Annotated in this window: 51 protein-coding genes, 1 tRNA gene and 1 other annotated feature; of the genes, 8 read left to right on the forward strand and 44 right to left on the reverse strand. The window is 39.2% G+C overall.

The window, feature by feature from the left end; translation table 11 throughout:
* The 5 genes from HMPREF2728_RS06730 to HMPREF2728_RS06750 all read right to left on the reverse strand — a co-directional run.
* Positions 1-3756 (reverse strand): Spy0128 family protein (locus HMPREF2728_RS06730; protein ID WP_148130298.1); only part of this gene is annotated, 3756 nt, incomplete at its 3' end.
* Between the two features lie 412 nt (positions 3757-4168).
* Complete coding sequence (locus HMPREF2728_RS06735) at positions 4169-4804, reverse strand: SGNH/GDSL hydrolase family protein (protein ID WP_075227432.1); 636 nt, start codon at positions 4802-4804, stop codon at positions 4169-4171.
* Between the two features lies 1 nt (position 4805).
* A complete protein-coding gene (locus HMPREF2728_RS06740; RefSeq protein WP_075227433.1) occupies positions 4806-5630 on the reverse strand; it encodes an HAD family hydrolase in 825 nt (274 codons plus the stop codon).
* A gap of 99 nt (positions 5631-5729) precedes the next feature.
* Positions 5730-6740 carry a hypothetical protein gene (locus HMPREF2728_RS06745; protein ID WP_075227434.1) on the reverse strand — a complete coding sequence of 337 codons (1011 nt, stop codon included), beginning with the start codon at positions 6738-6740 and terminating at the stop codon, positions 5730-5732.
* Between the two features lie 50 nt (positions 6741-6790).
* Complete coding sequence (locus tag HMPREF2728_RS06750; RefSeq protein WP_075227435.1) at positions 6791-8110, reverse strand: CapA family protein; 1320 nt, start codon at positions 8108-8110, stop codon at positions 6791-6793.
* A 160-nt stretch (positions 8111-8270) separates the two neighbouring features.
* On the opposite strand from HMPREF2728_RS06750, the gene def reads away from it, so the two are divergent.
* A complete protein-coding gene (def, locus tag HMPREF2728_RS06755; protein ID WP_001272935.1) occupies positions 8271-8882 on the forward strand; it encodes a peptide deformylase in 612 nt (203 codons plus the stop codon).
* 44 nt (positions 8883-8926) lie between these two features.
* Positions 8927-9655, forward strand: coding sequence for a 23S rRNA (guanosine(2251)-2'-O)-methyltransferase RlmB (gene rlmB / locus HMPREF2728_RS06760; protein WP_075227644.1), 729 nt, complete (start codon positions 8927-8929; stop codon positions 9653-9655).
* Between the two features lie 181 nt (positions 9656-9836).
* On the opposite strand, the gene trxB is transcribed toward rlmB, so the two are convergent.
* The 7 genes from trxB to HMPREF2728_RS06795 form a co-directional block, all read right to left on the reverse strand.
* On the reverse strand, positions 9837-10748 hold the full coding sequence (gene trxB, locus HMPREF2728_RS06765) for a thioredoxin-disulfide reductase (RefSeq protein ID WP_075227436.1): 912 nt from the start codon (positions 10746-10748) through the stop codon (positions 9837-9839).
* A 65-nt stretch (positions 10749-10813) separates the two neighbouring features.
* Positions 10814-11038, reverse strand: coding sequence for a DUF4059 family protein (locus tag HMPREF2728_RS06770; protein ID WP_000960970.1), 225 nt, complete (start codon positions 11036-11038; stop codon positions 10814-10816).
* Between the two features lie 79 nt (positions 11039-11117).
* Positions 11118-11861, reverse strand: a complete 744-nt coding sequence (locus HMPREF2728_RS06775; RefSeq protein WP_075227437.1) for an amino acid ABC transporter ATP-binding protein — start codon at positions 11859-11861, stop codon at positions 11118-11120.
* Positions 11861-12661 carry an amino acid ABC transporter permease gene (locus HMPREF2728_RS06780; RefSeq protein WP_045762916.1) on the reverse strand — a complete coding sequence of 267 codons (801 nt, stop codon included), beginning with the start codon at positions 12659-12661 and terminating at the stop codon, positions 11861-11863. The genes HMPREF2728_RS06775 and HMPREF2728_RS06780 overlap by 1 nt, the downstream gene beginning before the upstream one ends.
* Before the next feature lie 156 nt (positions 12662-12817).
* Positions 12818-13174, reverse strand: coding sequence for a Spx/MgsR family RNA polymerase-binding regulatory protein (locus HMPREF2728_RS06785; RefSeq protein WP_075227438.1), 357 nt, complete (start codon positions 13172-13174; stop codon positions 12818-12820).
* 12 nt (positions 13175-13186) lie between these two features.
* The gene (locus HMPREF2728_RS06790) at positions 13187-13678 is read right to left on the reverse strand and encodes a methylated-DNA--[protein]-cysteine S-methyltransferase (RefSeq protein ID WP_075227439.1); all 492 of its coding nucleotides are present in this window, start codon (positions 13676-13678) and stop codon (positions 13187-13189) included.
* Positions 13679-13691: 13 nt separating this feature from the next.
* Positions 13692-14192, reverse strand: a complete 501-nt coding sequence (locus HMPREF2728_RS06795; RefSeq protein ID WP_075227440.1) for a GNAT family N-acetyltransferase — start codon at positions 14190-14192, stop codon at positions 13692-13694.
* 134 nt (positions 14193-14326) lie between these two features.
* Between HMPREF2728_RS06795 and HMPREF2728_RS06800 the strand changes: the two genes are divergently transcribed.
* Positions 14327-14782, forward strand: a complete 456-nt coding sequence (locus HMPREF2728_RS06800) for a DUF1836 domain-containing protein (protein WP_075227441.1) — start codon at positions 14327-14329, stop codon at positions 14780-14782.
* A complete protein-coding gene (locus HMPREF2728_RS06805) occupies positions 14772-15419 on the forward strand; it encodes a PAQR family membrane homeostasis protein TrhA (RefSeq protein ID WP_075227442.1) in 648 nt (215 codons plus the stop codon). The genes HMPREF2728_RS06800 and HMPREF2728_RS06805 overlap by 11 nt, the downstream gene beginning before the upstream one ends.
* Before the next feature lie 29 nt (positions 15420-15448).
* Here the strand turns inward: HMPREF2728_RS06805 and pdxT are convergent, their stop codons facing one another.
* The 6 genes from pdxT to HMPREF2728_RS06835 all read right to left on the reverse strand — a co-directional run bounded on the left by pdxT (position 15449) and on the right by HMPREF2728_RS06835 (position 19317).
* Positions 15449-16021, reverse strand: coding sequence for a pyridoxal 5'-phosphate synthase glutaminase subunit PdxT (gene pdxT, locus HMPREF2728_RS06810; protein ID WP_075227443.1), 573 nt, complete (start codon positions 16019-16021; stop codon positions 15449-15451).
* Positions 16022-16897 (reverse strand): pyridoxal 5'-phosphate synthase lyase subunit PdxS, encoded by an 876-nt coding sequence (gene pdxS / locus HMPREF2728_RS06815; RefSeq protein ID WP_006153788.1) that lies wholly within the window; start codon positions 16895-16897, stop codon positions 16022-16024.
* A gap of 138 nt (positions 16898-17035) precedes the next feature.
* On the reverse strand, positions 17036-17668 hold the full coding sequence (locus HMPREF2728_RS06820; protein WP_075227444.1) for a Pr6Pr family membrane protein: 633 nt from the start codon (positions 17666-17668) through the stop codon (positions 17036-17038).
* Positions 17669-17670: 2 nt separating this feature from the next.
* A complete protein-coding gene (locus HMPREF2728_RS06825; RefSeq protein WP_075227445.1) occupies positions 17671-18009 on the reverse strand; it encodes a zinc ribbon domain-containing protein YjdM in 339 nt (112 codons plus the stop codon).
* Between the two features lie 139 nt (positions 18010-18148).
* A complete protein-coding gene (cmk, locus tag HMPREF2728_RS06830; RefSeq protein ID WP_075227446.1) occupies positions 18149-18820 on the reverse strand; it encodes a (d)CMP kinase in 672 nt (223 codons plus the stop codon).
* Between the two features lie 8 nt (positions 18821-18828).
* The gene (locus tag HMPREF2728_RS06835; RefSeq protein ID WP_075227447.1) at positions 18829-19317 is read right to left on the reverse strand and encodes an SAG1386/EF1546 family surface-associated protein; all 489 of its coding nucleotides are present in this window, start codon (positions 19315-19317) and stop codon (positions 18829-18831) included.
* A 45-nt stretch (positions 19318-19362) separates the two neighbouring features.
* Between HMPREF2728_RS06835 and HMPREF2728_RS10395 the strand changes: the two genes are divergently transcribed.
* Positions 19363-19560 carry a ferredoxin gene (locus HMPREF2728_RS10395; protein WP_075230460.1) on the forward strand — a complete coding sequence of 66 codons (198 nt, stop codon included), beginning with the start codon at positions 19363-19365 and terminating at the stop codon, positions 19558-19560.
* A 105-nt stretch (positions 19561-19665) separates the two neighbouring features.
* Here the strand turns inward: HMPREF2728_RS10395 and HMPREF2728_RS06840 are convergent, their stop codons facing one another.
* The 6 genes from HMPREF2728_RS06840 to HMPREF2728_RS06865 form a co-directional block, all read right to left on the reverse strand.
* A complete protein-coding gene (locus tag HMPREF2728_RS06840; protein ID WP_075227448.1) occupies positions 19666-20595 on the reverse strand; it encodes a glycosyltransferase family 2 protein in 930 nt (309 codons plus the stop codon).
* A gap of 1 nt (position 20596) precedes the next feature.
* Positions 20597-21616 carry a UDP-glucose 4-epimerase GalE gene (galE, locus tag HMPREF2728_RS06845; RefSeq protein WP_049528682.1) on the reverse strand — a complete coding sequence of 340 codons (1020 nt, stop codon included), beginning with the start codon at positions 21614-21616 and terminating at the stop codon, positions 20597-20599.
* Positions 21617-21722: 106 nt separating this feature from the next.
* Positions 21723-22817, reverse strand: coding sequence for an NAD(P)/FAD-dependent oxidoreductase (locus HMPREF2728_RS06850; protein ID WP_049528680.1), 1095 nt, complete (start codon positions 22815-22817; stop codon positions 21723-21725).
* 16 nt (positions 22818-22833) lie between these two features.
* Positions 22834-23631, reverse strand: a complete 798-nt coding sequence (locus tag HMPREF2728_RS06855; protein ID WP_049528678.1) for a Nif3-like dinuclear metal center hexameric protein — start codon at positions 23629-23631, stop codon at positions 22834-22836.
* Complete coding sequence (locus HMPREF2728_RS06860) at positions 23618-24295, reverse strand: tRNA (adenine(22)-N(1))-methyltransferase (RefSeq protein ID WP_049528675.1); 678 nt, start codon at positions 24293-24295, stop codon at positions 23618-23620. Before HMPREF2728_RS06860 ends, HMPREF2728_RS06855 begins: the two co-directional genes overlap by 14 nt.
* Before the next feature lie 100 nt (positions 24296-24395).
* Complete coding sequence (locus HMPREF2728_RS06865; protein ID WP_049528674.1) at positions 24396-26732, reverse strand: cation-translocating P-type ATPase; 2337 nt, start codon at positions 26730-26732, stop codon at positions 24396-24398.
* Between the two features lie 132 nt (positions 26733-26864).
* Between HMPREF2728_RS06865 and HMPREF2728_RS06870 the strand changes: the two genes are divergently transcribed.
* Together HMPREF2728_RS06870 and HMPREF2728_RS06875 are read left to right on the forward strand one after the other, a co-directional pair.
* Positions 26865-27608, forward strand: coding sequence for a lysophospholipid acyltransferase family protein (locus HMPREF2728_RS06870; protein WP_075227449.1), 744 nt, complete (start codon positions 26865-26867; stop codon positions 27606-27608).
* 122 nt (positions 27609-27730) lie between these two features.
* Positions 27731-27803 (forward strand) — tRNA-Thr (locus tag HMPREF2728_RS06875).
* Positions 27804-28309: 506 nt separating this feature from the next.
* Here HMPREF2728_RS06875 and pyk read toward each other — a convergent pair.
* The 17 genes from pyk to HMPREF2728_RS06960 all read right to left on the reverse strand — a co-directional run bounded on the left by pyk (position 28310) and on the right by HMPREF2728_RS06960 (position 51775).
* On the reverse strand, positions 28310-29815 hold the full coding sequence (gene pyk, locus HMPREF2728_RS06880) for a pyruvate kinase (RefSeq protein WP_014713116.1): 1506 nt from the start codon (positions 29813-29815) through the stop codon (positions 28310-28312).
* Positions 29816-29881: 66 nt separating this feature from the next.
* Positions 29882-30889: a 6-phosphofructokinase gene (gene pfkA / locus HMPREF2728_RS06885; RefSeq protein ID WP_000820873.1), complete on the reverse strand. Its 1008-nt coding sequence runs from the start codon at positions 30887-30889 to the stop codon at positions 29882-29884.
* 80 nt (positions 30890-30969) lie between these two features.
* Positions 30970-34071: a DNA polymerase III subunit alpha gene (locus HMPREF2728_RS06890; protein ID WP_075227450.1), complete on the reverse strand. Its 3102-nt coding sequence runs from the start codon at positions 34069-34071 to the stop codon at positions 30970-30972.
* Positions 34072-34188: 117 nt separating this feature from the next.
* A complete protein-coding gene (locus HMPREF2728_RS06895; RefSeq protein ID WP_075227451.1) occupies positions 34189-34899 on the reverse strand; it encodes a B3/B4 domain-containing protein in 711 nt (236 codons plus the stop codon).
* A gap of 229 nt (positions 34900-35128) precedes the next feature.
* Positions 35129-35515 (reverse strand): lactoylglutathione lyase, encoded by a 387-nt coding sequence (locus tag HMPREF2728_RS06900; protein WP_000157160.1) that lies wholly within the window; start codon positions 35513-35515, stop codon positions 35129-35131.
* A 90-nt stretch (positions 35516-35605) separates the two neighbouring features.
* Complete coding sequence (locus HMPREF2728_RS06905) at positions 35606-38167, reverse strand: molecular chaperone DnaJ (protein ID WP_075227452.1); 2562 nt, start codon at positions 38165-38167, stop codon at positions 35606-35608.
* A 12-nt stretch (positions 38168-38179) separates the two neighbouring features.
* Positions 38180-39844 (reverse strand): Hsp70 family protein, encoded by a 1665-nt coding sequence (locus HMPREF2728_RS06910; protein ID WP_075227453.1) that lies wholly within the window; start codon positions 39842-39844, stop codon positions 38180-38182.
* A 159-nt stretch (positions 39845-40003) separates the two neighbouring features.
* Positions 40004-40363: a 50S ribosomal protein L20 gene (gene rplT, locus HMPREF2728_RS06915; protein WP_000124834.1), complete on the reverse strand. Its 360-nt coding sequence runs from the start codon at positions 40361-40363 to the stop codon at positions 40004-40006.
* A gap of 50 nt (positions 40364-40413) precedes the next feature.
* Positions 40414-40614: a 50S ribosomal protein L35 gene (rpmI, locus tag HMPREF2728_RS06920; RefSeq protein WP_001125942.1), complete on the reverse strand. Its 201-nt coding sequence runs from the start codon at positions 40612-40614 to the stop codon at positions 40414-40416.
* Between the two features lie 32 nt (positions 40615-40646).
* Positions 40647-41177: a translation initiation factor IF-3 gene (infC, locus tag HMPREF2728_RS06925; protein ID WP_000848177.1), complete on the reverse strand. Its 531-nt coding sequence runs from the start codon at positions 41175-41177 to the stop codon at positions 40647-40649.
* A 15-nt stretch (positions 41178-41192) separates the two neighbouring features.
* Positions 41193-41323 (reverse strand) — a sequence feature (ribosomal protein L20 leader region).
* Between the two features lie 88 nt (positions 41324-41411).
* Complete coding sequence (pgdA, locus tag HMPREF2728_RS06930) at positions 41412-42803, reverse strand: peptidoglycan-N-acetylglucosamine deacetylase PgdA (RefSeq protein ID WP_075227454.1); 1392 nt, start codon at positions 42801-42803, stop codon at positions 41412-41414.
* 261 nt (positions 42804-43064) lie between these two features.
* Positions 43065-44792: a septation ring formation regulator EzrA gene (gene ezrA / locus HMPREF2728_RS06935; protein WP_070459688.1), complete on the reverse strand. Its 1728-nt coding sequence runs from the start codon at positions 44790-44792 to the stop codon at positions 43065-43067.
* Positions 44793-44873: 81 nt separating this feature from the next.
* Positions 44874-46820, reverse strand: a complete 1947-nt coding sequence (gyrB, locus tag HMPREF2728_RS06940; protein WP_060955519.1) for a DNA topoisomerase (ATP-hydrolyzing) subunit B — start codon at positions 46818-46820, stop codon at positions 44874-44876.
* Between the two features lie 14 nt (positions 46821-46834).
* The gene (locus HMPREF2728_RS06945) at positions 46835-47398 is read right to left on the reverse strand and encodes an HAD family hydrolase (RefSeq protein WP_075227645.1); all 564 of its coding nucleotides are present in this window, start codon (positions 47396-47398) and stop codon (positions 46835-46837) included.
* Positions 47399-47503: 105 nt separating this feature from the next.
* Complete coding sequence (locus HMPREF2728_RS06950; protein WP_075227455.1) at positions 47504-48055, reverse strand: DJ-1 family glyoxalase III; 552 nt, start codon at positions 48053-48055, stop codon at positions 47504-47506.
* A 10-nt stretch (positions 48056-48065) separates the two neighbouring features.
* Positions 48066-49289, reverse strand: a complete 1224-nt coding sequence (locus tag HMPREF2728_RS06955) for an FtsW/RodA/SpoVE family cell cycle protein (RefSeq protein WP_070459697.1) — start codon at positions 49287-49289, stop codon at positions 48066-48068.
* A 32-nt stretch (positions 49290-49321) separates the two neighbouring features.
* Entirely contained in the window at positions 49322-51775 is a 2454-nt protein-coding gene (locus HMPREF2728_RS06960; RefSeq protein ID WP_186822200.1) for a bifunctional DnaQ family exonuclease/ATP-dependent helicase, read from the reverse strand.
* A gap of 118 nt (positions 51776-51893) precedes the next feature.
* Here HMPREF2728_RS06960 and HMPREF2728_RS06965 point away from each other — a divergent pair, with 118 nt between their 5' ends.
* The gene (locus HMPREF2728_RS06965; RefSeq protein WP_061863250.1) at positions 51894-52079 is read left to right on the forward strand and encodes a hypothetical protein; all 186 of its coding nucleotides are present in this window, start codon (positions 51894-51896) and stop codon (positions 52077-52079) included.
* A gap of 23 nt (positions 52080-52102) precedes the next feature.
* Here the strand turns inward: HMPREF2728_RS06965 and HMPREF2728_RS06970 are convergent, their stop codons facing one another.
* The 3 genes from HMPREF2728_RS06970 to HMPREF2728_RS06980 form a co-directional block, all read right to left on the reverse strand.
* On the reverse strand, positions 52103-52951 hold the full coding sequence (locus HMPREF2728_RS06970) for an NAD(P)H-hydrate dehydratase (RefSeq protein WP_075227456.1): 849 nt from the start codon (positions 52949-52951) through the stop codon (positions 52103-52105).
* Positions 52952-52954: 3 nt separating this feature from the next.
* Positions 52955-53779: a phosphate ABC transporter ATPase gene (locus HMPREF2728_RS06975; RefSeq protein WP_075227457.1), complete on the reverse strand. Its 825-nt coding sequence runs from the start codon at positions 53777-53779 to the stop codon at positions 52955-52957.
* A gap of 127 nt (positions 53780-53906) precedes the next feature.
* Positions 53907-54603 (reverse strand): SIALI-17 repeat-containing surface protein (locus HMPREF2728_RS06980; protein WP_186822201.1); only part of this gene is annotated, 697 nt, incomplete at its 5' end.

Consider the following 54603-nt stretch of genomic DNA (forward strand, 5'->3'; position numbering starts at 1 on the left):
TGCAAGAGCTTTGCTGAAGTCAAATTGAGCGGTGACTGGAGCTACTGCATAGTTGTTGAATTCAGTATCTTCTGGCATAGTAACTGCAGCGTTCAAAAGACCAGTTTGTGCGTCTTTTGTGACATTGACAGTCACAACTGCGTTCATTGAATCGTAATCGATGTTGGTATCTGTTCCAGCTTTTTCACGTACAGTGTAAGTATGTGTACCTGCAACAGCGTATGGGATTGCATCGAATTGGATTGAACCATCAGCCGCATTTTGTTTGGTTTGAATCACATTGCCATTTTCAAGCAATTCGAATGTGAAGGCATTGTCTTCAAGAGTCTTACCTTCCAAACGTTTTGTGAAGCGGAATTGCGCTTGTGTTGCAGCAGGTGTGAAAGTATTGTTGAACTCTTTATCTGCTGGAAGTGTTGCTACAGCTGTAAGTGCATGACCTGATTTGGTAACAGTAACTGTCACGTTAGCCTTCATGGTGTCATAAGTCATACCAGCTTCTTTTGTTTCTGGGATAACTTCTTCTACAGTGTACTTGTGATCACCAACTTGAGCATTTGTAAATGTCAAGGCATCAAATTTAACCTTACCAGCGGCATCATTTTGTTTTGTTTGGATAACAGTGCCATCTTTGTCTTTCAATACAAAGCTAAATTCACCAGCCTTAAGTGTACGACCTGCAAGAGCTTTGCTGAAGTCAAATTGAGCTGTTACTGGTGCCACTACATGGTTGTTAAAGACTTTATCATCTTCACCAGTTGCTTCACCACCAGTAGAGGTCATTGCAGTTTTAGCTGACAAAAGACCAGTACTTGCATCTTTGGTTACAGTTACTTTAACTGCGATAGTCATTGCATCGTAGTCTACATCAGCTTTATTGCCCTTCACTTCTTTTACAGTATAGTTGTAGACACCTGCTTGGTCAAATGACAATTCGCTGAAGTTAATCTTACCATTAGCTTTATTTGTTACAGTTTCATTAACATTGTTATCACCAGTCAAAGTGAAGCTAAAGTCACCTGCACTCAAGTTACCATTTGAGAGTGATTTATCAAACTCAAGGTTTACTTTAACAGGAGATGGTGTGAAGGTATTGTTGAATTCTGTATCTGCAGGAAGTGTGTTTGTTGCTTTAAGAACGTGACCTTCTTTAGTAACAGTGATCGTTACTTCAGCTTTCATTGGGTCATAAGTCATTCCTGCTTCAGAACCTTGAACTTCTTCTACAGTGTACTTGTGAGTACCAACTTGTGTGTTGTCAAAAGTCAAATCATCAAAGGCTACTACACCTTCTTTAGTATTTGTCTTGGTTTGAAGGGTCTTACCAGTTGAATCTTTCAATACGAAGCTGAATTCACCAGCTTTCAACTCACGACCTGCCAGAGCCTTACTGAAGTCAAACTTAGTCTTAACTGGAGCTACAACATAGTTGTTGAAGACCTTGTCATTCTCACCCTCAGCATGACCACCTGTTGATGTATAGACTGCTCCAACTTCTAGTTTATCCTGAGCATTTTGTGTAACGGTAACTGTAAGAGTAACCTCCATACCATCATAGTCAACATTCGTATCTGAACCAGCAACTTCTGTAATCTTATAAGTGTAAGTACCTGGTTTTTCGAATGTTAGTTGGCTAAAGGTTGCCTTACCATTTTTGTTGGTAACTGTTTCTTGATGTGTGCCACCTTCTTGTTTAAGGGTAAAGCTAAAATCACCATCATTTAAAGTACGTCCTTCAAGGACTTTACTTACTTCAGGGGTGTAGGTTACTGGATCTACTTTTTCATAGTAGTAAACTGTTTCCGTATATGGCGTCAATCCATTAAGTAAGTCAACGTTTGTACCCATACCGAAATTTCCTCTTTTCAACTGTTCATTTGGAGAAAGGTATCCTATATTATCTCCTAAGAATGGGACAAACACCGTTTTCTTAGGTGTGTATCCTGAAGCTGTTTGGAAGCCAAATGGAGTTTCCTTACCGTTTGGATAGTTTACTCCGTTTGTAGTTGTGAAAGGAATTGTGTACAAAGGTGTCTTCTGGACAACCAAATCTTCTGTATTTACCTTTCCAGGTTTTATAGGTTTGGTTTCTGCTAGTAGCATATAGCCATCTGTACTTAATGAACCGTCAGAACGCTTGCTTTGTTGCTTTGGATCAAGAAGATAGACACGAACGACAACTGAACCATCTTCTCCGACGATTTCTTTGATACGCTTGATGCCCGCACGCTCCGCATCCATGAATTTAGTCCCAACAACATATGGACGAGAAACATAACCCGTCATACTATCAGCAGGAGCTTCTTGATAGAGTTTGTAACCTGCAAACTGACGTTTACCTGAAGCAGTGAAGTTTTGACCTTCTGTAGCTGTCAATGTATACTTAGCTAATTCAACTTCATTACCATTCGCCTCATAATCTTGAACAGTTGTGTCTGTTTTACTAGCATTATAGGTAGGATTGGCTTTGTCGACTACTTTATAGTAAGTGCTTTTGGTAACAACTTTTGGAAGTTTGAAGTTACTATCTGTAATCGTGCGTCCATTATAGGTAGGCTCAACTACGTTTATAATATCAGTAGTTGTACGAGCATTATAAACTGCGTTATAAAGTGCTTGTTCTGTTGGTGTAAGTTCATGACCAGGCTTTACTAGAGATGCAATTTTATCAGCTACCTTATAGCCTGTTTGTAGAAAAGGCTGAGCTGTTTTATCTGCTGCTGTAGAAGTCTGATAGTCAACTTGGAAGGTCAACTCAGAGTTTGACTTAGCTGTTGTCGTAGAGAACTGCTGAACACCACTTGTTGCAGTGATTGTCTTTGTTTCTACAATAGCACCTGTATTCTTATCGATTAGTTCAACGACAGAATCTGTTGACGTACTAAAGTTTTTATAGATGCGGACATAGTAGTTAGTATTGTAGCGTTGATTAAATCTTGTAAGGTCAAGTATACTAAAAGTATAAACATCACCTTCTTTTCGCTGATAGCCTGATGGGACATTTTGAGACCTAACAGATGCACCAACAGGATCTGACATATCCGGATCTGCTGTTTCACCTTCTTTAAGTGTGGTTGTAGTTGCTAATGCTTCTGTATTATGGTCAGTTGCAGCACGGCGACGGCGACGACCACCATCTGTAGCCAAAGCACCAGCATTCACAGTATTTTCCGCTGCTAAGGCAAGGGTTGCTTTATCAACGAGTGGTTTTTCCTCAACCTTAGTTGCTCTAGCATTAGTATCAAGGATAGTTGCCTCTGTTACAGCTGAAAGTTCTGCTTTGGGCTCAGATTTTTCCTCTGGTTTAGATTCAGTCTTTTCTTCTGCCTTAGGCTTAGCTACTACAACTTCTTCTGCTTTTGAAGTAGTTGTTGCTACTGGCTTAGAAGACTCTGGTTTTGCCTCAGGACTAACAGATGTTTTTTCCTTAGGTTTTTCAGCTTTTGTTTCTTCAGATTTTGCTTCAGTTGATTCTGATTTTGCTTCTTCAGGCTTAACTTCAGGTGTTGAAGGTTCTAACCTAGCTTCTAAAGATTCGGTAACAACTGTATTCTCAACGTCGGTGGCTGACTCTTTCGACTGATTTTTGTCGATGAGTTCAGTATTCTCTCCAGAATTTCTTTGTGCTACAATCTCAGATGCTTTTACAGCACTACCGTTAGCCATCAAAAAGCTAAGGGTTGTTCCTAAAAAAACTGATGCGACCCCAACTTTATATTTTCTTAAAGAAAATCGTTGTTGCTCTCTTCTTATCATGTGATAAGTTCTCCTTTTTTAAACATTTTTACTAATAATATGTAAGAATATTTGGAATTTTCAGAAAAGAAAACACTTTCCTCCACATTAGAGTAACGCCTTCAGTATACCATATTAGCACCTTTTCTAGCAAGAATAGGGATTTCATAAACGGGTTAAGTTGTGTATATTATGCATTTCTATAAGAATGAATATACGCATCCATATCGTGTTCATCAGAGACGTATTTTTTGTGGAAATGTGCTATTTTAGCATTTATATTTTAAAATAACTCTCAAACAAGGATGGTTTCTATGTAAAAAAACTCTAAATTTCATAAGTAAATAATTTTTATTCACTTAAAAAATTTAGAGGAATTTTTATTTTAGCAAAATTAATTTACTGTAATGAATATATCATATTCATACTGTTGCTAAAAAAGATAGTCTTTTAACTCATTTGAAAGAACCTGATAACCAGCAACACTTAGGTGTAGGCCATCGGTTGTGTAGGTAGGTTTTAATTGTCCAGCTTCATCTAAGAAGCTATCAAATACTGGGATATATTCAACCTGCATATAGGCAGAGGCAAGGTCTTGATAGGCTTGGTTCCACGCCTTGATTTTCTCATTGGTACGAATATACACTGTCTGTTTAAAGTCCTCACCTTCATTGACAGGCAAGATAGAAACTAGCTTTATCTGTGACAGTGGGTAGTCGCGAGAAATGGTTTGAATCACACTCTCGAGATTGGTCAGCGTTTGACTCATTGGAATATCTTTTCCAATGTCATTTGTCCCAATCAAAATCACAATTTGATCCACTGCATCACCATAGAGGTGGGCATCAAGGTTATCTAGTAAAAGTCCGGTCTGATAACCACGAATACCTCGATTCACAATGGTTTTTGACGTTCCCAATAATTCTTGCAAGGGATAATATTCAATAATGGAATCCCCGATAAAAATGATATCTGGATCAATTACCGAAATTTGATTGAGTTCACGATACTTGGTTTGAATTTTTTCCTGCTCTTTTAAGAGCCAATTTTCTAATAGCTGTACTGCCAAGTTATTCTCCTCTTTCTAACCAGTTCTCTAAAACTTTGTAAACACCTGCCTGACTGTTGGCTGGAGCTACTTTTGTCGCAACTCTCTTAACAGCCTCTTCTGCATTTTCCATTGCGTAAGAAATACCTGCCAACTCTAACATTTCAATGTCATTTTCACTGTCTCCAAAAGCCATGATTTGTTCAGGTTTTAAGTTCCAACGTTTAAGCAATTCTTCTAAGCCCCAGGCCTTATGAATCCCATCTTGTAAGATATCAATACAACCATATCCACTAGAAACAGCTCGCACATGATCATCAAATAAGTCATTGATTTCCTGTAAAACCGAATCCAATCGTTCTTCACCAACAACCATACTCATCTTGAGAACACCACCGAAGAGTTTAGAGTCAAATTCATCGACGAAGTGCATCCGTTGATAGAGCTTTTCAATCATCTCTGGAGTCATAAATTTATCTAGTTCTGTAAAAACAGTACCTTTCTTTACAAAACCACCATTCATAGCAGTTACGACAAACTGATCCTGACATTCTCTACCTTTAAAATGGCCCAAAGCCCTATCAACCATGGCATCATCCCAAGTTTGTGCTTGAAGCAATTGATCATTTTCAAATATACGAGCACCATTAGCAACCACGAGAACGACTCTCTTTGATAAATGATCCAATAATTGCCGCATACGATGAACTTCATTTCCCGTTGCAATGACAAAACGAACTCCACGTTGATCTAACTTATCCAATATTTTTTCTAGGCGTGGAAGATCTAGTTGACCTCTCTGGTCTAGCAAGGTTCCATCCATATCTGTTGCAATCAATTTTATCATACAATCTAACCTTTTCCCTTTCAAGGGGGTGCATCTTAAATCCTAGTATAATTTCTTTTATTATACCACACAGATAACATGAAACATAATACCAAAAAATTAAGAGAGGTTTTGTAATGCTACCGAAGAATTTAAAGTGTATTTTTTTCGACATTTCTTAATATCTTTAGTTACTAATAAATTTTTTAGTTCATCCAAAGTTACTCCGTGGTCTATATAACTACCCCAATAAAATCTAACTATTCTTTTGGGACATACCTGTGAGTATTGAGAATTAACTTCACCAACCACTAGTCTAAACTCCCTTTGAGTTTCATACTCTTCTCCTTTTGCAAATAATAGTTTATTTGGGTTTACTAAAATATCATTTTTATTGAAAGGATATTCCTTTGATTTATAGTATTTTACAATCCCAGATTTAATTCCTTTTATCTTTTGAACTCCTCTACATAGAACATCAAAAGGAATCCAAACCCAAGGTCTTAGCCTTCCTAAATCATCCAATGCGATTGAACCTTTTTCACTGGATGTATCCAATAAAGAATCTATAAATGTCTGAGATAAATTTCCTTCTGGAGTTATATCTGACTCATAAACTGTAACAAAGCATGAAATACGCCATGTAGCAGCGTCAGGATTCACTAACTTAATAGTTAGCTCGTCAAAATCATAAATCGGTTTCCCCATTGGGTTAAAGGATTTAATTTTAAATCTAGATGGGTAAATAACAACATCAGATTTATGTTCAATTAAAGATGGAACACATTCATCCTCTATTTTTTGACGCACCTTTTCCTCTGAATAAACATCCAATTCATCTAGAAAATTTACCATTATAGAATTTAAATTTCGATCTTTTTGATTTAAATATCGAATACCTACAGGTGAAAAAATTGTATAATCATGTCGCACATAGATTGGATTCCGATTTTGTAAAAATGCTACTCTTGAGGCACTTCCTTCTTCCGCCTGTTGAGCTATCGAGCCATTTTCTCCGAACCATTTATAATCTTGAAAAAATACATTTCCTTTTATTAATTCCTGAAAATGCGCTTTCCCATTTGAAGATTTAAAATCTGAGAACTTTAAAAAACCAACAATCTGACTCATAGATTAACTCCCAATAAATTTCCTCCAATTATACTACAGTTAGGGGGTACCTACCACTTCAAACCTACATGCTCGTTCATTTCTTTATAGGCTGTATCAATCCGTTGCTTGGTGACCTCGTCTAACTGACTACGGTATTTCCCACCCTCAATAAAATCTTCCAGGATATAAGTTTGGTAAAGATAGAGTGGGTAGCCTTCTGGAGAATAGCCTCCCTTTGGAGTTCGACTCACCCAGCTTGGATGGGCTTGTGCAGTTTCGATAGTCGTTTTACCAGATTTCTTCTTAATGGTCACATCCATGAGAACTCCACGTTCCGTCCACTTGGCATTTTCAACATCCTGCATGGTTTCAATCCGTTGATTTGAGATGAAATTCCCCATAGAGTAAATGATAAGCTTTTTATCACCGTCTTTTTCAACCGTTTCAGCTGGTTCAACAACGTGAGGGTGACCACCAAAGATAATATCTGCTCCCCAATCAATCATTTTATGGTAAAGTTTCTTTTGCTCCTCAGTCGGCTCAATTTGATACTCAACTCCCATCTGAGGCATGATAATTGTAATATCCGCCTCCTTCTCTGCTCGTTCAATTTCAGCCTTCATTTTATCTTCGTCTAAGTCTGAAAGATAACGATTATAATCCTCTTGAGAAATGCTTTGTTCAATGCCGTTAAAACCATAGGAATAAGCTAAAATAGCAACTTTAATACCATTAACTTCCTTGATAACTAAAGGAGCCTTATCTCGTGATTCATGGGTATAGACCCCGACCGGTGTCATTCCTGCCTTTTCAATAGCATCTGCAGTTGAAACGACTCCCTCAATCTGAGAATCCAAGATATGATTGTGAGCCAAGTCTAGCACTTGATAGCCTGCATCTTTTATAGCATCCATAACTTCACCAGGTGCATTAAATAATGGATAACCCGCAAGATAGTGGTCTTTATTTACAGTTCCTTCAAAATCACCAATGACTAAGTCAGCTTGCTTCAGCCAGGGTTTTACATACTCAAAATTTTCATGGAAATCATAGGTGCCGTCTGATTTTTTGGCTGAAATGTAGATAATGTCATGATAGAGCAAATCACCATTTGCCATGATACGCGCACTCGTTTCTTGTTCCGTCTCTGCATTCTTTGCCTGAGAACTTGACTCTTGGTGTGCGGAACTTGGATCACTACTGCTTAAAGAAATCCCTCGAGCTCCTTCCACTAATAAAGTAAGCATCATCGAGACAGCTACCGAAGCTAACAAGACCACAATAAAAGTGCGATTATTCCACTGCTTATAGTTCCTGAAAAACCGAACGGAATGTCTAATAGCTTGTAAAACGGGACCATTTTTGCTTCTACTACTACGTTGTTCCATATCTTTTCTCCCATAATTTCAAAGTCATATTTCTTACTCTATTATACCACAGACAAATAGGTATTTTCTTTTATTATATTATTTTTTAGCAACTTCTGTGACTTTCTTTCTCATCTGTTTTGTGTTATCATGTAATTGTAATAGAAGGAAAGGAAAGAATATGTCTGCTATAGAACGAATTACCAAAGCTGCTCATTTAATCGATATGAAAGATATTATCCGCGAAGGGAACCCTACTCTTCGTGCCGTTGCCGAGGAGGTCAGTTTCCCTTTGAGTGATCAAGATATCATTCTTGGAGAAAAAATGATGCAATTTTTGAAACACTCGCAAGATCCTGTTATGGCTGAAAAATTAGGTCTACGTGGAGGAGTTGGACTTGCTGCACCGCAGCTCGACATCTCAAAACGCATCATCGCCGTACTGGTACCGAATATCACTGAGGAAGGGGAAACTCCTCAAGAAGCCTATGACTTACAAGCTGTTATGTACAATCCTAAAATCGTCTCACACTCAGTCCAAGATGCTGCCTTAGGCGAAGGAGAAGGTTGCTTGTCTGTTGACCGTGCTGTTCCAGGTTATGTTATCCGCCACGCTCGAGTAACTGTCGACTATTTTGATAAGGATGGAGAAAAGCACCGCATCAAACTTAAGGGCTATAACTCTATTGTAGTTCAACATGAAATTGACCACTTAAATGGCATTATGTTCTATGATCGTATCAATGAAAAAGACCCATTTGAAGTTAAAGATGGCCTGCTCATTCTTGAATAAAGAAAATCCCGTTGCAAGACGGGATTTTGTGTTATAATGAAGATATGAAAACAAACGATATTGTCTATGGCGTTCATGCCGTCACAGAAGCTCTTTTAGCAAATACTGGAAACAAACTCTACCTTCAGGAAGATTTACGAGGAAAGAATGTGGAAAAAGTTAAGGAATTGGCTACTGAAAAGAAAGTATCCATTTCTTGGACTTCCAAAAAATCACTTTCTGAGATGACTGAAGGAGCTGTTCACCAAGGTTTTGTCTTGCGCGTTTCTGAATTTGCCTACACTGAACTTGAGCAGATTCTTGCTAAGACACGCCAGGAAGAAAACCCACTACTACTAATCCTTGATGGTTTAACGGACCCACATAATCTTGGTTCTATCTTGAGAACAGCGGATGCAACCAATGTTTCAGGTGTTATCATTCCCAAGCACCGAGCTGTCGGCGTCACTCCTGTCGTAGCAAAAACAGCAACAGGTGCGATTGAACACGTTCCCATTGCCCGCGTTACCAATCTCAGCCAAACCTTGGACAAACTCAAGGATGAAGGCTTCTGGACATTTGGTACTGATATGAACGGAACTCCTTGCCACAAATGGAATACAAGTGGTAAAGTCGCCCTCATCATCGGAAATGAAGGCAAAGGTATCTCAAGCAACATCAAGAAACAAGTAGACGAGATAATTACCATTCCTATGAATGGTCACGTACAGAGCCTCAATGCCAGTGTTGCTGCTGCCATTCTCATGTACGAAGTATTCCGAAATCGACTCTAATAAAAAGTGAGGTTGGGACAAAAGATCCCGACCTCACTTTTTATTAGCAATCAAACTTTGACGCGGTAGCTGATTGAACTTTTTGTTCGTCTTTTAGACTCCAAAAAGCTCCTAATCATCCTCGCGGGGCTGGGACTACGAAATCGAGACTTTGTCTATCGATTTCCGTCCCACCTCCTTTTTAACTATGTTCAGTAATATATTTATAGGCCTCTTGACCTGCAATAGCGCCATCTCCAACTGCAGTTGTGACTTGACGAAGGTCTTTCTGACGAACATCACCAACAGCAAAAATACCTGCAACGCTTGTTTTCATGTGGTCGTCTGTCACAATCCAACCCGCTTGGTCTCGAATCTGCAACTCTTGGACGAAGTCACTAACTGGATCCAATCCAACATAGATGAAGACACCACCAAAGGCATGGTCTGTCACTTGTCCTGTTTTAACATTTTCAATGGCAACCGACTCAACACGGTTTTCACCCTTGATTTCTTTGACAACCGAATCCCAAATGAAGTTGATTTTTTCATTGGCAAAAGCTCTATCTTGCAAGACTTTTTGAGCACGTAGTTCATCCCGACGGTGAACAATGGTTACAGATTTTGCAAACCGTGTTAAGAAGATAGCCTCTTCAACTGCTGAGTCACCTCCACCTACAACCAACAAATCTTGGTCACGGAAAAAGGCTCCATCACAAACCGCACAGTAAGAAACACCACGGCTATTGAGTTCTTCTTCACCTGGAACTCCCAAGAGACGGTGTTTGGAACCAGTCGCTACGATAACTGTGCGAGTTTCATAAACTTGGTCGTCTGTTACGACTTTTTTGAATTCGCCATAATCCTCAACATTTTCAACGAAACCATAGAGATGTTCAACACCTAGATTTTCAAGAGGTTCAAACATCTTTTCTGCTAATTCTGGGCCACTGATATTGGCATATCCTGGATAGTTTTCAATGTCAGAAGTATTATTCATCTGACCTCCTGGAAGGCCCCCTTCAATCAAAGCAACTTTCAGATTACTGCGTGCTGCATACAAGGCTGCAGTCATCCCAGCAGGACCTGCACCGATAATAATCGTATCGTACATTCTCTTTCCTTCTTTCTTGTTGTAACTATTTTTATTCTAACGAATTAAATCCCATTTTACAACTATTAAGCCTTGAGAACCAACAAGATGCTCATGGTTGCAAATGACAATACTGGAATGGTCAAAACTCCAATCATAATCATATCGTAGAGATGGGCTTGACGTGCTTTAGCAGTTTTGTCAACCCCCGACAGAGCTCTAAGTCCAATCCAGAGTCCCAAAATAATCAAGACCAGTAGAATTGTCAACACTAAACTCTCTAAATACAAAGCAAATAGCTGAACTAGCATGCTCTCTCTCGTTTCTATTAATTTTAAAGAGCAAACCCAGTTAGCCTAGCCAACTGAGTCTTTCTTATCTTCTATTATATCAAATATAGATCCGTTTGTAACTAGCAAAGAATTCTTTTGTTCGTTCTTCTTTAGGATGATTGATAATCTCATCTGGTGTTCCAGACTCAATAATCTTTCCTTTATCCAAGAATAAAACCTTATCGGCTACCTGAGAAACAAAGGACATATCGTGACTGACCAAAATCATAGTTTGACCTGATTTGGCAGCATTAGCAATAGATCTTTCTACCTCACCAACTAATTCTGGATCAAGAGCTGAAGTAGGTTCATCCAAGAGCAAGATTGCTGGCTTCATGGCTAAAGCACGCGCCAAAGCTACCCGTTGTTTTTGTCCACCTGATAAGTGGCGAGGATAGTGCTGTTGACGATCAGAAAGACCAACCTTAGCCAACTCTTCTTTAGCAATCTTAGTTGCTTCTTCGTCGGAAAGTTTTTTAACAACTACCAAACCTTCCCTGACATTATCTAGAGCTGTTCTACGTTCAAATAAGTTGAACTGTTGGAACACCATGGACAACTTGCGACGAAGAGTCAAGATCTCATCTTGAGTGATTTGAGAAAAGTCGACTTTAAAGTCATCAATCTGAATGCTTCCACTATCAGGTGTTTCCAGATAATTTAGGCTACGAAGAAAGGTAGATTTTCCTGCTCCAGATGAACCAATCAAAGCAACTACTTCCCCTTTTTGAATATCTAAATTCAGATGATCCAAGACGGTTTGACCTGAAAAGGATTTGCTTAAATTTGAAATCTTAATCATTAGCGAAGGTCTCCTTTCACATCTGTTTTCACATTATCTGGTGCTTCGATTGCCATTTTTCTCTCAATAAAGCGACCAAGATTTTCAATAGCGATATTTACCACCCAGTATACAAGGGCAACTGAGATGAAACGTTCGAAGTAACGGTAGTCTGCACCACCCAAAATCTGAGCTTGGGCAAAGACTTCTACAACACCCGCACTAAAGGCTAGGGAAGTACCCTTAGTCAAACCGATTAGGGAGTTAATCAAGGTTGGAGTCGCTACTACCGCTGCATTTGGAATAATGACTCGACGATAAACTTGTGCACGTGTCATTCCAAGACTACGAGCGGCTTCAATCTCTCCAGGATTAACAGAAAGAATAGCGGCACGGATAGTTTCACTAGCGTAAGCTGCTTCGTTAAAAGCAAAAGCTACAATTGCAAAAGCTGCAGCCGGAATCGCATTGATATTAAAAGCAGTTCCCCATTGTTGATTCAACGCTTTTAATGCTAGAGGAATTCCATAGTAAGTCAACATCAGCTGCACTAGGATTGGTGTCCCTTTTAAGAAACTAACAAAGAATGCTTGTAATGGATAAAGAATTCTAACGCGATTAATTTTTACAATAGCAAAAACCAAAGCCAAGATGATACCAAAAAAAGCACCAAATACTGTCAACATCAATGTTGTTGGCAATTGTTGTACAATTCTTGGAATCCCATCAAAGACAGAACGAAAACTGAACAGTTTACCGTCTGGAATATACTGCATCAAGTTTTGGTACCAATCTGATGCTAAAAGTGTTGTAACATTCATAGAAACATCCTCTCCTGATAATGAATCATTCTATCATACTTCTGCCTAGATTTAAAATATTTGCTACGTGCAGAAGAGACTTTGTCTACCTACTAGTTTATCATACTTTAAAAGTGTGAGGTTATATATTTTACCTATCAAGGAGATAGAAAAAAACTATTTCAAATCCAAGTTGTCGTAGGTTTTACGATAGCCAATTTGTTTAACAACACCATTCTCCACTAATATTGGACGTTTTAATAACATACCATCACCGGCCAAGAGTTTGGCTGCTTCTTTATTGGATAAAGTCCCAACTTTATCTTTTAAGCCCAGTTCACGGTATTTAATTCCACTGGTATTGAAAAATTGCTTCAACTCAAATCCTGAAGTTTCGATCCAGTTTAAAATGACCTTTTCACTCGGAGTTTCTTCTACAATATGAACATCTTTATACTCTAGCCCGAGTTGATCTAACTCTTTTTTGGCTTTCTTACAAGTTGTACATTTTGGATATTCGATAAATTCTAACATTTTCTTTCCTTTCTATTTCTTATTTTCTTGAAATGCTGCACCTTCATGCTTTAAGAGCCAAGCCTTCTTGTCAATTCCTGAAGCATAGCCTGTTAGACGATTACCAGCACCTAATACGCGGTGACAGGGGACAAGAATAGACCAGGGATTGCGCCCTACTGCTCCTCCGATTGCTTGTGCAGAAGCTACTTGCAAGTCCTTAGCTATTTGTCCATAAGTAACAGTCTGACCAAAAGGAATTCCACGCAAGTAGTTCCAGACTCTTTTTTCAAAGTCACTACCAACAGGAGCCAAAGGTAACTGAGACAAATCTTGATTTTGTCCTTTAAAATAAGCATCTAAATAGCTAGCAATCTGATTTAAGATGGGATGACTTTTCACCTCAACTAGATTACACACCGACAAACCTCGCTCAAAATGGCTCTGTGCTTCAACCCATATCCCAAACAGATAGTGATCATCTGCTATCAAAGATAAGATTCCAATCGGAGACTTGTACAGCATCTTTGCATACTTCTTAGGCATTTGATTTTAATTTTTGATAGGCCAAACGTTCCCCATCTACTGGAACTTTACCGACCTGCTTAAAACCAAGCTTTTCAAAGATATGTTGCATGGCCTTGTTTTTAGCGTGTGTATCTGAACGAAAATCTAGGTAATCAAAGCCTTCAATCAAGCCTTCCAAGAAGGTCTGGGCAACACCTTGTCCTTGCACATCACTAGCGACAGCAATACGGTGAAAAACTAGATACTCTGACTCTCTTCCTTCCCAGCTTCCATCATAAATGGCTTCATAGGCTTTTTCTGGACTCTTGGTTACTGCTGCATAAGCTAAGAGCTCTCCTTCTTCCAGGGCTACATAAGCCTGACCTGAGATAATATCTTCGATAATCGTATCAGTATTTGGATAACCATTTTGCCACTGAGTGCTACCAGCTTCCGCCAAGCATTTTTTAGCTTCCTCAATCACTTGCATAATTGCATCTACTTCGTTTGGAAAGGCTAAACGAATTTCCATCTTATCTCCTCTTTTCTGACTAGTTTCTCTCATCATAGCATAATTTAAGGCTTTCTACAAGCAGTTAAAACTTGACTTTTGATTTCTATTATTTTATAATCTAGTTATCAAAACTAGATAAACAGGAGTTGGAAATGAAATTTACTTTTTCCTACCCAGAATGGGACGAAATTCCAAACATTGATCTCTATTTGGACCAGGTCCTACTTTATGTGAATAAAGTTTGTTCCCCTATTTCTCTTGCTAAAGAAAAAGGTTTAACTGCATCAATGGTGAACAACTATGTCAAACACGGCTATATCAGCAAACCTGAAAAGAAAAAATACCAACGCAAACAAATCGCCCGATTGATTGCTATCACAACGCTCAAGTCTGTTTTTTCAATCCAGGAAATTGCTCAAACCCTTAATACCCTACACACAGAGACTAACTCAGAAGAGCTTTACAATGCTTTTGTAGACTATATGAATGAGGACCTAGACCCAGCCAATCCTATTATCCAAGCAAGTTGCCAAACGGTCAAACTCTATCATCAAACACTAGTACTAGTCTATACAGAAAATGAAGAGGAGGAAACAAATGAATACTAGTTTTAAACTCAGTAAACGCCTTAGTTTTGGAGAAGAAATAGCAAACAGTGTCACCCATGCTGTAGGTGCTGTCATCATGCTCATCTTACTTCCTATCTCATCCACTTACAGCTATGAGGCTCATGGTCTTTTATCTTCTGTAGGTGTCTCCATTTTTGTCATTAGCCTCTTTCTCATGTTCCTTTCATCTACTATTTATCATTCTATGGCTTATGGTTCAACTCATAAGTATGTCTTGCGCATTATCGACCATTCCATGATTTATGTTGCGATTGCTGGCTCTTATACTCCTGTCGTTTTGACCTTGATGAATAACTGGTTTGGTTACCTGATTATTGCTATCCAATGGGGAACAACTATTTTTGGTATTCTTTATAAAATTTTTGCCAAAAAAGTCAATGAAAAATTTAGTCTAATTCTCTACTTAATCATGGGTTGGTTAGTTGTGGCTATCCTACCAGCAATCATCAGTCAAACAAATCCAATCTTTTGGACTCTTATGGTATCAGGTGGTCTTTGCTATACAGTTGGTGCTGGATTTTACGCTAAGAAGAAACCTTACTTCCACATGATCTGGCATCTCTTCATCCTAGCAGCTTCAGCTCTCCAATACATTGCCATTGTTTATTACATGTAAAAATAGGCCGGGAAAATCCCGACCTATTTTTATTTGCACATGTTGATAAAGTATTGATGCAAGCGAAGATCATTTGTCAATTCAGGATGAAAGGAAGTCACTAGCATATTATTTTCTTGAGCTGCAACGATTTGATGATTCACTACTGCCAGAACATCAACACCCTTACCAACTTCACTAATAATAGGTCCACGGATAAAGGTCATGGGAATTTTGCCAACACCCTTACATTCTGCTTCGGTATAAAAGCTTCCTAGCTGACGTCCATATGCATTGCGCTCAACTATTATATCCATAGTCGCTAGATGACTTTCCTCTTGAGAAGTGATTTGTCTCGCTAGCAAAATCAAACCAGCACAAGTCCCAAAGACTGGTAAACCATTGAGAATAGCCTCTCTTAGAGGGAGTAGCATATTCTGGTCACGTAGGAGTTTTCCCATAGCTGTCGACTCACCTCCTGGCAAAATCAAACCAGACAGATTACTCTGATGCTGCAGAAAATCTTCTAGGTTTCTCAGTTCAACACTTTCAACTCCTAGTTCAGCAAGCACTTTTTCGTGTTCTACAAAGGCACCTTGCAAGGCCAATATTCCGATTTTCATCTATTTTCCTCGCTCAGCCATGAGAATTTGGATTTCATTCTCATTGATACCAACCATGGCTTCTCCCAAATCTTCTGAGATTTGAGCTAAAATTTGAGGATTTTGATAGTTTGTGACTGCCTTGACAATGGCTGCTGCACGTTTAACAGGATCACCTGACTTGAAAATCCCTGAACCAACAAAGACACCTTCTGCACCTAGCTGCATCATGAGAGCAGCATCTGCTGGTGTTGCAACTCCTCCAGCTGCAAAGTTGACAACTGGTAATTTCCCATGTTCGTGGACGTATTGAACTAATTCTACTGGAACTTGGAGTTCTTTTGCTGCGACATAGAGTTCATCTTCACGGAGATTTTGAATGCGACGAATTTCTTGATTCATCATACGCATATGGCGGACTGCCTGAACGATATCTCCTGTTCCAGGTTCCCCTTTTGTTCGAATCATTGAAGCTCCTTCAGCGATACGACGCAAGGCTTCTCCTAGATCTTTTGCACCGCAAACAAAAGGAACTTGGAATTCTTTCTTATCCACATGGAAACGATCGTCAGCTGGAGATAACACCTCACTCTCATCGATATAGTCAATCTCGATGGCTTCTAAAATCTGTGCTTCGACAAAATGCCCAATTCGAACCTTGGCCATAACTGGAATGCTGACTGCTTCTTGGATTTCCTTGATCATCTTTGGATCGCTCATGCGAGAGACACCACCAGCTGCACGAATATCCGCTGGGATTCGCTCCAAGGCCATAACCGCTGCTGCACCTGCAGCCTCTGCAATTCTTGCTTGTTCAGGATTTTGAACATCCATAATGACGCCACCTTTAAGCATCTGTGCCAAATTTTTATTTAATTCATAACGATTTTCAGTCATTTTCTCTTCCTCAATAGTTGTATTGGTAGCTACAGTTTTATTGTAAGGTAGAAATGACTCAAGAACAAGATAAAAAAAAATGATTTGTCCGGGTACAATTATATCAATCATCAAAAAAAGTACCCATATAAGGTACTCTTATTTCTTAGATTTTTTAATGTTTTTAACAAGATAAAACAGATATCCTGAAACCATATAGGCAACAAAGATATTGGCTGCCCATCTAAAGACAAATCCCCAACCATATTTATTGGCATTCAAGAAGAAATAAGGGAAGGGACTATCCTTAGCGTTAGGAACGTCCATCTTTAGAACAAAGCCGTTTAAGATTGCAAATCCCATATAGAGCAGTGGTAAAACTGTCCATACAATAGGATCAAACCACTTATATTGACGACTCTTATCAAAAATGATGGTATCAACTAGAAACCAGAGGGGTACGATATAATGGCAAAGGAAGTTTTCCAAACGGTAAAAATCTTTTGTCAAGGGAGCCAACATGAAATGATAGATGACACAGGTAATCATGATACTCATGGTGATACCACCCTTGAGTCGCAAAAGACTTGAACTTTGCCAGTGGTCACCCTCACGTCGCATCTTCCATAAAAGATAACCCGTAAAAATCATCACCAAGAGGTTGGAAAGTACTGTATAGTAGAGCAACATTCCGAAACCACCGTGCTTGGTAATTTCCAGATAAACGCCTGTAAATGCGGCTAAAAACATGAAAGCCCGACTGAAAAAAATTATTTTATTCCAAGCAGTCATGATTAAATCTTTTTAACAAATTCTGATTTTAATTTCATAGCACCAAAACCATCAATCTTACAATCGATGTTGTGGTCCCCTTCAACAATACGGATGTTTTTAACACGTGTCCCTTGCTTAAGGTCTTTTGGAGCACCTTTTACCTTAAGGTCTTTGATCAAGGTTACTGTATCTCCATCAGCCAATCTATTTCCATTAGCATCGATGGCAACAAGGCCTTCTTCAACCTCTGTTTGCTCAGCAGGATTCCATTCATAAGCACACTCTGGACAGACTAGCAAGGCTCCGTCTTCATAGACATATTCTGAATTACATTTTGGGCAATTTGGTAGATTGTTCATTTTATCTCCTTCTATTTTCATGATGGTTTGATTGTCAAATTTTCGTTAACAGAATCTATTATACCTTAAAATTAAAAATTTGACAAATTGCTAAAAAACCGACTCACCACTATCGTGGTAAATCGGTTAGCATTTCAACTTAAAAATGTTTAACTGCTTCTGATTTAATTTTTTCGACAACTTCAAAAATACTTAGTCCTGTCGTGTCCAGATAGATTGCATCATCTGCCTGTTTAAGAGGCGAAGTTTCACGATGACTATCTTTATAGTCACGCGCAGCAATCTCTTCTTTCAAAGTTTCCAAATCTGTTTCGATTCCCTTTGAAAGATTTTCCTTATAACGTCGTTCTGCACGTTCATCCACTGAAGCAACAAGAAAAATCTTCAATTCAGCCTTAGGCAAGACCACTGTACCAATATCTCGACCATCCATGACGATTCCGCCTTGTTGGGCAATTTCTTGTTGAAGAGCTACCAATTTTTCACGAATAGCTGGAATGGCTGCAAAAGCAGATACAGCATTGGTTACTTCATTTTCTCGGATTGGATTGGTAACATCAACGTCCCCAACAAAAACAAGCTGTTCTCCTGTTTCAGCACGACCAAAGCTAATCGGATATTGTTCCAATAATTCAAGAAGTCGAGAAGACTCTTCTGGACTTACTTGGTTGTTCAAAGCGATGTAAGTCGCAGCACGATACATGGCACCTGTATCCAGATAAGTATAGCCAAAGTCCTTAGCGATAATCTTAGCTACTGTACTTTTACCACTGGATGCTGGTCCATCAATAGCAATCTGAATTGTTTTCATCGTCACTCCTATCTTGTCTTAAGGACATCACCAGGATTTGCAAACCAAGTTCCTGAAGACATATGACCAGGGTTCAAGGCTTCAAGCTGGGCAATAGAAATGCCTGCTCTAGCTGCAATAGCTGCTTCACCTTCACCTGCAAGGACAGTAATGGTTCCCTCAGCATTTGTATGTTCCTCTGAACTACTTGAAGAAGTTGATCCTGCTTCAGAACTTGATGCTTCAACTGAACTACTTGATGACGTTGAAGAAACTTCCTCTACCTTAGGCGCAGAAGAATCATGAAAATCTTTCAAGGCTGCTGTACGATCACTTCCACCAGATGACAGGTAGATTAGAATAGCAATCATTCCGACAACGATAACAAAGAAAATACAAGCCAAAATCGTTAAAATACGATTAGCTCCTACTCCTGATTCCTTATTTCCTCTGCTTCTGCGTTCCGAACGACTTTCCTCGATATCGTAAATATCTTCTTGCCATGGTTCCTTTTCCATACCTTACTCCTTGTTTTTTTTCTAATTTCTTATTACAATATAAATATGAAAATCACACTTATACCTGAACGATGCATTGCCTGTGGGCTATGCCAAACCTATTCTGATTTATTTGATTACCATGATAATGGTATTGTGCGTTTCTATGATGATCCTAATCTACTAGAGAGAGACATCCCAGCTAGTGAAGAGCTACTGGAAGCTGTGAAACAGTGTCCCACTCGCGCGCTCATCAAAGATTAATTTGTCATCAGTGGTGATTCGATTTCCAAATCCCACTTCCTCTAGTTTAGCATATTTTTCCAGAAAATTATAGTCTTTTGAAGTACTTATTTTTAGTAAATCTTATCATGACTCACTCTGTTCTTTTATCAGATAGAGGGGTCTTTTTTTCGTTTCCATATAAATTTTACTGATATATTTTCCGAGAATCCCAATCGTCAATAATTGGACACCACCAAGAAATAGAATGACAGCCATCAGAGAGGTCCAACCAGAAGTTGGATTGCCCAGTACGAGAGTACGGACAACTACAAACAATGTCATCACTAAAGCCAGAAAACACGACGAAAGACCAGCAACAAAAGCTAATATTAAAGGAAAATCTGAAAAATTCACAATCCCTTCGATAGAGTAGAAAAAGAGTTGTCTAAAACTCCAACTTGTCTTACCTGCCTGCCTTTCAACATTAGGATACTCTAGATAGTGAATACGGAAACCAACCCAGGCAAAGAGTCCTTTGGAAAAGCGATTGTATTCTGTCAATTCTAACACTGCATCCACAACTGATCTTCTCATCATCCGAAAATCACGAACACCCGATGGAAGAGCTACTGGGCTAATTTTTTGCATAAAACAATAAAAAAGATCAGCGCAGAAACTACGTAAAAAGGGTTCACCCTCTCGACTAGTTCTCCGAGTTCCCACACAGTCCAAATCCGGATTCTGATCTAGTAGTTCCTTCATCTCAAGTAAGAGGCTTGGTGGATCCTGAAGGTCTGCATCCATAACCACCACCAAATCTCCTGTTGCTTGTTGTAAACCTGCATATATGGCCGCTTCCTTCCCAAAATTACGCGAGAAAGAGATATAATGTACTGTAGGATTTTTCTCTCGATAAACCTTTAAAAGGTCCAAAGTCTTATCAGTCGAACCATCATCTACAAAAATGTATTCGATTTCTGTTCCCAAATCTGGGATCAGTGCTTCAAGAGTTTGATAAAAAAGAGGAAGTACTTCCTCTTCGTTTAAACATGGGACTATGATTGAAATCATCATCTTAATCTTCAAATCCGTTTGGATGTTGACTTTGCCAACGCCAAGCATCTTCACACATCTCTGTAATTCCAAGTTCTGCTTCCCATCCTAGCTCTTCCTTAGCTTTTGCTGGATCGGAGTAGCAAGCTGCGATATCACCCGGACGACGTTCAACGATACGGTAAGGAATTGGACGACCAACTGCTTTTTCCATATTTTGGATAATTTCAAGAACAGAGTAACCTTTTCCTGTACCAAGGTTGTAAATATTTAGACCTGAACCTTTTTGAAGTTTCTTAAGGGCCGCAACGTGCCCTTTTGCTAGGTCAACGACGTGAATATAGTCACGTACACCTGTTCCATCTTCTGTATCGTAGTCGTCTCCAAAGACCTGAACTTGTTCCAACTTACCAACTGCAACTTGTGTCACATATGGAAGAAGGTTATTTGGAATACCGTTTGGATTTTCACCCAAATCACCGCTCTTATGCGCACCGATTGGGTTGAAGTAACGAAGTAAAACAACGTTCCACTCTGAATCTGCTTTATAGATATCTGTCAAGATTTCTTCCAGCATTAGCTTGGTACGACCATATGGATTTGTAGCTGAAAGTGGGAAATCTTCTAGGATTGGGACTGTATGAGGATCTCCATAAACAGTTGCTGATGAACTGAAGATGATATTCTTACAGTTTGTCTCTTCCATAACTTTCAAGAGACTGATAGTTCCAGCGATATTGTTATCATAGTAGGCAAGTGGGATACGTGTAGACTCACCTACAGCTTTCAAACCAGCAAAATGAATCACACCTGTTGGTTCTTCATGTTTGAAAATATCACGAAGTGTATCTGTGTCACGAATATCTGCTTCGTAGAAAGGAATTTCTACCCCAGTGATTCTTTCGACTACTTCAAGACTTTTACGACTACTGTTTACCAAATTATCTACTACAACTACTTGGTGTCCAGCTTGGATTAATTCAATGACAGTGTGAGTTCCGATAAAACCTGCTCCACCTGTTACCAGAATTTTTTCTTGCATTTTATTTCCTCAATTCTTGGATTATTTTTTTCATTTTACCATTTTTGATAGGGAAAGTCATTTACTTTCCTAAGACTATCGTAAAAACTAGGTAAAAGGTTTACTATTATTTCTTTTTAATGTATCTTTCAGTCGGATAATCTGCTGGATCCAATACTCCACTTCTCCCTTGAACCATTTGAGCTAGATGATAACCGATAATAGGACCAGTCGTTAATCCTGAAGATCCTAGACCACTTGCTGTATAGACTCCTAATAAGTTTGGAATCTGTCCGAAAAATGGAGAAAAGTCACTCGTATAAGCCCGAATTCCTACACGTTCACCAGATGAAACTGCACCCTTTAAACTTGGATAAAATGGATTCGCTGCCTCAGCCATTTGTTGGAGCAAATTTTTATCGACTGTAAGATCAAATCCCATGTCATTCTCATGGGTAGCTCCTAGAGATAACTTACCTCCAGGAAATGGTATCAAATCCCACTCACCTTCCGGCATGACAACAGGATAGCTTGCCATGTCTAAATCAACCTGATAATCTCTAAGTTGACCTTTTTGAGGACGAACATCCACCTCATAGCCTAAAGGCTCCAAAATGTGTCCAAGCCAAGCTCCCGTAGATAAAATTACTTGATCAAACATTTGATTGTCTATCTGATAGCCTGATAATAAAGGAGTTAGACTAACCTCTTTCTTTACGACCTTAACCTGACTGGCATCCAGTAAACGACTCACTAGGAGTTGCCCATCTACTCGAGCTCCTCCAGAAGCATAGAGCAATCTCTCAAATCCCTTTAGACCAGGGAATAGGCTGCTTGCAGCAGCTTGGTCCAAAATGGCTAATTCGCCAATTAAGGGAGATTCATCTCTACGTTGCAAGGCTAAGTCATAGAGTTCCTCGAGCTTGGAATCATCTTTTTTGAGAAGGAAGACTCCTGAGCGCTGGTAGAAATCAACCTTTTGACCAGTTTTTTCTAAATCAGCTAATAAATCTACATAAAAGTCTGCTCCTAGGCGAGCCATCTTGTACCAAGCTTTATTACGTCGTTTAGAGAACCAAGGACTGATGATTCCTGCCGCTGCCTTAGTAGCTTGTCCGTACCCATGATCAAAGACAGTTACTTCGACATCTGCTTCCTTAGAGAGATAGTAGGCAGCTGTTGCCCCTACAATTCCTGCTCCTACAATGGCAACTTTTTTCATTGTCTTTACCTTCTAACTAGATATGATGGAATGGATTGGTAGAAGCCTGACTTGCGACTACTTCTAGCGACCAAGCATTCTCTTCCTTCCATTCGTTCAAGAGCGCTGCAATTCTTTCCACAAAAAGCACTTCGATATAGTGTCCTGGATCCAAAGCTAATAAACCATCTGACAGCATATCTTGGGCAGTATGATAATAAATATCACCAGTGATATAAAGATCTGCTCCTTTTGCTAAAGCATCAGAATAGAAAGATTGCCCACTGCCACCACAGATAGCCACTCTTGAGATTGTCTTTTGCAAATCCTTCTCTTGATAATACACCATACGAAGGCTATCTAGACCAAAGACTTCCTTAACATGGTCAGCAAATTCCTTAAAGGTTTGAGGTCTAATAGTTCCAATACGGCCAATCCCACGTTCAGGACCTGTTTCCTGCAGATAAGTTGTATCCTCAATACCCAAAAGTTGGCAGAACCAATCATTGAGACCATTTTCAACAATATCAATATTAGTATGACTGACATAGACTGCGATATCATGCTTGATGAGATTGATATAAATCTGATTTTGAGGACGACTAGCTACCAAGTCCTTAATCGGACGAAAGATAGGTGCGTGCTTAACGATAATCAGATCAACACCCTTGTCAATAGCTTCAGCGACTGTCTCTTCACGGATATCAAGAGCAACCATAACCTTTTGAATTTCCTTGTCTAGGGTGCCAATTTGTAGACCACGACTATCACCTTCCATAGAAAATTCTTGTGGGCAATAGGCTTCATAACGCTTTATCACTTCACTTGCTTTCATGGAGCACCTCCTTAATGGCTTGAATTTTATCTGCCAGAACCTGACGTTCTTCTTGATTTTTTTCTGGAATTTGACTAAGGGCAAACTCAAGCTTAGCAGCTTCTTTTTGCCATTTTTGGATGAAGACTGGACTGACTTCTTTGGACAAGAAGGGGCCAAAGCGGACATCAGTTGCTGATAGATTCACTTTACCAGCTTCTGCAACTATAATCTCGTAAAATTTCCCAGCTTCTTTTAGAATACTTTCTGCTATGATTTGAAAACCATGCTCTTGTAACCAAGAACGCAACTCATCTTCTCGATTATTGGGTTGAAGAATCAAACGCTCAACATTGGCAAGTTTGTCTAATCCTTCTTCTAATATTGTAGCAATCAAATGACCACCCATTCCAGCAATAGTGATAACAGAGACCTGGTCAGCCTCTTCAAAAGCAGCCAAACCATTTGCTAGGCGAACCTGAATTTTCTCAGTTAAACCATGACTTTCAACATTTTTGACTGCAGATTGATAGGGACCTACCACTACCTCTCCTGCAATGGCACACTCAATATGCCCTTTTTCAACCAATTCAATGGGTAAATAAGCATGGTCGCTTCCTACATCTAGCAAAACGGCTCCTTGGGGAACAAAAGAAGCCACCGTTTCTAATCTCTTCGAAATCATTTTTTCTCACTTTCAAAAACTCTATTTCCCTTTATTATACCATATTTTATCTGGCAATCCTGCTCCTAAAAAGACCGCAATCATGGATTGCAGCCTTTCTTTATTTTCTAGTTTGATAACGACTTGTCAGGATGAAAATGATAGCAAAGATGACCATCATGATGCCATAGACAGGTAATGTTTGTTCTGTCAGTGTTGAAATTTCAAGTAATTTTTGAATTCTTGGAAATAGAGCTGTTCCAAGGAAGCCACCAACTGACCAAATAATCAAGAGAACACGCCACAGACTAAATGGCAAACAAGCTCTAACTACAGACATGAAACCAATCGATGCCAATAGATAATACAAAAGTGTCGAAATTTCAATTGCTGACCAACCTTGACCTGTTCCAAAAATTTTAACAAAGAGAACACTAAAGACTACCATCAAGGCACTTGGTAGTGCACGGAGCATGGATTTTCTGAGGAAGTTTTGTTCTACTGGTTTAATATTTCGCTCAAAGGTCAATACGAACGGTGGGAAGCCTTCCACGAACTGGTCAATCATGGTAATCTGAATCGGAATGAATGGGAAAATTAAAATCCATTCAGTACGTCCCAACAAAGCACTCGCAATACAGATGATTGCCAATAAGAATGAATAGATGGTCTTAATCAAGAAAATTGGAGCAATGTGAGCAATATTATTAACTACACGACGACCCTCAAAGAGTATCTCAGGAACATCATTAAAGTCTGAGTTCAAGAGAACCAGATTTGCAATCTGACGAGTCGCTGGATCTCCTTCAGCCATCACGATGGAACAATCTGCCTCGCGGAGAGCAAGGATATCATTGACACCATCTCCTGTCATGGCAGTAGTATGACCTGCTTTTTTCAAAGTTTGGATGATCAGTTTCTTTTGATGAGGAGAGACACGTCCGAAAATCGCTGTCTCCTCAGCCATGGCAACCAATTCCTCGTCCGTGATCTTCGAACAATCTACATAGCTGTGGTAATCTGCAAAACCAGCTTTTTGAGCAATACTTGAAACGGTAACTGGATTATCACCAGAAATAATTTTCAAGCCCACTTCCTGAGAACGAAGATAGTCTAGAGTTTCAGCTGCCCCTTCTCGGATTGGATCTAGAATTTCAAGCAAAGCCAAGGCTTGAATATCAGATGGCTTTTGTGGCTTGTGGTGATCAAGTTTTTCTTGACTGAGGGCCAGAACTAAGACACGAGATCCTCGTTCAAGAGCTTCTCTAGCCTCAGGAACTTCAGCATCCAACAACATCTCCGGTGCGCCTAGGAAAACAGTTCCTAGACCTTCCAACTCCATTGCTCCCCATTTACGATCGCTTGAAAATGGAAGATTAGAAATCATCGGATAAGTTACTTGACCTTGGAAGCGTTGGCGAATAGCTTGGGCAGTTGGATTTTTATCCTCACTGTGTGCTATATAGCTAGTTAATATTTTGGCAATGGCATCTTTATCATAATCCTGGGTCAGAGGAAGAACTGTCTCAACCTGCATCTTTCCTTGAGTAATGGTTCCTGTCTTATCCAAACAGAGCATATCCACACGTGCCAAGGTCTCAACGGAGTACATCTCCTGCACCAAGACCTTTTTCAAACCAAGCTTGATAACAGCGGTTAAAAGAGAGGTAATGGTCAAGAGGGCAATCCCCTTAGGCAACATTCCCAAAAGAGCTGTAGAGGAATTCACTACAGAAGACTTCAGTGGTAAACCTTTTAAGACCAAAGCTTCAAGCAATAGAGCAATTCCAAATGGAATGATGATTTTCCCAGTAAAGCCTGCAAGCTGGTCTAGCGATTTCATGATGCGTGAGTTGATCGGTTTAACTGTCTTAGCTTCAAGCATGAGTTTGGCTGCATAGTTATCTGCCCCTACATGATGAACTTGAGCAAAGACAGAACCACTGGCAAGAAAACTACCTGACAACATTAAGTCTTCTACTTCTTTTTGCACCAAGTCGCTCTCACCCGTTAACATGGCTTCATTGACTTCTGCAAAACCTTCTAATACAATCGCATCACTTGGAATTTGATCCCCTGCAGACAAGCGAATCACATCATCCAAAACAAGCTCTTCTGGATCCAAAGCAATCTCTTGTCCATCACGGATAGTCGTAATCTTTTCTTTATTCAAGAGATTGAGTTTATCAACCATATGTTTGGCACGTAGCTCGGTTACAATTCCTGAAAAAGCATTAAAACAGATAACCGCAAAGAAGACCAAGTTGCTCCAGGCTTGAACAAAAGCGAGCGCTAATGCAATAGCAAAGTTTAAAGCATTGAAGAGAGTAAAGACATTTCGTTTTACAATCTGCCAAGTACTGGTACTAGCTGATGCTTTGAAATCATTGACCTGTCCCTGTTTCTGACGTTCATTAACTTCTGATTGGCTTAAGCCTATAATTTTATTTTTATCCATAATTTCTATCATATCATTTTTTTTAAAATAATTCTAATTTCATATGAAGAGCAATTCCGCCTAAACAAAAAAACATTTGCTTGTCCTACAACGATAAGGTATAATAAAAGAAAGAAAATTGAAGGAGACACCATGTTTTATACTTATCTTCGTGGGCTGGTTATGTTGATTCTCTGGTCTATCAACGGTAATGCTCATTATCATAATACGGATAAAATTCCGAGTCAAGATGAAAACTATATCCTAGTTGCTCCCCATCGTACTTGGTGGGATCCTGTCTACATGGCATTTGCGACCAAACCGAAACAGTTTGTTTTTATGGCTAAAAAGGAACTGTTCTCTAATCGAATCTTTGGTTGGTGGATCCGTATGTGTGGTGCCTTTCCTATTGATCGGGAGAATCCTAGCGCTTCGGCTATCAAATATCCTATCAATGTCCTTAAAAAGAGCGACCGATCTCTCATCATGTTTCCAAGTGGTAGTCGTCATTCTAACGATGTCAAAGGGGGCGTAGCTCTGATTGCTAAAATGGCCAAGGTTCGCATCATGCCAGTTACTTACACTGGTCCAATGACCTTAAAAGGACTCATCAGTCGCGAACGTGTCGATATGAACTTCGGAAATCCTATCGATATCTCAGACATTAAGAAAATGAATGATGAAGGAATTGAGATGGTTGCTGAACGTATCCAATCAGAATTCCAACGTCTAGATGAGGAAACGAAACAATGGCACAATAACAAAAAACCAAATCCTTTGTGGTGGTTTATTCGCATACCAGCACTGATTCTTGCTGTCTTAGTTGCGATTGTTACCATCATCTTTAGCTTTATTGCAAGTTTTATCTGGAATCCTGAAAAAAACAAAATCAATTAGGTTAGAAGAAAATGGCTTTAGGACATTCCCTAAAGCTATTTTAATTTGACTGACAGCCGATTACTTTTAAATAAAACATTTTATTGACAAAGATTTGATTCTATAGTATACTTTTTAAGTAAGCTGATTTAGCTCAGTAGGCAGAGCGCATCCATGGTAAGGATGAGGTCGCCGGTTCGATCCCGGCAATTAGCATTGTTCATCAGTTCCTTGGTATAGGAACTTTTTTATTGACATTTTATTGTCCTTATAGTAAAATAAAACTTGCGATGAGTCGATATGTAGCGAGAGCTACTATTGAGCAAAGGAGGTCATAACGCAGGAGCGGACCTTGAGAAATTGTGTGAACCGGTTTCTCACATGGAGATGCCTCTCAGGCTTTCTGGTTTTCCAGAGAGCTTTTTTTATTTTCCTAAACACTACTAAACCCTATCTTTTAGCAATCCTTTCTGCACAAACAGCAATAATCTCAAACCTCAATCATACACTGATAGACTTATTATCCAAAAAATCCTAGCTAGGTTTAGTCGTAAAGATACAAAGATGACCATTGCTATCTATAATTACAGCAAAAGTTACAGGGCAAACTGTATTATATACCTTAGCATTGAAAGGAAAATGATATATTTTGCCTCTCGTCACAAAAAAAGACCTATCATACAAGCTATAAAGCTTGATATGATAGGCTTTTTAATGTTAGATTAACGTACAGTGCGGATACGCATTGTGTTAGTACGAACTGCTTCACCAAGTGGCACACCTGCAACGATAACGATATCGTCACCAGATTGTACAAGACCTGCTTCAACTGCTTTACGTTCAGCAATTTCAAACATGTCATCAGTTGATGATGGAGCTTCTGTCAACATTGGGATAACACCCCAGTTCAACATCAATCCACGTTCTGTCAATTCGTCAAATGTCAATGCCAAGATATCAGCATTTGGACGATATTTAGAGATCAAACGTGCTGTGTGACCAGTCTTAGTAAGAGTTACAACCAATTTGATGTCCATTGAGTTTGTAGCGTCTTTAACTGCTGAAGCCATAACTTCTGTCTTAGAGTTACGTTCAAATGAATCTGAGTTTAAACGTCCGTATTCGTTAAGAAGAGTTTGAGCGTTCTTATCGATAGTTGCCATTGTACGAACAGACTCAAGTGGGTATTTACCATTTGCTGACTCACCTGAAAGCATTGTAGCATCAGTTCCGTCGATAACAGCGTTGAATACGTCTGATACTTCTGAACGAGTTGCACGTGGTTTTTCAGTCATTGTTTCAAGCATGTTTGTTGCAGTGATAACAACTTTACCAGCAGCGTTCACTTTAGTGATGATCATTTTTTGGTAAACTGGAACCATTTCAAATGGTACTTCGATACCCATGTCACCACGAGCGATCATGATACCGTCAGCAGCTTCAATGATTTCGTCCAAGTTATCGATACCTTGTTGGTTTTCGATTTTAGCGAACAATTGAACGTGACCGTTACCAGTTTCTTCACAGATTGCACGAACTTCGTTAACGTCTTTTGCAGTACGTACGAATGAGATCGCGATGAAGTTGATACCTTGTTCAAGACCGAAGCGGATATCAGCGTTATCACGTTCAGCAAGAGCTGGGAAAGGAATTTTAGTGTTAGGGATGTTTACACCTTTTTGTTTAGCGATTACACCGTCGTTTTCAACTTCAACGACAAATTCACGAGTTGCATCGTCTTTTTCTACAACACGAAGACCAAGTTTACCATCGTCAACCAATACTTGGCGACCAACTTCAACGTCATCATAGATGTCAAGAGCTCCAGCAACGTTCAAAGCAATCACTTCACGAGTTGATTTGATTCCTTGTTTAGTTGCAACACGGATTTTTTCACCAGTTTTGTATGAGTACTCTTTAGCTTCACCTTCAAACAATTCAGTACGGATTTCTGGTCCTTTAGTGTCAAGAAGGAAACCAACTTTTTTACCTGCAAGTTTTTCTGCAAGTTTAACAGTTGCCATACGGTCACCTTGTTCTTGGTGGTCACCGTGTGAGAAGTTGAAACGGAAAGTGTTAGCTCCTGCTTCAATCAATTGAGCAATGTTTTTAGCTGAAGCTTCAACGTCAAGTTTTTCACCCCAGTATCCGTCATCACCAAATTTTTTACCACCACGGATTTCTACCGCAGGACCCAAAGTTGCAACGATTTTTACACGTTTGTTCATGATTTTTGTGACTCCTTTATATAATTTGACCTTTTATGGTCATTTTACCAGTTTAGTTAAAGTTGATTATGACAAGCTCTTGTTCAAAGCAGAAAGTTCAAGGTCAGCTTTATGAGGGTTGTTAACAACAATCTTACCATCAGCTGTTAGGCTAAACAAAGCTCCTTCTTCTGCAGTTCCAAGAATTGGATTTTCAACCATTTTCTCATTGCGAATACCAACAGCGACACCACCGATTCCTTGTTTAAGAAGTTTAACAGCATGTGCACCCATGCGTGACGCCAATACACGGTCACGAGCAGTTGGAGATCCACCACGTTGGATATGACCAAGTTCAGTTACACGAAGGTCGCTTGTATCTCCAGCTTCTTTTAGCTTTTGACCAAATTCAGCCGCTGACATAACACCTTCTGCCAAAACGATAATGTTGTGTTTCTTACCGTGTTCATATCCAGCTTTGATACTTGCTACGATGTCTTCCATCTTGAAGCCTTCTTCAGGGATGATAATTTCATCAGCACCAGTGGCAATACCAGCCCAAAGAGCGATATCTCCAGCATTACGTCCCATAACTTCAACTACGAAAGTACGACGGTGACTTGATGATGTATCACGAATCTTATCAATGGCATCCATTGCAGTCGTAACTGCAGTATCAAATCCGATTGTGAAATCAGTACCTACGATATCGTTATCGATTGTTCCTGGAAGTCCAATAGCAGGAAATCCATGCTCAGTCAAGCGCATAGCTCCGTGATAAGAACCATCACCACCGATAACCACGACACCTTCGATACCGTGTTTTTTCAACTGCTCAATCCCTTTAAGTTGACCTTCGAGTTTTGCAAACTCAGGGTAACGAGCAGAGTGAAGGAAAGTACCACCACGTGAAATGATGTCTCCCACTGAAGCTGCATCAAGTGGATAAATTTCACCGGCAACCATACCAGCGTATCCATCATAGATACCAAAAACTTCCATTCCTTCTGAGATTGCTTGACGAACAACTGCACGGATAGCAGCATTCATACCAGGGGCGTCTCCACCACTAGTCAAAACAGCAATACGTTTCATTTGGTTTTGCTCCTTTTTCTTTAACATTCTAACTGATTATACCATAATTAAAGTTAAAATTCTTTTATTTTCATTGATTTTTAACGATAAATCGTTTTCATAACTATCTGACTTAAAGATTCCTGTAAACTAACATCTTTTGCAACAAAATAACTCGGTAAAAGGACATTTTTTTGTTCATTTTCGTAGCGAATGATGACTGGAATTTCTCCCTTATATTGCTCTAAAATATGATAAATTTCAGTATCATGTTCATGATCAGCAGCCTGTATCCAAAATCGTTCACTCACTGCTTCTTTTAGATTATTTAACACTAATTGAAGCCGACCATCTCTTGCCTGTACTTTTCCATTAAGGTAGTAGAATCTTCCTTCATGTAAGAGATTTTTAAATTGGCGATACTGGTCAGAAAAAACTGTGACTTCAAGCTTAGTTTTACTATCACTAACTTTCAGAAAGGCCATATTTTCACCTTTTTTAGTTCTGATTACTCGGATAGACTGAATCACAACGAGTACTGTAGCTGTCTGTCCTTCAAATAGTTCAGACAAACTCACAATTGGGTACAAAGGATTCTTTGCTAAGATCAATAAAGGATGCGGACTGATACCTACTCCAAGCCACTCCTGTTCCTTACGGAACTTCTCAACTTCTGTAAAATCTTCAGTCTCAATCCAATTATAGCTATTATCTGCAAATAAACTACCCAATTCTTCCACAAAAATAAATAAAGTAGGTAAGTTGGATAAGATTTTTTGGCGATTTTTTTCAAAACTATCGAATAAACCAATCTCGACTAGGGGAGTTAAAAGACTCAACTTCTGATAATTTTTAGGCAAGCGAGTGACAAAATCTTCGACACTACTAAAAGGACGATTCTCTAAAATCCAATAGGCAAAATCTCGAGGCATCCCCTTGATGCTCTTAAGTCCCAAGTAAATAGTCTTGTCTGTCAATTTATCCTGATATGGGATTGTATTGATAGAGAGTGGTGTTAGTTCAAAACCCATTTCAAGGGCATCGAGAATATAATCTCCACTAGCATATTTGAGCATGACCTGATAAAAGATTGCTGGGTAATGTGTTTTAAAGTAGGCAAGTTGAAAAGCTAAAGCCGCATAAGCATAAGCATGCGATCGGTTGAAACCATAACCAGCAAATTTTTCCATGACAGCAAAAACCTGCTGAGCCTGCTCTGCTCCGTGGCCTTTTTCAAGGGCACCTTGAATGAAGCTCTCTTGCATTTGATGCATTTCCGCAGCATTCTTTTTCCCCATGGCGCGACGTAAAATATCAGCTTTTCCAAGGCTAAAACCAGCATAACGCTGTGCTACTTGCATTACCTGTTCTTGATAAAGCATAATGCCATAAGTTGGAGCCAGAATATCTTCCAAAACTGGGTCCAGAACTGTTACCTTTTCTTTACCATGTTTTCGAGCCACAAAGTTGTCGATATAGTCACTCGCCCCCGGTCTGTTGAGGGAAGTCGTTGCCACTACTTCTTCAAAGTTTTCCGGTTTCACGCGCTTTAATAAGCGAATAGCTCCAGGTTGTTCAAACTGAAAGATTCCCTTGGTCTTCCCAGCTGCAAAGAGGGCTAAAGTTTCTTTATCCTCAAGGTCTATATCCTCAATCCTTAGCTGAATTCCTTGAGTTTCATATAAGAGCTCTTGCATTTTTTGAGCGAAGGTGAGGTTTCGAAGACCCAAGAAGTCCATCTTGAGCAAGCCGTTTCCTTCAACTCCATGAGCATCATACTGGGTAATGAGCATATCCTCACCATACTTAAGAGGAATATAATCGGTTAGATTTTTATCACTAATCACGACACCAGCAGCGTGGATGGAAGTTTGCCGAGGATAGCCTTCTATCTTTTTAGCAATTTCAAAAGCCTTTTGGTACTCAATCTTACCTTGAATCAGTTGTCTAAATCCTAGATTCCCTTCATAGGCACTTGTTAAGGTATCTTTGAAACCAATTTTTTTGGTTATGGATGTCAACTCATACTCGGGAACACCATACCGTTTAAAAACATCTCGAATAGCCTGTTTGGCACCAAAAGTCGAGTAGGTGACTATCTGAGCAGCGTGAATACTGCCATAGCGGTCACGAACATAGCGAATAAACTCTGGACGATAGATATCGGGAATATCAATATCGATATCGGGCATGGTATAACGTTCACGATTTAAAAAGCGTTCAAAGATGAGATTTTTAGCTACAGGATCAATACCAGTGATATCTAAGGCATAGGCCACTAGACTTCCAACTGCAGAACCACGTCCCATCCCCATATAATATCCTTGTGAACGACCGAAACGTAAGAGATCCCAGACAACCAAGAAATAGTCATCAAATCCCATGTCATGAATCACAGATAGCTCTTCTTCTAAACGAGCCTGATAAACTGAATCTAGTAAGCCTTTCAGTTCCAAGCCCTTAATAGCTCTTTCGCGCAACTCTTCAACAGCTGGTCTCTCTGGATTGAAACGAGGAAGCTTGAGACTACTATCAATCTCATAAGTAGTTGCTCCAATCAGTTCAGATAGATTGTCTAAAGCTTTTGGAAACTTTTCTACAAAAAATTGTTCAAGACGGTCAGCAGGTAAAAACAAGCCTTGTTGCGATTGAACATCCACCTCTCGCAAGGTCACATTTTCCTTAATCGCCTTGAGCATTTGGAGCGTTTCTAAATCCTCAGCTTCGAAAGAATTAACACGATAAAGTGGGAGAATGGGGTGAGAAAAATTCGACTGAGCTGTATCTGGATAAACTCCGATATAGTAGTCATGTCCCAAATCCAAATTAACTATTTCCTGAAAGTAGGGAACAATAATGCAAATATCTTCAAGGTAAGGAGAAAAATCAGTCCATTCCTTTTTACCTGTCATTTTTTGACTCGAAAGCTTCATAAGATTTCGATAACCACGATTTGATAGGGCTAGAAAGCGCAGATTAATCAGTTCTTCCTTATGATGAACGGTCACCTCAAGACCTAATAAGGGCTGAATCCCTTGCTTTTGGCACTCTTTGATAAAATAATAAGCCCCATAGAGATTATCAATATCCATGATTCCAAGTGCTGAGTAGCCGTATGCTTTCCCTTGGTCAACATACTTCTGAATGGAAATCATACTCTCCATGAAACTATAAACCGTTTTTGTATCAAGTTGTGCAATCAATCGCTATCACCTCCCTTTTTCTACTTATATTATACCATTTTAGAAAATAGAAAAACAATTTCTTTCTTCCCTTGTAGAAAAAAGAACCACAGTTGAATTAACTGTGATTCTCACTTATCATTCTATTTCCAAGATAGGATTTGTAGCTGTCAAGTGGCTGATCTTGCCACTAACACCGAAATATTCCTCAATTTCAGTATGTAATTCTAGCATTGCTTCCCTAGCTCGTGATGCCTGTTCTTCATTGATAGCTTCAATGACTAAAACAGCATCTTTGGTTTCTTCTGTTAACATGGTTCTTTGGGCTTCACGCCAGTTTAAACACCGACAAACCGCACCTTGTTCATCAAAATAAATCATTTCATCAGCTAAGGCAGGAGCATCACTTTCAGCCCCTAGTGGAAAGAAGGTTTCATTCCCTTGAGCTCTCCCAAGACATAAGTCACCAACAATCTTAGCTAAATCCTCTCCCCCACAAGGAACAGCATAAGAAAGTGAAACACTATTATAGATATCTACCAAAGGATTTATTGGATTAAATTCTCTTCCTTGACTCACACGCTTTAATAAGGCTTCGATAGAAGAACGAGCACCTTTTTTGGTTTTGAATTTTGTGAATGCCTGACGCCATTCTTGAATCACTTCATTCTGAGTGAAATTCTCATCTGCTATAAAAGTCCGGGCTTTTTGGGTTCCTTCATCTAGTAAAGCTTTAAAATAGGGATCCTCACTCTCATCAATAGTATTGTTGAGACCTTTTACCACCAATACAGAGATTTGAGCATCTGGAAATAGTTGCCAAAAATCATCTTTTACATGAACTTTCATGACCTTGCCTCCATTCTTTTTCTTTCATTCTACCACAAATTCAAAAAAAGAGGATGGGACAAAAGTCCTAGCCTCTCAATTTTCTTTGGATTTTCGAGCAAGACGCAGTGGTTGAGTGGGCTCTACTACGCTGATTTCATCAGCTTTTACAGCCCTACTCAACTGTGCGGAGGTGGGACGACGAAATCGAATTCTAACGAATTACCGATTTCTGTCCCACTCTCACGAACTATAATGAATTTTCACGAATCACTTCTACCTTGTATCCATCTGGATCTTTGATAAAGTAATAGTTTGGTTGAGTCCCTGGAAGTCCATTAGGTGCTGTCACTTCATAGCCTTTGTCGCTATGTTCTTTATGAAGAGCCTCAAGGTCAGGTGTGCTTAGAGCGATGTGAGCAAAACCGTCACCAACAACATAAGGTCCGTGATCATAGTTGTAAGTCAACTCCAACTCATAATCATCACCTTCAAGTCCAAGATAAACAATAGTGAAAGCGTAGTCTGGAAAGTCTCTACGACGCAATTCCTTAAAACCAAAAGCATCTTGATAAAAAGCGATTGATTTTTCAAGATTTTCTACTCGCAAACAAGTGTGTAGCATTTTAGAAGCCATTTCATTACCTCTTTCATTTTTGTACTTCTATTATACCCTTATTTATGAAAATTTACTAGGAAATTGAACCATAGATCTTTACTCAATGCTTCAGTGCCAGTCAGTACCCTCACCATTTTCCTTACGAATATTTCGTACAAGGACTATCAACAAGAGGATAAAGACTACTTCTAGAAAGAAGAAGGCAAACTCACTGTTCTGTAAAAGAATATCTGGTTCAATTTGTTTGCTAAGTAAGTCTAACACCGGCCCAAAGAAAATTCTATAAAGACGTCTTAAGAAAATGAAGAGTTGTAAGCTATAAATCATAAAGATTTTTTTAACAGCTAAAGTCGAGCGCCTCTCTCTTGTAAAGTAAGACAAGGCAATTGCATTTATAAATAGTAATAAGGTTAAGGAAAATGTTTCTTTACTCATTATAAGTGGACTAAACAAGTTCACTCGATTTTTAAAATATGGTACTAAACGAAACAATTGCAAACTCAAAAAACAAGGGATCCCAACTTCCTTAATACCGACTTCCTTCGCAGAAGCAGGTGCACTGAAATCTATGAATCTATACAAGAAGAGGAAAAAAACAAGCATAAATAGAAAGAAATATATGAACAACACAGCAAGAACGAATTCGTTATGCAATATTAAGGTTGTTATGAATCCAGTAGTCAGCAAAAAACCAACAGAATGGATTTTATCGACAGGATAATACCAAATAATTTTACTATCCACTTTTAGATTATCAATGAAAGTAAAAAGAGTAATGAAAGATAGAGCAGCGATTAATCCAAGAGGTAATGAAGGGAGGAAAAAGATAAGAGACAAAATTCCTAGAACCCACAAAGTTAAGTTGTAGTACAATTTTGGTTTTATCCATCTTGTAATCAACCCTGCTTCGATAAATCTTTGTTGCTTCTTCAATAAAAAGAAGTAAAAAAGTGATAGCATACCAATATAGACCCAGGTATTAGAACCAGCTTTTTCATTGAAACTTTGTATCAGACTAAAAATAGTCAGAAGCCCAAAGATAGCCAAAAGGTGCTTGTTTATTGCAGATAGTCCCTTTTTCCAAATCATAAAAGGTACTATTGACTTGGGATAACAGAGTTCGTAGGCATAAGCAGTCATCTCTTCTAGTTTTTGATCGGTTTCCTCTGTCATGATCTGAGGGGATATTTTTGATGTAGGAAATACTCCAAGAACATACCTCAAGAGTTGTCCATCTTTGAAGCGATGATACTCCCTATACAACTGTTCCAAAAAGACAGTTATTATTCGAGGTTTGGCTTTAAGATATTCCTTCCACTTATCCCAGTCATTGATGAGATCATCACTACTTGTTATCCTTTCTACAAGTAGATAGCCCTCATGATACCAGTACTCAAAATTTTCTTTTTTATTTAGTTCAAATTCCTGTACTAGAGCAGGATAAGATTGAACAATTTTCCAGAATTGCAGTTTCTTCAAATAGAAACTATCTTTTTCAGTACTGTAGTTCTCTACAAATGGAAGAATCAGAGACAAAACTTTAGTATTTGTTAGAGGATAGACATCAATCTTTTCTAATAAAGCAAGTAATATGGATTTGTCTTCTACCTGCTCAAATAGAGTATGCCAATCGCGTAAAAGGCTATATTCATCAGAATAGTAAGCATAGAGGAGATGATAAAAGGCTAGCTCAACCTCTTCAGAATCATCGAGAGAGTATTGTTGTAAATCAACCTTTTCATTCGATTCCTCTTTTAATACCTTAATGTAAGCTACTAATTGTTCGTAGGAATCTTCATCCACTTCATCTAAATTTTGCTTGATCTTTTCAAGAATGTAGCCTAAAACTGGAATACTCTCGATTATTTGGCATTTTCGATTCACTTGAAAGAGAACTATGCTAGAAACATAAGGGTATTTAAAGTAATCTATCCAAGTTCTGATTTGATTTGCTTTTTGACAATCATTCAAAATATCTTGACACCAAAGATAAGAATCGTAAAATTGCTCAGTTTCCTTTTTTGCAGTTTCCATAGGACTGCCATTTTCTTTGGCAATAGCCCTTCGATTTTGCCAATACTTGAGCTTATAATAGTAGCCCCAGTCTCGATAATCGATCATATATTCTTCTAGGAGAGGAAGTAAGATAGCAAAATGTTCATATCGATTGAAAATATAGACATCCATTTCTTCGAGGACCGCTTTTACAATATTCATGCTATAGCGGTAATGGTAAAAGAACTGCTGCCACAGATTTTCTTGTACTTCAAAGCTATAGTCAGCATTCCCTAATATACTGTCAATAGATGTTCGAATTAAATAGGCAGTATCTCTATAGTCACTAAAATCAAGCGAGCTTGATTCTTCTTGCTCCTGCTGTGATCCCTTTTCATACTCAAAAGTATCAAAGTTGGGTGAATTCACTCTTGTTTCATTTGACTTCTCTTGTCTCTGCCATTGATGCTGTTCAAAACCAGTTCTTGTATCAGATTCTTGGCCAATTTTACTAGATCGTGCATAAGCTAAAGCTTCTTGGTAAGCTTGAACAATTTCTTGATAAAGTTCCGGTTGGTCTTCTGGGTGGTATAAGCGAACCAGTTCAGCGTAGCGTCTCCTGATAACCTTGACATCTTGAGTTGGCTCTATCCCTAAAATTTTCCAAATATTCATGCCATCGCCTTCCTATAATCCTCTCTCTAGAAGTTCCAAGTAACTAGAGAATGCTTGATAGATCTTAGGAAGATGGTGAATAGAGGAATGTTTAACTTCTTCCTCAAATTGCCTTGTAGCTGTCATCAGTTCTTCTCTTTTTACTCCTAAAATCATGCTGTAGAGACGGTTGGCTTTCTCAATCAAGAAGCGATAGATCTCTGTTTCCTGAGCATTAATCTTATAACGAGCCAAGGCATCTTGTTTTTTCTTAATTTCTTGATCCGTCAAAGTAATACTCTCTTGCAAGATGACATGATTGAAAACTTCCTGTGTTGTATCTATCTTCACTTCAACATCTAAAATACCATTCAAATCATAGGTAAAACGAACAGTGAGCCCTTCATGTTCCTTATGATTGATAGGAACTGGAACATCAAGTTCCCCCAGAAACAAGTTTTGAGATGCCTTCATCATCTCTCCTTGATAGACCTGTACTTTCACATGACTTTGTCCCAGTTCTGATGTGTAATATTGTTCAACACGTGAAGTAGGTAAAGTAGAATTACGCTCTATAATCGGTGAAAAATGACCACCAACAATCTCAATGCCAAGTGTAAATGGGCAGATATCAGACAGTAACAAGTCACGTATTTCTCCCTGACGCTCCTTGATTCCTGCAAGAAGGGCACATCCTCGTGCAATCATTTTATCAGGGTCCCCTGATACTTCAACCCCTTGATTGATACAGAATGATAGGAAATCTTGTACCAATCTTAATTTTGAAGTACCTCCAACGAGAACAAAATTATCAGATGAAACCAGACTATTACGAGCATCCATCAAGGCTCGATCCATAACTGCCTTAACGCGCACTAGTAGGGGATGACAAAGTTCATAAAAACGTTGATAGCTTAAGTCTAGCCGATATTCTTTATTATGGTCAAAGACGGACATTTGAGCTTCTTCTTTTTCATTTAAGTCTAATTTTGTTTTCTCAGCTTGTAGTAGGATTTTACTATAGAACTCTCTCGAAATAGACTCCTTTTTTAATTGATTAACATGCATGAATTCCTCAGCAATTGCTCCAGTAAAATCTTCTCCACCCAAGCGATTATCTCCTGCGATAGAAACAATCTCAACAACATTATCAAACAACTCAACAACAGAAATGTCCAGAGTACCGCCACCAAAATCGACTACGATAAAAGAGTCATCATCAATCTCACTCTCTAATTTCTTAGCAAGTGCAGCTGCAGATGGTTCATTAATAATGCGGTCAATGTTAATACCTGCAAATTTTCCTGCTAGTTTTGTCGCATAACGTTGAGCATCGTTAAAATAAGCTGGCACACTAACAATCACTTCATCAACTTTTTCACCAAGAAAAGTTTCTGCATCATCTACCAACTTACGAATAATAAAGGAGCTTAATTCTTCAGCCGTGTAAGTGCTATTCCCCAATAAGATTTTATGGCTGGTTCCCATAAAACGTTTAAATTGAGCAACTGTTTTATCTGGATGAGTAACCAAACGTTCCTTTGCTGCCTTTCCAACTATCACTTCATTATTATCATCTAAGGCAACAACAGATGGCGTTAAAAAATCACCAAAAGCATTTGGTATCAGTTTTACTTGACCATCTTGATAAACGCCAACCAAAGAGTTAGTCGTTCCTAAATCAATACCTACAATCATTTTTTAACTCCATATCTTTTAACATACTACTATTATACAGGAAAAGTCCTATTTCCTTAAATAAAAGATGATATTCCTTGTTTATACCATGAAAATAAAAAAGCTTCATTTCACTCCTGTAGCTTAAACCACTAGAGTAGAAATGAAACTTTTTAATAATTATTTACCAAGTTTTGCCTTAGCTGCATCTGCAAGAGCTGTGAAAGCTGCTGCATCGTTAACAGCCAAGTCAGCAAGCATTTTACGGTTAACTTCGATCTCAGCCAATTTCAAACCATGCATCAATTGTGAGTATGAAAGTCCGTTCATACGAGCTGCCGCGTTGATACGTGTAATCCACAATTTACGGAAGTCACGTTTCTTTTGACGACGGTCACGGTATGCATAGTAGTAAGAGTTCATTACTTGTTCTTTTGCAGTACGGAACAAGATATGTTTAGCTCCATAGTAACCTTTTGCTAATTTAAGAATACGTTTACGACGTTTGCGTGATACAACGCCACCTTTAACACGTGCCATTTATATTTCCTCCAAATATTTCCTAGAATTGTTTACTTACAAATACGCGATTATTTCAAGCGAGTAAGCATTGCTTTGATACGTTTGAAATCTCCTGAATGCACCATAGATGCTTTACGAAGATGACGACGTTGTTTTTTAGTTTTTCCGTGGAAACGGTGAGAAGTGTAAGCACGGAAACGTTTAAGTCCACCAGAACCTGTACGTTTGAAACGTTTAGCTGATGCGCGGTGTGTTTTTTGTTTTGGCATGATTTTTTCTCCTTTATTTAACTTTCTGACAATTATTTTTTGTCAGTTGCTGGCGCCAATTGCATGAACATTTGGCGTCCATCCATTTTAGCACGTTGTTCAATGATAGCAATATCTTGAGTTGCTTCAGCGAACTCGGCTAAAACTTTTGCACCAATCTCTTTATGGGTGATCATACGCCCCTTAAAGCGAATGGATACCTTCACTTTGTTCCCTTTTTCAAGGAACTTGCGAGCATTGCGAAGTTTAGTTTCGAAGTCACCCTTGTCAATAACCGGGCTCAAACGAACTTCTTTCACGGTCACAACGCTTTGTTTTTTGCGTTGTTCTTTTTGTTTCTTCTGGTACTCAAATTTGAACTTGCCGTAGTCCATAATTTTTGCAACAGGAGGTTTAGCTTGAGGTTGAATGAGAACCAAGTCCACATTAGCTTCGTCCGCAAGTGCTTGCGCTTCGCTCAGTGGTTTGATACCCAATTGCTCACCTTCAAGACCGATTAAGCGAACTTCGCGTACACGAATTTCATCATTGATGAATAAGTCTTGCTTTGCTATGGTTTTCACCTCTTTTTTTAATTTAGAGAAAAACAAGAGCGGACTTGCTAACGCAAATCCGCACTACATGATTGTATTTCATTTCTGAAATTTGATCCGTAGGGGCCAGACAACGTTAGTCGCAAGGCGAGAAGTTCTCACTTCTGCTTTTCTCAACTTTTATATGATATCAAGTTTTCCCCTACTTGTCAAGATTAAAACTATCTTTTTTTAATTTTTTCTAAATATTTGCCGACAATGACCTTACTGGTTACGAGAATAGTAAATCTCATGTGGCTTCAAACGAGTGTTGAGTAAATCTGATACAGTAACAAAACTATAACCTTGTCCCTGCAGATACTCAATTACCTTTGGTAATGAATTAACAGATGTTTGATGGATATCATGCATCAAAATGATAGATCCATTGCTTACCTGACGTTGAATTTCTGTTAAAATAGCAGCTTCATTTTTACTCTTCCAATCCAAACTATCCACATCCCACATAATAAAGCTTAAATCAAGGCTATTGCGAATATCATCTGAGATTGCTCCGTATGGCGGACGCATCAATTTAGAACCTTTTCCAAGAACTTTTGTAATAGCGTCTTCGGTATCTGTGAGCTGTTTCTTAGCATCTTCCAATGACAGTTTTGTTAAAATTGGATGATTCCAACTATGGTTTCCAACTTCATGACCTTCAGACTGCATACGTTTAAGAATTGACTCATTACCTGCAATATTCTTTCCTTGGACAAAGAAAGTTGCTTTAATCTTGTATTTAGCCAAGATATCCAATGCCTGTGGTGTTGTATTTCCGTCCGGTCCATCATCAAAGGTAAGAGCTACTACTTTTTTATTTTTCTCATCCTGAGCCTTCTTATAAAGCTCTGCATCCTTTTCAGTTAGATAGGACGATTGGATAACATCAAAGAAGTCTGAAATAGGTAAAGCTATTTCTTCTACATTATTAGTTGCTTTGACTGGATATAACACCAATTGACTATCTTTGTATGCGAACTTCCAGGATGATAAATCGGTAGCTGAAAAATCGGCTATTACTTGATCAACAAGAGTTTGTTCAAGCTTTTTATCTTGGAGCGTTGACTTGATATTCTCAAGAAATGTTTCTTTGGCTTTGCTAGCATCTGTAAAGAGCTGATCTAAAGTAAACAGGGTCCCATCTTCCTTAAGATAAAGCTGATCCAATGATGTATTTTCTAATTCTACAACAGTAGAATCACTCAAATCATAGACCTGTTTTTTCACAAGATGACTCTCCACACCCTTGATAGAGGAAGAATCTTTCTCAGAGTAGTAAAAGATCAAATCTTCCTTATCTTCTACCTTATCCGTGATATCTTTTACAATGATATCCTGAACAGGGGTAATGACCTTGTTCCCCGTCATAGGATAGTAGGTGATGATTTCTGCCCGCCCTTTACGAAAATGATCTTTCTGACTTCCTTGTGAATAGGAATCATCTTTTTCTTTTTTCAGTGCTTCAATTTTTTGCTCAAAAGCTTGCTTCGTCAAGACTTTATAAGCAATACCTGCTCCTAATGTTAAGATTGTGAAGAATAGAAGCCCCACAATAATCCACAAATTTCTTCTCTTTCTGTCGTTTACTTTACGGCTTGTTCTTTTTTTTGTCATAGTCTTATCATATCAAACATGCCTATAATTTCAATGATAAATAGGAAAATGTCCATTTTTTAGAAAAAGATCGGTAAAAGAAAGAGGTTGGGACAAAAGATCCCTACCTCACTTTCTATTAGCAATCAAACTTTGACGCGGTAGCTGATTGGACTTTTCGTTCGTCTTTTAGACTCCCAAAACTCCTAATCATCTTCGCGGGGCTGGGACTACGAAATCGAGACTTTGTCTATCGATTTCTGTCCCACCGCCTTCACTTGATTAAAATCGAATGATTTCTCTTGTTTTTTCATATGAAGAAACAAAGCGATTTGTTACTCCTGGTTCAGCAACTTCCAAAGCTTGGGAAATCTTTTCAAAAGATGCTTGATAATCAAAGGCATTTTCAAAGATTTCTAAAGATTCATGGAAGGCTTGTTGAATCCCTTCATCAAATGATCTGTAGCGATTAGAATATTGAAGCAACTGTTCTGTCAAGGTAGCATATTGCACGATACTGTATGTTTCTGTTTCCAAAACTTCCATATCATGTGACGCGATTTCTAGGATACGATTGACAGACTCAATGTTGACTTGTGACTGTTCCAATTCTGCCATCAAATCCTCTGTACTATGGCTAGCAGCAAAGAACAATTTCAAGAAGTTCTGTGGGATTCCTGGAAGATTTCTCTTTTCCATGTAGCGCTTGATTGTGTGAAGGCGATTGACGTAAACATTTGCCTTTTGACGTGCATTAACATCATCTTTTTCAATCTGCACTAGACGTTCGCTCACTGAAACTTGATCATCTTCAATTTCTTTTAATGTAGCTTGAACATTTTCTAAACGTTCTTCCAATACAGAGTAAGCTTCTGAATATTCCTCTTGTTCTGAAGTCAAATCGCTAACTGTAAGTTCTAGGGAATCCAAATCCACTTGAAGACGACGAACATGATTTACATCACTCTCAGCCATCAAGTAGGTCTTGCTCAAACGCTCGATATCTTTAACCAAGACTTGATTATTGTCTTTTAAGTGGTCAAGGTAGGTTGGAAGTGTTGACAACAAGTTTTCAACAACTTTTTGAGAAGCAATCTCTCGTGTGAAAATATTATAGAGAGCATTGATTTCTTCTTGAATCTGAGTATTTTCATATTCAGCATTGTCCAATTCCAATTTTTTAATATTTTCTTGGTTATTTTTCAAAGCTTCATACAACAACTGTAAACGTGATTCTATGTCAGTTTCTACAAAGTGATAGTTGGCATCAAGCAACTTACGATAGCCAGCCTCTAGATCTTCAAGTTGATCAGGGAGTTCAGTCGTTAGTTTAGTAACAATTGCTGGAATTCTCTCTACGATATGTGTCAAAGCGAGAATATGATTTTCAGCATTATCCAAAATCCCTGCTGCTTCAACTGGATCTCCTGAAGAGTTTAGCGTCACAAATTGAGAAAATTCAGATTGGATGTTCTCCAATTGTTTTTCAATTTCAGGAAGCGCTTGACCATATTTCTCAGAATCTTCTGCGACTGTTTTCTGCAGGCTTTCAAATAAATCTAAAGCATGCAAGACACGACCACTATTTTTGGATTCTTGTTTTTCTAGATCTGCCAAAGCATTTCGAATGGAAGCAATATCTTCTTCGATAAGGGTAATCTGGCTTTCAATTTGATCAATTTTGTGTTGAGCCTTCAAGAAACGAAATGAATTATTGTACCCTTCTGCTTCAAACAGATTATTCTCAATATCCGCAAATGAGTTGAGTGATAGGTCTACCCATTTTTGGTTCCACTCTCTAAATGCAATCTGACTTTGACCAATCAGATGCATATTCTTAACAGCTTCTACTTCATCGTTAACTGGAAGGTTATACAACTCTTCCTTTCTTTCTTCTAATACTGCCAGCCTCTTTTCATTGCGTTTGCGTAACAAAACTGCCACAACATATGCAATAATCAGAAGAGCCGCGATTGCAATCATAGTAATAATCAACAGATTATCAGACATATCAAACTCCTTTTTATACATGAAACAATTGTAATGATTATATCATATTTTTCAAACCATGGGAACTATTTCCCAATTTTTTTAAACGTCAAGCGTACTGTAGACAGCATTTTCTTCGATAAATTCTCGACGTGGTTCTACACGGTCACCCATGAGCATATCAAAGATTTTATCTGCTTCTGCAGCATCATCAACTGATACACGAGCCATGAGACGATGTTCTGGGTTCATGGTTGTTTCCCAAAGTTGATGATCATCCATTTCTCCAAGACCTTTATAACGCTGAATAGTTGGTTTTGAACGTCCTTCACTATAGCGAGCCAAGGCTTCCTGTAGACGGGTTTCTTGATCTGCTCCAGGTTGGATGTATTCTTTAATTTCACTGCCGACCTTAACACCGTAAATTGGTGGTTGAGCGATATAAACATAACCTGCTTCTAAAACGGGTTTCATATAACGATAAATCAACGTTAACAAGAGGGTACGGATGTGGGCTCCATCAACATCGGCATCCGTCATGATAACGAGTTTTTGGTAACGGGCCTTGCTGACATCAAATTCAGCACCAAAGCCTGTTCCCATAGCTGTGAAAAGGCTACGGATTTCTTCATTGGCAAGGATTTTATCCATGCTGGCCTTTTCAACGTTGAGGATTTTACCGCGAATTGGTAAAATCGCTTGGAATTCACGGTCACGACCAGACTTTGCAGAACCTCCTGCTGAATCTCCTTCGACGATGAAAAGTTCAGTTTCAGCTGGATTGTTTGAGGAACAATCTGCTAATTTCCCTGGAAGGTTTGAAATCTCTAAACCAGATTTCTTACGAGTAACCTCACGCGCACGCTTGGCTGCGACACGGGCTTTCGCAGCCAGAATCCCTTTTTCAACGATACGCTTAGCAATCTGAGGATTTTCCATCAGGAAGTCTGAAAATGCTTCACTAAAGAGTCGGTTGGTAATCTTGACAACTTCACTATTTCCAAGTTTAGTTTTCGTTTGTCCTTCAAACTGAGGATTTGGATGCTTCACAGAGATAACAGCAGTCAATCCTTCACGGACATCCTCACCTGTTAGATTATCTTCATTGTCTTTGAGGAGTTTGTTTTTACGAGCGTAGTCGTTAATGACACGGGTTAAGGCTGTACGGAACCCTTGCTCATGGGTTCCACCTTCATGAGTATGAATGTTATTGGCGAAACTCATGACATTTTCATGGTAACCAGTTGTGTACTGCATGGCTACTTCGACTGTGATATCATCCATTTCTCCATCAGTGTAGATTGGTTTTTCAAAAATGACATCCTTGTTTTCATTGATATATTCTACATAGCTCGCAATCCCACCTTCGTAGTGATAATGCTTGGTTTGTTCAAGTCCTTCACGTTTGTCAGTGATGGAGATTTGAAGGCCACGATTCAGAAAGGCGAGTTCTTGGATACGTTTGTTTAATTTATCGAAATCAAAGGTTGTTGTTTCTGTAAAAATCTCTGGGTCTGGAGTAAAGTGTACGGTTGTACCTGTTTTATCAGTATCTCCAATCACCTCAAGGTCAGCAACAACATGTCCACGACGGTATTCTTGGTAATGGATTTTTCCATTTTTGTGAACACGAACATCCAACTGAGTAGAAAGAGCATTTACAACGGATGAACCTACACCGTGGAGTCCACCTGAAACCTTGTATCCGCCACCGCCAAATTTACCTCCAGCGTGAAGAACGGTAAAGACAGTTTCAACGGCAGGACGGCCTGTCTTTTCTTGAATATCAACAGGGATACCACGTCCATCATCAACAACCGTGATAGAGTCATCTGGCTCAATAAAGACCTGAATATGACTAGCAAATCCCGCCAAGGCCTCATCGATAGAGTTATCAACGATTTCCCAGACTAGGTGGTGAAGACCTTCTTTTGAAGTCGACCCGATATACATTCCAGGACGCATACGAACGGCTTCCAGACCTTCCAAAACTTGAATCTGACTGGCATCATAATCCTGTGCCTGTTGGTTTTTGATTTCTTCTGTCATTTTTTCCCTTTTTCTTACATTTCTAATACTTGTCTCAATGTCACGATATCTTCAAAGAGATGCGTCGCTAAGCCAGCTGCTTGTCCAGCTTCAATGTCTATAGGTCGATCACCAATAACGATGCCAGAACCTATCTTGTACTTATCTCGCAAATAGATCATAGACTCTGGATTTGGTTTTCTCTTAAAGCCAGAGCTAGCTGTTACTACTTCTGTAAAATAGTCAGCAATTCCAGTCTTTTCAAGGATTTCCAAAACTTGGTCATTGCGATGCGAAACTAAAAAGTTCCGTCCTCCCTGATCTGAGATTTCCTCCAACAAAGCAGGTACTCCCTCAAACAAGGCAGGATGTTCAAGCTCTCGCGCTTCATTTTCCTTATATTTTTCTAAAAAATGCTCTATTGTTGGGGCAAATTGGTCAATCGCAAAAGCAGTTGACACTTTCAAGGCATTGTAAACTTTATCATGTTCTTCTTCGATTCCAAATTGAGCTAATGTTTCCACAAAAGCAGCAGTCGAAGTCTCATAATTATCAAGTAAAGTTCCACCTAAATCCCAGATGTAATCGTGATATTTCATACCCTTCATTATAGCATTTTTTTATCAAAAAAGCGACGATTTCCTTCTATTTTAACAGTAAAAAACGAGAAGAATCCCCTAATTCATAGATTCCTCTCGTTTTAGTTAATCTATTCCAAACACATCACGATAGAGCATGGCTTCTCTCAAAGCATCTGCATCTCCACCAAGTTGTTCTACTAGGTTATAAGCAAAAGTAAGGGCAGTTGCTGGACCACGACTGGTAGTCAGCTGACCATCGACAACTACTGTTTCCTTGCGATAGTAACCATCAGCAATTTGCTCTTGGACACCATCATAACAGGTGAACCCTTTATCCTTGAGGAGTCCAGCTCGATTCAGTACAATTGGTGCTGCACAAATGGCTGCTATTTTTTTACCAACTTGCTCAAATTTTTGAAGTTCAGCAATCAATTGCTCATTATCACGCAAGTGAGCTGAACCTGGCATACCTCCTGGTAAGACAATCATGTCGTACTCAGATAAATCACCATCAAACACACGATCTGCTTGTACTTGGATGGCATGTGACCCCGTCACTTGGGCTTCAAAACCAACCATATGACAAGTAATATTGGCACGACGTAATACATCCACAACTGTTAGGGCTTCGATTTCTTCAAAGCCATCTGCTAAGATAACTGCAACTTTAGCCATGATTTACTCCTTATTTAACTTTTTTCAAAACAACTTTCTTCCGTTTAAATCTTGTCTTACCGCTCTTTTCTTCGGCTAGATGCGTTTGATAACTCATCGATAGAAGCAGACCAACACCAATCAGATTACTGATAATGGCTGATCCCCCTTGGGAAATGAACGGCAGAGGGATCCCTGTCAGTGGCAGCAGACCTGTCACCGCACCGATATTTTCAAAAATATGGAACAAGAGCATCATAATGAAGCCAGTTGAAATGTAGGTATAAAATTGATTATTGGACTTCAGAGTGATTTTTAACATTCGATAGATAAGTAGGAGATAAAGTGTAATTACAAGGACAGAACCAATAAAACCAAAATCTTCTGCAATAACTGTAAAAATCATATCACTCTCACGAACAGGGATTAAGAGATTGGATACATTAAATCCTTGACCAAATAGGCCTCCACTTCCAATGGCGATTTGCCCTTGCGCCTGTTGATAGGTGGTCGTTTGTGCATAATCAAAGGGATTGAGCCAAGCCAGAATACGGTTGATCTGATAGGTTGGCATCCCGACCTGATGCATGAAAGCACGCCCATCTTTTGTGATGAAAATGGCCAAAAATCCTGCAATTCCTGATACAACTGTCGCAAAAATTGGAATGATGATTTTCCATGATACCCCAGAAAGCAAGACAAGTCCAGCAAAGATGGCGACAAAAACCAAGGCCGTTCCTAGGTCACTCTGCAAGGCCAGTAAAACTAAGACTGGCAGTGTGAAGACAATCAACCACAATATCAAGTGAAAGTCTAATGCAATCGTTCGTTCTTTTTCCTTATGTTTTTGTGTGAACTGAACAATGACCCGAGCCAAGATCAAAATATAGGAAATTTTCATGAATTCGGAAGGTTGGAAAAGTGTCACTCCTCCAATTGACACCCAGTTTTTGGCCCCTGTTGCTGCCACTAAATTGGGATTGTAAAAAACCAAGGGTAAAACCATGAGGACTAGACCTAGGGCGTAGAGATAGGGAGTTGCCTGCCATAAAAATTTTGTATTAAAAAACATGACTACAAAGCTGATGATAATTCCCAAGACGATCCATGCTAGTTGCTGACCAAGAATAGGCCAAATATTTTGAGGATAGTCATGGCTGACAGCTATGTAAATAGCCACAACTCCAATCACCAGCAAACAGAATACTGGCAATATCAAACTATAATCGACCCGAGAGTCGAGAGAACGTTTCATAAAGGTCTCCTTCATTCTTTCAGATGTTTATTTTATTTTTTGTGTAAAAATTCTTGAACTTTTGAAAATACTTGCTCTTTGCCAATTTCTCTGACTCGACTAGTCTGTGACAAGGCCTTGCCAATCTGCTTTCCATATCGCTTGCTTGTCATTCGGCTATCCAAGATAAGGACAGAGGAGCGTTGCCCTAGACGACGCATGGTTCTACCAATTGCTTGTTTGAGGCGAATAATAGCCATTGGCAGTTGATAGTCGTAGAAAGGATTTTTCCCTTCAAGACGCAGTTCCTGATTCATTTTTTTCGTAAAAGGATCTTCTGGATTTTGGAAGGGCAGGCGTGTCACCACTTCAATCACTCGAGGATGAGTCGCAAAATCAACTCCCTCCCAAAAACTACCTGTCCCTAGTAAGAGTTGAGAGTCTCCTCTTTCAAATCGTTTCTTGAGTTGAGCCGGATCCCCGTTCTTATATTGGGCTAAATGAGAAAGAGATAAAGAATCTGATACCTGCAACAAAAGGTCTTTTGAAGTGAATAAAACGAGCATGGGCTCTTCAAGATAAGACAAATCTTCCAGCACTTCTACAAGAGCATGAGCATAGTCTTCTTGAGAGGTTTCAGTCACCAATGGAAAATCCTTAACAACCAAAATTTCTTGATTTTCTTGAAAATTCTCATCCAGTCTGTCAAAAGCTGCATGCGGGAATCCCATTAGTTCTGGTAAAGATACTCTGCTACTAATTTCCAAGGTTGCAGAGACAGCTAAGAGTTGACAACTCTCTGGAAAGATTTCCGAAAAGAGCAGACGTTGATTGCGACTGGAAGAAATGACAACCTTCTTGCTAGACAAGTCTGAGGCTGATAGCCAAAATTCTCCATCAGTGCAGAAAAACCGCTGACAGTCCTTGAAACCTTGAACTTCTAACTCTGAGAAATCCTGTTGGAGTTGTGCCATTGTTGTCGCAGGGCACATTCTTCGTTTGCCAGATAGAAACTGGTCCATCAAATGACAAAGCTCAAAGCGAATACTCTCCATCAAGCGTCTCTGAAGCGTCCCTTCTTCTCGAACTAGAGCTTGATCTAGCTGGTCTACTATGTCGTTTAAAACGAAACTCTTTTGTAAAAGACTTTCCAAAGTTAGCAAGATCTTCTGGGCCTCATCCAAGATCAAGAGACGGCCCTCTAGTAGACTGGGATCATCCTCAAGACGGGTAACGAGATAAGCATGATTTGTCACAAGTAGCTGGCAAGAGCGAGCTTTTTTCTGCCCCCGTCTCCAAAAATCCTCTAACCAAAAGAGAGAAGCTTTGGGAAGATTACCATCATGTACCAAGTTTGGTAAAAACTGCTGGTAACGGTAAAGCTGACCAATCTCGTCTAGGTCCCCCGTTTCTGTCTCGGTTAACCAAACTAGAAGTTGCATCTTAAAACGTGTGTACAAGCGATTGGACTCTTCTTCCTCTAGTACATGATGAAAGGCATCTAGTTTTAGATAATTCTGTGGTCCTTTAAGATTATGAATCGAAAGGTGAAAGACCTCTTCCAATCTACGAGCCTCTTCATGCATGACTTGATTTTGTAGAACTTTAGTAGGAACACTGATAAGGATTCCTTTTTCGTTTTCTAGTGAGAAAGCGGGTAACAAATAGCCGTAGGTTTTCCCAATTCCAGTCTGAGCTTGCACAAAAGCAATTTTTTCATTCTGTAGAAAATCTTGAACCTTTTGAGAAAAACTAGCTTGTGGGGCTCTATCTTCCAAATCCAACAAGGCAATATTGGTTTGGAAATCTTTAGATAGTTTACGTGGAGAAAGGACTGGCTTCTCTTTTCTTAAGAATAAGCCTTGCACTTCTACCAAATCATGCTCAACAAGGAGAGACTGTTTCTGATAAACTTCCTCGATGACTAGGTAAGATTCATAGAGTAAGCTGTCTGATAAACTCAATAAGCGCTCCAACAATCCTTTTGGCAGTCCAAACATCTTTTGTCTCATACAAAGAAAGAGCTCTGCTGTTGCTTGGGCATCTGATAAGGCAGTATGGGCTTTTTCTAGTGAAATTCCCAACTCCTGACAGAGAATTCCCAGATTGTATTTTTCAAGTTGAGGATAAAATACCTGGGCCAACTCGACTGTATCGATACGAGGCGTGCGCAATTCATAGCCCTCAAAAAAGAGAAATTCCGCCAACAAATTGGCATCGAACTGGACATTGTGTGCAACAAAAACACCGTCCTTGACCAAGTCAAAAATTTTTCCAGCCACCTGAGAAAACTCCGGTGCCTCTGCTAGTCGCTGATTGGTCAAGCCCGTTAATTCTTTGATATGAGAATCCAAGGGTTCGTGGGGATTGACATCCGTTGCAAATTGGTCAACAATCTCGCCATTTTCAATGACCACGATTCCCACTTGGATAATTTTTGCCTTGCTTCCGGTACTGGTTGCCTCTAAATCCACGACCACGTACCGATCATTTCTAAAATTCATCATTAAAAATTATATCAAAATTTACACAATTTGACATCCATGAACTTTATTGGAAGGGTCAAGTTTCTTGCAAGTTTTTCTAAAAAATGATTGAATAGAAGTTTAGAAAAGGAGGGACATCATGAACCCATTAGATTTGTTTAATCAAGTAAAAGAGCTAATCGAGAAAAAAGATTTGGCTGCCGCAAAAACCTTTGTCGAAGAAAACAAGGACCAACTCGGTGAGTATCTTAACCAAGCACAAATTTTGATTTCAGGCTCAGAAGGAATCGGTAATCTTGTTGATAAGGTCAAAGGACTCTTCTAATCCTTAAAAGGCACCTGAAAACCTCAGGTGTCTTTTTGTATTTTCTTCATGAAGGCTGGGATATGTTGACTAATCGTGGTTGGCAGAACTACAAAATTGTCCTCAGCTAGTTCTTGGGCAATTGCTGAATGTAAATAGGTCGCTACTGTCACTCTTTCATAGAGACTAACTTGTGGAAATTGCCCTGCAAAACCAGCGATCATCCCCGCCAAAGTATCACCCATGCCACCAGTCGCCTGATAGGGACCGCCAACACCCAGCTGATAAAAATCAGCATGCCCAGCTTGCCAGATTCGAGTAGCTAGACCTTTTTGAACCAAAATCGTTCCTGAAGGAAAGCTCTTCAAAGCCTCTCCTGTTTCCTTGCTTCCTTGGGAATCCAAATCTAAGCCTGACAAGACTTGCCATTCCCTCTGGTGAGGAGTTAAAACAAGCTGGGCTTTAGGAAATTTCATTCCCGTCTTCGCAAAAATGGATAAGGCACCACCATCCAGTATGAGAGTCTGGTCTTGATTTGAATGATGAAAGACTGTTTGGAGTAGCTCTTCTCCACGCTCATCATCCACTAATCCAGGCCCAACCAAGACAACACTTGCTTTCTCCAACTGTTGCTCAAGCAATTGCTTATCGTCAAGAGCAAAAGCCATAGCCTCCGGCAGATGGCTATGTATAGCTGGAATATTCTCCTTATCCGTTGCTACTGTCACCAAGCCTGCGCCACTTTTAACAGCACCTAAGGCAGCCATAATAATCGCTCCCCCATAGGGATAAGTCCCTCCAATCAAGAGAAGACGCCCATAGTCTCCCTTATGACTAGAACGAGGACGCTCGATGATCACTTTTTTCAGTAGAGCTTGATCAATCTCTTTCATACACTACTCCTTCAACTTATCCTTACCATGTAGTACTTGATTAACCTTGGTATTCCAAGCCTGTAACCCTTCTCCCTCATAGTCTAGGTAAATCACTCTATCTTGTAATCGACTAGGAATCAAACCTTCAAAACAAGCCTTATCTTTTGAAGGAATAACACATAAATGAAGAAAGGTATCCAAATCTAAACTATCTCTTACCTTCGCAACATGATAGCCATCAAAGATATAACCTGGCGCTTGAATTAATTCTTCATACAGAAAATGAAAACTAACGCCAGGAATGAACTTTTCTTGCAATTCCTCCTCAGACGGTGCCCGTCCTAACAAACGCTCCATAGCGAGTCGGTAACCCGAAGTCGTATTAGACCATCCAAACATGATATAGTCAAAATAGTCTGCTGGATCAGAAGCTGCATTACGACTATCTGTAACTAGTTCAGCCCCACTTTTACCAAATACTTTTACCGCCGACATGAGTTTTCCAGTATGAAAAATAGCCTGAGCCACCTCAACCGTACAAGTATGACTACAATAATTTGAAGTAACCAACTTCCTCTGAATATCATAGGTAGAAGCTACAAGCCGATGACTTGGTCTGTAGGGAGGAAAAAAGCTATGCACTTGCAAGTAATCATGAATTTGTATATTTAATTCATGATTCTTACATTCCACAATGGTCTGACGATGATGGTCCTGTTCGTAAGCAATAAACTTTGCTAGCTTCTCCAATTCCCATTCTTTAATCTGAGGATAGTTTTCAAGAGCAAATTGATAGATTCCATCCCACTGGAGACTATAATCTGCATTACAAACTTGTACAATCATGGTCCTTCTCCTCACATTCTCTTACTTTCATTATACACCTCACTACCCAATTAATAAAGGAGAAGACTATGCTATCTTCTCCTTCTTTTATAATGATTTGCTTTTTCAGAGTTGCGAGTTTTCAACCTTACTTTTCTTTACGTTTAACTGTTAGTAGAGCTACTGATAAAACAAGACTGAGACTTGCTAGGAAGGCAGCTGTATCAGATCGACTTTCACCTGTTTCTGGAAGTCTTGCTGAATCTACTTTCTCTGAAGCATTTTCAAAGTTTTCTCCATTAACTGCTGGCCCATGAGCTTGTTCTACTGGTTTTACTGGTTCTTGGTTTTGTTCTTTATAGACAATCGCATAAAGTCCTAGATCTTTAGTGACAAATTCAACCATGTCACCTACAAGCGTCACCTTTTGAACCTGTAAGCCTTGATCTAAGCTCATGTGATAAACTCCTTGAACCTGTCCCTTGACTGGTAATCTCACTAGGACAGCGCCTTTGAGTTCAACTTCTTGGTTGTCCTTATCCAGCAATTTCACTTGATAAGCATCGTAGTGCTTACCAGCTAATTCTTGACGTAGAACCTTTTGAACTTGAAGCTTAAGGTCTTTAGATAACTCTGTAGTTAGCCCTGCTACCAGAACTCCAGTTTCCTTATCAGTCAAAATTCGAACCTCTTCGGCTGGTTTAACAAGATTTGGTGCAGGATCATTTCCAGCTGTAGCCACTGTTCCTGTGTATTCTGGCAACTCATTCTTGACAGCTTCAGCAGCATTGACGCCACCTGTAAATTCTGGGACTTCATTCTTAGCTGCCTCTACTGCATTGACA

The sequence above is a fragment of the Streptococcus sp. HMSC061D10 genome (assembly GCF_001808865.1).
In the GTDB taxonomy this organism is placed as follows: domain Bacteria; phylum Bacillota; class Bacilli; order Lactobacillales; family Streptococcaceae; genus Streptococcus.

What these genes read in the sequence shown, in the direction of transcription:
- HMPREF2728_RS06800 (WP_075227441.1), top strand. Translation starts at nt 14,327, where the DNA reads ATGAAATTTACTTTTTCCTACCCAGAATGGGACGAAATTCCAAACATT.
- trxB (WP_075227436.1), bottom strand. Translation starts at nt 10,748, where the DNA reads ATGTACGATACGATTATTATCGGTGCAGGTCCTGCTGGGATGACTGCA.
- galE (WP_049528682.1), bottom strand. Translation starts at nt 21,616, where the DNA reads ATGCAAGAAAAAATTCTGGTAACAGGTGGAGCAGGTTTTATCGGAACT.
- HMPREF2728_RS06775 (WP_075227437.1), bottom strand. Translation starts at nt 11,861, where the DNA reads ATGATTAAGATTTCAAATTTAAGCAAATCCTTTTCAGGTCAAACCGTC.
- HMPREF2728_RS06805 (WP_075227442.1), top strand. Translation starts at nt 14,772, where the DNA reads ATGAATACTAGTTTTAAACTCAGTAAACGCCTTAGTTTTGGAGAAGAA.
- HMPREF2728_RS06825 (WP_075227445.1), bottom strand. Translation starts at nt 18,009, where the DNA reads ATGAACAATCTACCAAATTGCCCAAAATGTAATTCAGAATATGTCTAT.
- ezrA (WP_070459688.1), bottom strand. Translation starts at nt 44,792, where the DNA reads ATGTCTGATAATCTGTTGATTATTACTATGATTGCAATCGCGGCTCTT.
- rlmB (WP_075227644.1), top strand. Translation starts at nt 8,927, where the DNA reads ATGAAAACAAACGATATTGTCTATGGCGTTCATGCCGTCACAGAAGCT.
- HMPREF2728_RS06910 (WP_075227453.1), bottom strand. Translation starts at nt 39,844, where the DNA reads ATGATTGTAGGTATTGATTTAGGAACGACTAACTCTTTGGTTGGCGTT.
- HMPREF2728_RS06905 (WP_075227452.1), bottom strand. Translation starts at nt 38,167, where the DNA reads ATGAATATTTGGAAAATTTTAGGGATAGAGCCAACTCAAGATGTCAAG.
- pdxT (WP_075227443.1), bottom strand. Translation starts at nt 16,021, where the DNA reads ATGAAAATCGGAATATTGGCCTTGCAAGGTGCCTTTGTAGAACACGAA.
- HMPREF2728_RS06770 (WP_000960970.1), bottom strand. Translation starts at nt 11,038, where the DNA reads ATGCTAGTTCAGCTATTTGCTTTGTATTTAGAGAGTTTAGTGTTGACA.
- HMPREF2728_RS06900 (WP_000157160.1), bottom strand. Translation starts at nt 35,515, where the DNA reads ATGGCTTCTAAAATGCTACACACTTGTTTGCGAGTAGAAAATCTTGAA.
- pyk (WP_014713116.1), bottom strand. Translation starts at nt 29,815, where the DNA reads ATGAACAAACGTGTAAAAATCGTTGCAACTTTGGGTCCTGCGGTAGAA.
- HMPREF2728_RS06955 (WP_070459697.1), bottom strand. Translation starts at nt 49,289, where the DNA reads ATGAAACGTTCTCTCGACTCTCGGGTCGATTATAGTTTGATATTGCCA.
- HMPREF2728_RS06950 (WP_075227455.1), bottom strand. Translation starts at nt 48,055, where the DNA reads ATGGCTAAAGTTGCAGTTATCTTAGCAGATGGCTTTGAAGAAATCGAA.
- HMPREF2728_RS06895 (WP_075227451.1), bottom strand. Translation starts at nt 34,899, where the DNA reads ATGAAAGTTCATGTAAAAGATGATTTTTGGCAACTATTTCCAGATGCT.
- HMPREF2728_RS06820 (WP_075227444.1), bottom strand. Translation starts at nt 17,668, where the DNA reads ATGACTGCTTGGAATAAAATAATTTTTTTCAGTCGGGCTTTCATGTTT.
- HMPREF2728_RS06840 (WP_075227448.1), bottom strand. Translation starts at nt 20,595, where the DNA reads ATGATGATTTCAATCATAGTCCCATGTTTAAACGAAGAGGAAGTACTT.
- HMPREF2728_RS06790 (WP_075227439.1), bottom strand. Translation starts at nt 13,678, where the DNA reads ATGCTGTACAAGTCTCCGATTGGAATCTTATCTTTGATAGCAGATGAT.
- rpmI (WP_001125942.1), bottom strand. Translation starts at nt 40,614, where the DNA reads ATGCCAAAACAAAAAACACACCGCGCATCAGCTAAACGTTTCAAACGT.
- HMPREF2728_RS06850 (WP_049528680.1), bottom strand. Translation starts at nt 22,817, where the DNA reads ATGAAAAAAGTTGCCATTGTAGGAGCAGGAATTGTAGGGGCAACAGCT.
- HMPREF2728_RS06835 (WP_075227447.1), bottom strand. Translation starts at nt 19,317, where the DNA reads ATGGAAAAGGAACCATGGCAAGAAGATATTTACGATATCGAGGAAAGT.
- HMPREF2728_RS06785 (WP_075227438.1), bottom strand. Translation starts at nt 13,174, where the DNA reads ATGTTAGAATTTATCGAATATCCAAAATGTACAACTTGTAAGAAAGCC.
- HMPREF2728_RS06795 (WP_075227440.1), bottom strand. Translation starts at nt 14,192, where the DNA reads ATGGAAATTCGTTTAGCCTTTCCAAACGAAGTAGATGCAATTATGCAA.
- pgdA (WP_075227454.1), bottom strand. Translation starts at nt 42,803, where the DNA reads ATGACAAAAAAAAGAACAAGCCGTAAAGTAAACGACAGAAAGAGAAGA.
- def (WP_001272935.1), top strand. Translation starts at nt 8,271, where the DNA reads ATGTCTGCTATAGAACGAATTACCAAAGCTGCTCATTTAATCGATATG.
- pdxS (WP_006153788.1), bottom strand. Translation starts at nt 16,897, where the DNA reads ATGACTGAAAATCGTTATGAATTAAATAAAAATTTGGCACAGATGCTT.
- HMPREF2728_RS06780 (WP_045762916.1), bottom strand. Translation starts at nt 12,661, where the DNA reads ATGAATGTTACAACACTTTTAGCATCAGATTGGTACCAAAACTTGATG.
- HMPREF2728_RS06970 (WP_075227456.1), bottom strand. Translation starts at nt 52,951, where the DNA reads ATGAAAGAGATTGATCAAGCTCTACTGAAAAAAGTGATCATCGAGCGT.
- HMPREF2728_RS06855 (WP_049528678.1), bottom strand. Translation starts at nt 23,631, where the DNA reads ATGAAAGCAAGTGAAGTGATAAAGCGTTATGAAGCCTATTGCCCACAA.
- HMPREF2728_RS06945 (WP_075227645.1), bottom strand. Translation starts at nt 47,398, where the DNA reads ATGAAATATCACGATTACATCTGGGATTTAGGTGGAACTTTACTTGAT.
- HMPREF2728_RS06960 (WP_186822200.1), bottom strand. Translation starts at nt 51,775, where the DNA reads ATGATGAATTTTAGAAATGATCGGTACGTGGTCGTGGATTTAGAGGCA.
- HMPREF2728_RS06965 (WP_061863250.1), top strand. Translation starts at nt 51,894, where the DNA reads ATGAACCCATTAGATTTGTTTAATCAAGTAAAAGAGCTAATCGAGAAA.
- HMPREF2728_RS06975 (WP_075227457.1), bottom strand. Translation starts at nt 53,779, where the DNA reads ATGATTGTACAAGTTTGTAATGCAGATTATAGTCTCCAGTGGGATGGA.
- HMPREF2728_RS06750 (WP_075227435.1), bottom strand. Translation starts at nt 8,110, where the DNA reads ATGGAACAACGTAGTAGTAGAAGCAAAAATGGTCCCGTTTTACAAGCT.
- HMPREF2728_RS06870 (WP_075227449.1), top strand. Translation starts at nt 26,865, where the DNA reads ATGTTTTATACTTATCTTCGTGGGCTGGTTATGTTGATTCTCTGGTCT.
- HMPREF2728_RS06865 (WP_049528674.1), bottom strand. Translation starts at nt 26,732, where the DNA reads ATGGATAAAAATAAAATTATAGGCTTAAGCCAATCAGAAGTTAATGAA.
- HMPREF2728_RS06860 (WP_049528675.1), bottom strand. Translation starts at nt 24,295, where the DNA reads ATGATTTCGAAGAGATTAGAAACGGTGGCTTCTTTTGTTCCCCAAGGA.
- HMPREF2728_RS06740 (WP_075227433.1), bottom strand. Translation starts at nt 5,630, where the DNA reads ATGATAAAATTGATTGCAACAGATATGGATGGAACCTTGCTAGACCAG.
- HMPREF2728_RS06745 (WP_075227434.1), bottom strand. Translation starts at nt 6,740, where the DNA reads ATGAGTCAGATTGTTGGTTTTTTAAAGTTCTCAGATTTTAAATCTTCA.
- cmk (WP_075227446.1), bottom strand. Translation starts at nt 18,820, where the DNA reads ATGAAAACAATTCAGATTGCTATTGATGGACCAGCATCCAGTGGTAAA.
- HMPREF2728_RS10395 (WP_075230460.1), top strand. Translation starts at nt 19,363, where the DNA reads ATGAAAATCACACTTATACCTGAACGATGCATTGCCTGTGGGCTATGC.
- rplT (WP_000124834.1), bottom strand. Translation starts at nt 40,363, where the DNA reads ATGGCACGTGTTAAAGGTGGCGTTGTATCACGCAAACGTCGTAAACGT.
- gyrB (WP_060955519.1), bottom strand. Translation starts at nt 46,820, where the DNA reads ATGACAGAAGAAATCAAAAACCAACAGGCACAGGATTATGATGCCAGT.
- pfkA (WP_000820873.1), bottom strand. Translation starts at nt 30,889, where the DNA reads ATGAAACGTATTGCTGTTTTGACTAGTGGTGGAGACGCCCCTGGTATG.